Here is a 57,671-nt window from a genome sequence, read left to right on the forward strand (position 1 = left end):
GGCGTTTCCCCTCGCGGCGATCTGTTGGTGATGAAGACCAGTTCCGAGGTGATAGGGATCTACCCGGAAGGCAAGTGGCTCCGGGCATTCGATCCCGAGGAAGCGCGACAGACGTCCTGACCTAGGCAGCAGAAAGGCAGCGGAAGCCCCGGTACAGGCCGGAACAGGGCCGCACCGGAAGACACAGACAGCCAGCTCAACGGCACCGGATGAGACCGCCCAACACACCGGAGCAACGTTCGGGACGAAGAGGTCGCAGGTTCAAATCCTGTCACCCCGACGTGTTGGTTGAGACACAGAAGAGCCCCTGATCAGTTCACTGGTCAGGGGCTCTTCGCTTGTCTGTGGGGGTTTGCGGTCGAGGGGGTTCGGCCAGTAGATGGTGACGGCCGTGAGGGAGATCAGGCCGAGGATGAGGGCCAGGATGGTGGGGCTCATGGGATCGCCCTTCCGGGTGAGCGGAGCGGGAGCGCGGCGGTGGGCTCGGTGGTTCGAGTGTGGGCGGTGTGATGGCGGGTGGGGTTGCCTGTGTGTTCGGGGTTGGTTGAGAAGTTCTCCCTGCGCGAGGCTCGGTGTGGTGAGGGTGTCGGTGTGAGCAAGGGATAACGTGGCGCTTACTTTCTGTCACTTGATAGAAATTCGCGATCGATAGCGTATACATCCATGTCGACAAGGGTGGATGGCTCGGGGACCCCGTTGCGCGACGTCGTGTATTCGACGTTGCGAGGGGAGTTGATGAACGGCGACATCCGGTTCGGCGAGCGACTCACCGAGCCGAAACTGTCGACCAGGTTCGGCATCTCCCGCACGCCGGTTCGGGAGGCGCTCACGATGCTGTGCTCGGACGGGCTGCTGCAGCGCGAGGAGTTCGGATTCAGTCCGGTGCGGCCGAGTGTGGCGCGGATTCGCGACCTCTACGAGCTGCGGCTGACCCTGGAACTGGGCGGGATGACGCGGGTTCGGGCTGATCCGAGCATTACCCACGACGCGGCGCTGCTGCGCGCCGAGCAGCAGAAGTGGTCGACCCTGCAGGCCGACCCACCCGCCCAGGAACCGGGCTTTGTCGTCGTCGACGAGGAATTCCACGTCGCGCTGCTGACCGCGGCGGGTAACGCCGAGATGGTGCGCGCGCTGGTCGCGGTGAACTCCCGGATCCGGCATGTGCGCATGTACGACTTCATGATCAACAACCGCATCGAGACCACGATCAGCGAGCACCTCGGCATTCTCGAGGCCGTTCTCGCGGGTGAGATCCCGCTGGCTCAGCAGCTCTTGCACACCCACATCGGCGACTCGTTGGATGTGGTGCTCGAGCGCATCTCGCGTGCCGTCGCCGCGATGTCGTCAAGCGAATAGAGGAGCGTCAATGTCTGTCACCCCGACCGCGCGGGTCGCCGCCGCCTACGCACGGATCGCCGAGGCGGACCGGCCCGAGGTGTGGATCACGCTGCGCCCGCAGGAGGATCTGGCGGGCGAAGCCGGTGAGCTCGAACGTCGCGTCATCGCGGGCGAGGAACTCCCCTTGGCGGGATTGCTGCTCGCCGTGAAGGACAACGTCGACGTCGCCGGGTTGCCCACCACGGCCGCCTGTCCCGAATTCGCCTATACGGCAACCGAAACCGCCGCCGCCGTGCAGCGACTGGTCAGCGCGGGTGCGCTGGTCCTCGGCAAGACCAACCTCGACCAGTTCGCGACCGGACTCGTCGGCACCCGCAGCCCGTACGGTGCCGTCCGCAACGCACTGCACCCCGAATTGATCTCGGGCGGTTCGAGTTCCGGCTCTGCTGCCGCTGTCGCCCTCGGTATCGCCGACCTCGCCATCGGCACCGATACGGCGGGCTCGGGTCGCGTGCCCGCCGCATTGCACGGCATCGTCGGCATCAAGGCCACGCTCGGCGTGATCCCCGCCCACGGGGTCGTCCCGGCCTGCGCCGACTATGACGCGGTCACCATTTTCGCCGCCGAGCTGGACCTCGCGGTTGCCGCGGCAAAGCTGATGGCAGGCAAGGACACTCGTGATCCGCGAAGCCGCGAGTGGCCCGCGGACGTCCGTCTCGCCGCCTCCACACAGCCCCGGATCGCCATCCCTCGGCCCGAAGACCTCGAGCCGCTGAGCCCCGCCTATCGTGCGGCTTTCACTGAAACCGTTGCCGCACTGGGTCTTCCCGTCACAGAAGTGGACATCTCCCCGCTGCTCGACGCGGCCCGGCTGCTCTACGACGGCGCAGTCGTTGCCGAGCGATACGCGGCCGTCGGCGAATTCGTCGACAAGGGCGCACCCGGCCTCGACCCAACGGTGTCCGCAATCATCAGCGCGGCAAAAGAACTCGACGCACACGCCTTCGCGCAAGACCTGGATACCCTCGCCAAAGCCCGCACCATCGCGAAGGAACTACTCGCCGACTACGACGGGCTTCTGCTGCCCACCACCACCGACCACCCCTCGATCGCCGAGGTCGAAGCCGACCCGCTGGCCATCAATCGCCGCCTCGGCACCTACACGAACTTCTGCAACCTGCTCGACCTCGCCGCCGTCGCCGTGCCAGGAAAACCCACCACCGACGGCCTCCCCTTCGGCGTGACAGTCGTAGTCCCCGCCTTCGCCGACCAACTCGCCGTCGACCTCGCCGCCCGCATCACCGGCACCGAGCCACCGCTGTTCGTGGAAACCGGTGTGCCCCTTGCGGTTTTCGGCGCCCACCTGCGCGGACAACCCCTGCACTGGCAGCTCGAAGGTGCCCGCTTCGCAGGCGAGATCACCACCACCGACGCCTACCGCCTCACCGCCCTCGACACCACCCCGCCCAAGCCCGGCCTCGTCCGCCACGGCGACGGCCACGGCGCGCCGATCCACGGCGAACTGTTCCTCGTCTCCCCCGCCGCCCTCGGCCGCTTCCTCGCCGAACTACCCCCACCCATGGCCCTGACCAGCATCGATCTGTCCGACGGACGCGCAGTGGTCGGCTTCGCCTGCAGCTACGACGCAGCCGTCGCCGCCACCGACATCACGCGGTACGGGGGCTGGGTGGCGTACCTACAGGATCGGTGACGTCGATCCCGAGTTCGGCGAGCAGGCCCGTCACGCGGCGACCGATGTCGTCGCGGATGGGCCGCACGGCTTCGACTTCCAGGCCAGCCGGGTCCTCGATGATCCACTCCTCGTAGCGCACCCCCGGCACCAGCGGGCAAGTGTCGCCGCACCCCATCGTGACGATCACATCCGCGGCACGGATGATCTCATCGGTCCACGGCTTCGGGTACTCGCGCGAAATATCAACGCCCACTTCGCTCATCACCGCCACCGCCGACGGATTGAGCTGCCCGCTCGGCACCGACCCACCCGACCAGGCCACCGCCCGCCCCAACGCCAACTCCTCGAAGAAGCCGAGCGCCATCTGTGAGCGACCCGCGTTGTGGGTACACAGGAACAGCACCGTCGGGCGCGGCTTGGCCACCTTGCCCTCGATCTTGGCCAGCGCCTGCAACCGCTGCCGCCCGAAACGCTCGGCGAGCAGCGGTAAGTACAGGGTCACCGACGCCCTGGCGGCGAAATCTTCGTAGGAGGAATGCAGGAAACGATGGATCGTCTCCAACTCGAACATTGTCGCGAATTCTTCGCGCAGCCGTACCTCAGCACGGTCGAGCGCGTCGGAGTGCTCCGCAATATCGACCACCCCTCAACCCTTACCCGAATTCGAGCCATACGCAAACGCCCGGGCCGATCAACCCCTCGAACCGACCGGCCCGGCGCACCCAACCGACACAACGTGGAACATCTTCGGCCCAGTCCGTCGGCGTGGTTACCGTCGGCAGTGCGTCTTCAGCGTCTGGAAGAGCCACCTTCTGGTCTGCACCGCCGGGCCCGACCGATCACCCCTCGAGACCGATCGGACCCGGTTGTTCCGGTGTCTGAAGCAACAATGCGGTGTCGGTCTCTAGAGCTTCTTAAGAACAACTTGTCGGCGCAGGCGGGTCTTCGGCGATGATGTAAGTACCGACACAAGGAGAGCGACGATGGAAACCGCGATCGTCTGGTTGCTGGCCAGCATTCTGTACTGGTTCAGCAACTTCTGACCCGAGACCAGGGCCGGAACCCGCGTCGTGCCGGCCCGTCACCCAGCTACGACACGAGGTAGGTGCGCGCGTCGCGTACCTACCTCGTGTCGTTGTCCGGATCACATCGAGCGGTCGGAATAGTTCGCCGGTGCACTCGGTTGAACACACTGTCGACGTCCGAACAGCCCCGGGCCTCACCCCTTTAGTCGCTACGAGCGACCACCCGCCGAGAGGCGCTTGTGGGGCGTCGGCCCACAGCGAACGCCGCCAGGTCACCCTCATCGACCTGGCGGCGTTTTCTATGCTCCGTGCAGCGCACAGTCGTCCAAGCTTTTGACGATGCCGATCATCTCGCGGTATTTGTTCGCCGCGGGCGAGCCCGGGTAGCGGACGTTGTGTCGGTGGTAACGGTGGTAGGCGATGATCAGCGCCGACAACTCGACCATCTTGCGCAGGACGCCGGTGCGCTCATCCTGAGTAATCGGGAGGACGGATGAATAACCGTCGATGATCGCCTCGGCGCGATCGCGCACCAGCCTGCCGTCGACCACGCCGAGTCCGATGATCGCCATGCCGAGGTCGAGCAGCGGGTCCTCGATACACGCCGTTTCCCAATCGATGATGTGCAGCGTGCCCTGCTCGCCCACGATGATGTTGTCCGAATACAAGTCGCCGTGGATCAGGGTGTTCGAGCGTCCGCTGTGAACGTTGTCGAGCGCGGCGAGGTGTTCTGTCAACCACTGAACGAACTCACGATCGGTGAACTTGTCTATGCGCGAACGGTGCTCGGCCGTCAACCGTCGGCCCTGGGCCGGCAACGGTTCGTCGCCGATGACATCGGCGAGTGGGAGGGCGTGCAGACCTGCGAGCGCTGCGCCTGCGTCACCGAGAAGATCGTCCGGGAGGACCGGGTACACGTTTCCTTCGATCCATCGCTTCAGGATCATGACCCGGTCGTCGATCTCGACTGTCAGACCGCTGTCGCTGGGGTGAATCAACTCGGTTGTTTCGAAGTGTCGGTTCGCCAGCTTTTCCATCAGCGACGCCAGGCGAGGCGCACTCGCCGGGTCATTGTCCAGGACCGTCAGCGCGTAGTCAGCTTCGACCTTGCCCCTCACCTCGTGCACGCGAAAGCTCGAATTGGCCGCCCCGCCGGGCACCGGCACGATCATCACTTCGCCTAGGTCATACCGGGCACAGATCTCGTCCTGGTCCAGATCTTCCAATCTCGTGTATTCAGCCATGCCCGATTCGTCAGATCCTCCCAGTAGCGGCGAGCTCAGCCCGCCGATCCGTGACCAGCCCACTCCACCGTTGCTTCGCCGTCACCGCCCCTTCGATCCAGTCCGAGCGCAGGGTCGACGGCGAATCCTGGTTGGTGAGCATATAGGCGATCTCGATCAGGTACGCGAACTCAGCCCCTTTGACGCTGTCCCGCAGGAGCATTCGCGCATGGTCGGTCAGTTGCGGCGAATCGACAACAGCGGCGTGAAAGCAGCCTGCAAGTCGGGCATACCCGGCCAGCGACGTCAGCCCGGCCGCTGCGGCCGCGGCGGCGGCTTCCTCGACCCGTTGCGGGAGTTCGGGGTCGTACCCGGCCTCTACTACCAGCTCGGCGACCATCAACAGCACTTCCGCCCAGCCGACCCTGACCTTCTGGACCAGGTCGCGGGCGCGATCGACCTGGACGCGAGCTCTCGCTCGGTCTTGGAAAGCCGCGGCGAACGCGAGATAGGACTGACACAGCGCGGCCTCGCCCGACAGCCCGGCCGACGACGACTGGTCCCGCGCCACCGCGAGCGAGGTACAAGCCAGCGCGATATTTCCCTGCGACCACCAGAGCTCGCCGAGCGCACGCTGTTGTCTGCCGGTCACTCCGAGCTGTTCGGCGATCTCGAGCGCGTTGCGGAATCTACCCAGCCTGCGCAGCAAATGGTGCAGACCACGGCGGGCATCGGGTGCCAACTGTCCGCCGCCGTCGGCGACAGCACGCATGCCCTGCATGGATGCGTCGAAATTGCCCAGATCGCGCTCACACATCGCGATGTAGTAAGTCGGGATCTCCCGTAATTGTGCTGGGAGGTCACCTGTTTCGAGGATCGCGCGTAGCTCGTCGGCGATCCGCTGCCGGTGGGCGCTGTTGCGGCTCGCGACCACCGACAACGTCGCGGCCAGCGCGGTGGCCGCGGGATCGATGGGCAGCGGTGTGCCGTCGACGGAGCGCGGTGGGTCGCCGATGTCGATCACCTCGACCGCCGAGTCCCGCGCGAAATCGACGGCGGCGTCTTCGAGCCATCCGAGACGCAACGAAAAGTCGCGGGCCAGCCGCAGACCCGCACACAGACAGGCCACGAGCACCCGGCGGTCGTCGGCCGCATCGCGCCACTGCGCGCCGATCGCATCGAATGCTCGCTGAGCGGCGCGGCGCCAGTCGGCGTCGCTCCACGGTTCGCGCGAATTCCGGTTGAAGTCAGCCGTGCGAATCGCCGAACGCACCAGCTTGTGCACCCGGTACGGCCACAGCTCTGAGTCGTCGTTTTCCACGAACGGACGCTCGACCACGCACATCGCTGCGCTGTCATGCGCAAGTCCCGCCGCAGCCGTCGCCAGCTCGATCGAGAAGGACTCGAGCAGACTGACCGCGCGGACAACCAACTTTTCGTCCGAGGTGAGATCACGAAAAGTCTTGGTGACCAGTGCTTCGAAGTCGCGGTCGAATGCCTCGACCGGCGGGACGCTGCCCTCGCTCTGCAGAAGCTCGACGAACAGCGAAGCGGCCATATCCAGGTAGAGCGGCAGGCCTTCGGATCTCTCCGCGATCAACCGACGGTGCTCACTCGGAATCATCGGCAGACCATCGCTGATCAACCGCTGCGCGAGAAACGTCTCGCGGTCGTGCGGCGAGAGATAACCGACCAGATGCTGCCGTGGCTCTCCGGACTCCGCTCGCAGCAACGGCCACCGGACCGCCCCTGTGTGCCACAGCGTTTCGCGTAGGCGGGCGTCATCCCACTCCAGCCGATTGCGCCCGGTAACCACGAACAACACGTTCGGCATCAACCAGACCAGGCGGTTGATCAGGCGTTCGTTCTCCCTGTTGCCGCGCTCGGCGACGTCTTCGAACGTATCGAGCAGAACGACCGGCAACAGCGCCTGCTTCGGCGGCAGCTGGGCAATGTCCCAGGCCAGCAGGTGCGGGTAGTAGCTGAGCGCGTTGAGGTCGGGCTCCGCTTCGAGAATGGCGGGCAGCCGCCTGCATCGGAACGCGAGCGCGTGGTCGCGTCGCTCGCGTAGCCCTTTGACCAGCGCACTGACACTCTGACTCACCAAGCCGCCGACCATGCCCGGCAGCTCGAAGTTGTCCGCGACTTCGCCGAGGAGCTCATTGACCTGTTCGGGCAGACTCGACGAGATCCGGCTCAGTCTTCCTCGTGCGCGCAGATAGTCGTCGAGCGACTCACCTGCGCGGTTGGCCTCCCAGTATCGGCTGAGCGCGAGGTCGAACGCCGGTGCTCGATGCCCATGAGATGCCAGCGCCAGCCGGATCGCCAGAATCACTTCGGTCAAGTCGAAGGTTGTGCTCCTCGCGAGATCCAGAAACACTGGAACTGTCCGAGGTAGCGGCGGATCCGGCACTTCCCAGTGCGACATCGCCACGTCGTCGCCGCCGAAGCGCCGCCGCAGCTGCTCCGACAGCGTGGACTTACCGATCCCGCCGACGCCGTAGAAGACGAGCACATTGCGCCGCGGGCTTTCGATGTCTTCCACGTCGAATGTCGGGGCCGACACGGCTTCCCAGACGTTGCGGACGCTCTCGACCGCCGCCGCCCACTCGGTGTCCCGATCTGAGAACACCTCGTTCGCCTTGAAATCTGCCGCGTTTCCCCGAAAAGCGTCGTCGAGATTCGACGGTGACATGCTGATCCCCCTGACCAGATGGTCGACATGAAATGCCTTCTGCCAGTGTTTCATCCCGCCGTAACTCGCGCAGGCGTGTTCACAATCCCGGCCGATCAGATGTCCGGGAGACGGCCACGCTATACGGGTTACGGTGCATGGCGGGGTCTACCCTCGCCCGCATGCGGCCCATCACAGGTGTTTTCGCCGGAACGATCGCGGCGGTGCTGGCTTCGGCGAGTTTGTTCGCTGTTCCGGTCCATGCCGCGCCGAGTGTGAGCTGTGAGGTGACGTCGGGGCGGGAGTTGGAGCGGGCTGAGCCTGAGCAGGTGGGGCTGGATTCGGTGAAGCTCGAGTCGGCGTTGCAGTTCGCTGCTACGCGGAATCGGCTCAATGTGCAGATTTTTCGGCACAACTGTCTTGTCGGAGAGGGGTTGCGGAACGCCGAGACCGGGAATACGCCGTGGAATATCTGGAGTGTCACCAAGTCGGTGGTGTCGATGTTGGCCGGAATCGCTTCCGATCAGGGGAGACTCGATGTCGCCGCGCCGATCGATCGGTATCTGCCGCCTGGTCTCGGGGATGCGGTGCATCGGTCGATCACCGTGGAGAATCTGCTGACGGAGACTTCGGGGATGAAGGTGGGGGTGCTGTCGGAGGGGGTCACTGCGGTGATTCCGATCGACCCACATTCGGCCGTGCAGGCGTTGTCGGTGGAGTTGAGCAATCCGCCCGGAACCACGTTCAGCTACAGCCAGCGCAATGTGGATCTGCTGTCGTATGTGATCGAGCTGGCCGTGGGGGAACCGCTGCAGCAGTTCGCGCAGCGGGAACTGTTCGATCCGCTCGGCATTCCGCGCAGCGACTACTACTGGGCGAGTGACCGATCCGGCCACACCTACGGTTACGCCCATCTCATGTTGCCGCCCAACGACCTCGCCAAGATCGGGCTGCTGGTCGCGAACGACGGTCGCTGGGGTGCCGACCGGGTGGTTTCCGCGGATTACCTGCGCAAGGCCCGCACACCGTCGAAGGCGAACCACTGCTACGGGTACCTGTTCTGGCTGGGCGCGGACTGCGGCGAGGCTCCCGAATTCTTGCCCGACGACACGTTTTTCATGTCCGGCCTTGGCCTGCAGAACGTATTCTTCCTCCCGAGTCTCGACATGACGGTGATGTGGACCGGCCCCTTCGGCAACCAAACCGCCTACGGCCCCAGCGGCATCCTCGCCCACGCCGAAGAACTCCCCCACGAATTCTTCCGCCGCCTGTTCGCCGCCATCACCGACACCAAGGTCCCAACCGCCGAACCCTACGTAGAACCCCCACTAGAATTCGACGCAGGCAAACTCATCGACGCCAACATCCTCCTGGCCGTCTTCGGCATCGGCCCCGGCGCCTACCCCGGCTGCACAGTCTTCGACTGCCTCAACCAACCCCTCGCAGCCCCCTTCGCCAGCATCCCACCCGGCTGCGCCATCCTGGCCTGCGTAGGAAACGACCCCCGAACCCCCGGAATCCGCCCAATCCGCTGAGAAAGGCCGAGCCATCAGTAACGATGACCCGGCCTCTACCTCGAGATTCAGCCGTTTTCGAGCAGAACTTCCGCGATCTGAATCGTGTTGAGCGCGGCACCCTTTCGCAGGTTGTCACCCGAGATGAACAGCGCAAGACCGCGACCACTCGGCACACCCGGATCCTGACGGATACGCCCGACCAACGAATCGTCCTGACCCGCAGCAGCCAACGGCGTCGGCACATCGACCAACCGCACCCCCGGCGCCTTGGCCAGCAGTTCCTGCGCCTGCAGCACCGAAATAGGCTCCGCGAATTCAGCATTGATCGACAGCGAGTGCCCGGTGAACACCGGAACCCGCACACAGGTACCGCTCACCAGCAGATCGGGCAGCCCGAGAATCTTGCGACTCTCGTTGCGCAGCTTCTGATCCTCATCGGTCTCGAACGAACCGTCGTCGACCAGCGCACCCGCCAGCGGGATCACGTTGAAACCGATCGGCGCGACATACTTGTTCGGCGCGGGGTACGCCACGGCCGAACCGTCGTGCACCAGCTTCTCCGCATCGTCGGCCACCGCGCGAATCTGCGAGGCCAGCTCCTCGACACCGGCCAGCCCGGAACCCGAAACAGCCTGGTACGACGACACGATCAGGCGCTGCAGCCCGGCCACGTCGTGGAGCGGCTTGAGCACCGGCATCGCGGCCATCGTGGTGCAGTTCGGATTAGCGATGATGCCCTTGGGCAGGTTGCGGGTGGCCTCGGGGTTGACCTCCGAGACGACCAGCGGCACATCGGGATCCTTGCGCCAGGCAGAGGAGTTGTCGATCACGGTCACACCGGCCGCGGCGAAACGCGGGGCCTGCACGCGCGACATGGTGGCACCGGCCGAGAACAGCGCGATGTCCAGACCCGTGGGGTCGGCGGTTTCGGTGTCCTCGACGACGATCTCGCCGCCGCGCCAGGGCAGTGTCTTGCCCGCCGAACGCGAAGACGCGAAGAACCGCACCTCGTCGGCCGGGAAGTTGCGCTCTTCGAGCAGCTTGCGCATGACGGTGCCGACCTGACCGGTCGCACCGACAACACCTACACGTACACCCATTGCTTAACGCCCCGTTCCGCCGTGAACGACAGCAGCCTCGTCGCCGCCGAGATCGAATGCCTTGTGCAACACCTGCACGGCCTCATCCAGTTCCGTGTCACGAACCAGCACCGAGATCCGGATCTCCGAAGTCGAGATCAGGTCGATGTTGACGCCCGCGTTGGCGAGTGCCTCACAGAAGGTGGCGGTGACGCCCGGGTGCGACTTCATGCCCGCACCGACCAGGGAGACCTTGCCGATGTGGTCGTCGGACAGGATCTCGGCGAAGCCGATCTCTTCCTGGCGCTCGGTGAGCTTCTGCACCGCGCGGACCAGGTCGGTCTTGGGGCAGGTGAAGGTGATGTCGGTCTTGCCCGTGTCGACCTTGGAGATGTTCTGCAGCACCATGTCGATGTTGATCTCGGCGTCGGCGACCGCGCGGAACACCTTGGCCGCGTAGCCCGGCTCGTCGGGCAGCGCCACGACGGTCACCTTGGCTTCGCTGCGGTCGTGTGCGACGCCGGTCAGGATTGCCTGCTCCACGGGAATGTCCTCCATCGATCCGAAAACAGTGGTGCCGATCTTGTCGGTGTAGGACGACCGAACATGAACGGGAACGTTGTAGCGGCGCGCGTATTCCACGCAGCGCAGCATGAGCACCTTCGACCCGCACGCGGCCATCTCGAGCATTTCCTCGTAGGAGATGTTGTCGAGTTTCTGGGCGTCGGGGACGATGCGCGGGTCGGCGGAGAAGATGCCGTCGACGTCGGTGTAGATCTCGCAGACGTCGGCTTTCAGCGCCGCGGCCAGTGCGACGGCGGTGGTGTCGGAGCCGCCGCGGCCCAGCGTGGTGACGTCCTTGCTGTCCTGGCTCACGCCCTGGAAGCCGGCGACCAGCACGATCTGACCTTCGGCCAGGGCCTCTTGGAGACGACCCGGAGTCACGTCGATGATCTTGGCATTGCCGTGCGCGCCGGTGGTGATCACGCCTGCCTGCGAACCGGTGAACGAGCGAGCCTCGGCGCCGAGGGTGTGAATGGCCATGGCCACCAAGGCATTCGAGATGCGCTCGCCCGAGGTGAGCAGCATGTCCATCTCGCGAGCGGGCGGCGCGGGGGCCACCTGCTCGGCGAGATCGAGCAACTCGTCGGTCGTGTCACCCATGGCCGAGCACACGACTACTACGTCGTGCCCCTGCTTCTTCGTCTCCACGATCCGTTCAGCGACGCGCCGGATCCGCTCGGCGGTAGCCACCGAGGATCCTCCGTACTTCTGAACTACGAGAGCCACAGCAGGTCCTTCACGATCGAGTGTCAGGTTGGTATCAGCGACCAAGAGTACCGGCCTCGGGCCACCGGTTTCGCTGCTACCTACCCTGCTCGCGGAAACGACACAGGCTTGTCACCTGTGGCTACCCTCCGGTTTCAGCTCCGATCGAACCAGGTGACCTGCGTGCCACTGGCCAATTCGTGGCGTCGGGTCGGGGTGAAAAGTGTCGGTTTGAAGACGCCGGTGAAGGCCGGGACCCCCGCACCCGCGATGACCGGGTAGCTCTTGACGACCAACTGGTCGATCTCGTCGATGAGCTGACCCGCGAGGTTTCCGCCACCGCACAGCCAGATGTCGAGGCCGTCTTGCCGCTTGAGTTCGCGGACCAGTCCCACCGGGTCGTCGACGACCTCGACGGCGGGGTGATCGCTCGCCGCGAGCGAGCCGGACACGACGTACTGGCGCAGGTGCTGGAACGGGTTCGCCACGTGCTCGCCAGGGAGGATGTAGGTGCCGCGGCCCATCAGCACGGTGTCGAAGCGCTGGGCGGGGAGCTCGGGGTCGAGGCCGAGGTGCGGGCGGATGTGCGTGGGGATGGTGTCGGGGAATTCCGTCCCCAACCACGCCACATAGTCCGGCGGGATCGGATAGAAGTCGACCTCGCCGTCGGGACCTGCGATGTAGCCGTCGAGGGAGACGCCGATGTAGTAGACAAGCTTTCGCATGGGTACCGCCTCAGTTGTTGTACTCTGATTGAAGTGGTCTCAACGTAGTACTACGGATGGAGTGGTGTCAAGTGCGAACTAATCCCGAACGACGACAAGCCCTGCTCGACGCGGCCATCGAGGTCCTCGCCGACGAAGGTGCCCGCGGCCTCACCTTCCGCGCGGTGGACAAACAGGCGGGCGTCCCCGCGGGCACGGCATCGAACTACTTCGCCAACCGCGACGAACTGCTCACCCAGGCCGGCGTCCGCTTCTACGAGGTGGTCCAGCCGAGCGAGGAGACGATGGCCCTGGTCAGCGATGGCCCGAAGAACGTCGAGAACATCACCGCGCTGATGAAGGAAGTGGTCGGCCGCCTCGAATCCCACCGCAAGGCCTACCTCGCGCTGCTCGAACTCCGACTGGAGGCAACACGTCGTCCGGAACTGCGACAGGTGCTCACCGAACGCGTGCGTGCCGACATCGATTTCAACGTGCGCAACCATCTGGCATCCGGCCTACCCGGCGACGCGGAGTCGGTACTACTGCTCTACCTGGCGCTCAACTGGCTCATCGTCGAACACCTCACACTGCCCGGGATCTTCACCGAGCAACAGAGCATGGCACTGATCGAAACCGCCGTCGAGCGTGTGATACGCAGCTGACATGGACGTTCGACCAGACCATAGACGTGTTGACGATCACTAGTACGACTGTGCACAATCGGGCGCGAAAGCTGCGGGGGTTCGGAGGATAGACACAGATGCGCTCGAAGATCGACATCCGATTCACCGTTGACGCCGAGATCGACCAAGTGATGGACGCACTACTGGCCGTTGACCTGATGTCGGAGTGGTCGACCTCGCTCAGTGATGTCCGGGTCGGCCCACGCGATGCCGACGGCAGGCCTCGCCGGGTGTTCGCCACCGCCCACTTCATGGGCAATTCCGACGCCCAGGTGCTCGAATACTCCTGGGAGCAGTACCGCTCGCAGTGGCGGGTCGTCGACAGCAGTCGCGGGTCGAAGGGCGGGGGCTGGATCGAGCTGCTCGATACCGGCGCGGGCACCGAGGTCGAGTACCACGTGGAGTTGTCCCTGCCACTGCCCATCCCGGGCATCCTGTTCAATCGCTCGCTGCGCAAACTGCACGACGAGACGGTCGCGAACTTCATCGACTTCGCCGAGCGATTCCCCGAGATCGGGGGCTACGCGGTCGGCTAGTTGCGCCGACCGCGAAACCGTCGTCGCCTCGCGCGAAATGCAGCCGGGAGTGCGACGATTGACTTCATGATCGGAAATCGACGGCTCCGGTTCCGGCCGGTCAGCGACGGCGACACGGTGACCCAGCTCGAACTGTTCTTCGACCTGGTGATCGTTTTCGCGTTCACCATGGTGACCGCGCTGGCCGCCGACGAGACGACCGCGGTGAACATGGTGCGCGCGGGCCTGGTCCTGGCGCTGATGTGGTGGCTGTGGATCGCCTATTCGTGGCTGGGCAATGTGGTGCGCGCCGACGAGGGCATCACGCGGGTCGCGATGTTCGTCGCGATGGGCGGGGCCTTCCTGGCCGCGCTCACCATTCCCGAGGCGTTCATCGATCTGCCCGGCGGCTGGTTCGGGCCGCTGGTCTTCGCCATCGCCTATCTGATCGTGCGATTGGTGCACGTCACGGTGTTCTGGACGATCAGCGCAGGCGACGCCCAGCTGCGCAGGCAACTACTGCGCTGGGCGCTGGGTTCGATCACCGTCGGCACGACGCTGCTGGTCGTAGCCGCCATGACGACCGGGCTCACCCAGATGCTGCTGTGGCTCGCCGCGATCGTCGGGGACATGGTGTGGACCTGGGCGGCGGGCACCGACTGGCGGCTCAACTCGGCCAAGCACTACGCCGAACGCTACGGGCTCATCGTCATCGTGGCGCTGGGCGAATCCATCGTCTCGATCGGCATCGGCGTGGCCGGGCTGCCGATCTCGTGGCCGATCGCGCTCGGCTCGATGCTGGGGCTGGCCGTGTCGGGTCTGCTGTGGTGGCTGTACTTCGACGTCGCCGCGATCGCGATCGAGCACGCCTTCGCCCACGCCAAGGACGCGCGGCAGATCAAGATCGCCCAGAACACCTATATGTACGGGCATTTCCCGATGATCGTCGGCATCATCGGGCTCTCGCTCGGTTTGAAGAAGGTGCTGTACTACGTCGGCGATTCCTCGCATCACACGCTCACCGATCCGCTCTACGGCATCCCGCTCGGCGCGCTCTACGGCGGCCCCGCGCTGTTCCTGTTCGGGATCGTGTTCGCGAAATACTATGCGACCGCGTCGCTTTCGATCGAACGCTTGGTGGTGGGCGTGCTGCTGTTCGCGCTGATCCCGGTCGCCGCGCATCTGCCCGCGCTGGCCTCGCTCACGGTGTTGTGCGCGCTACTGGCCGCGCTGGCGGTCTTCGAGACCGTGCGATTCGCCCAACCGCGTGACGCGATCAGGCACGCTTGACCTGCGAGAGATGATGCCGCACACCGTGTTCGGACGGGGTCGCGCCGCGGTGTGACGGCGGCACCTTCACGCCCTTGCGCACGGCCTCGTTGATCTGGTCGAGGTTCTCACGCAGCATGTCGGCGACGAGTTCGTCGGTGCGCGGGTCGTCGAGCAGCTGACGCAGCATGCGGTAGACCGTGTCGGCGACGAGCCGCATGATGTCGTCGTGGAACGGGACGTAGCGCAGCTTGCCGGTCTGCGGGTCGTTCTTGATCAGGTCGACGATCAGCTGGTCGATCTCGGCATGGTTCTCCTCCAGCGCGGCGGCGATGTTCTGGGTGTAGTGGCCCGCGCGCAGGACGTTGGAGACCTCGTCGAGGATCGCGACCGTCATCGGGCGCTTGATGATGTCGACGATGGTGCCGACGAACCGGTTGACGATTGTCGCGGTGACCCGCTCCCCCAGCGCCCGATCGGCGACCCGGCCCAGCCGGATCAGGATCACCACGATCCGCAGCAGCCGGAACCCCCGGAACAGCGGGCTGGTCACCGGGATCATGCCGAGAATTTCGTACCAGTAGATGAACGGGAACGACCACGGCCAGCCCGCCCGCCGCCAGCGCCACAGGAATTCGACGGCGAAGATCGCGCAGATCGAGGTGTCGACGATGACGATCGCGTGATAGATCGGCCCGCTGACGTGGAAGAACGTGATCCACACGACCAACACCACCGAGATGATCGCCAGGACCAGCATGAAGATATCGATGCGCAACGAAGGTGTTTTAGAGCGCACGTCCGGCAGGGCCTCGACCCGTTCGATCCCCGGTGAAACCAACTGGTCGCTCCTGTAATCCTGGCGGCTGGCGCCGCGTGTTCGGCTTACTGCGCCCCACGCTAATTGCTCGACCGGCGCAGTGAGGGAGTTACCGATGCCGGTCGGTGGCGTGTTCAGCCTCGCAGGATGGCTTCGATATTGCGTTCAGCCAGTGCGGTGATGGTCAGCGACGGGTTCACGGTGGCGGTGCTGCCGGGGATCGCGGCACCGTCCATCACGTAGAGGCCGGGGTGTCCGTGGACGCGGCCGAAGGCGTCGGTGGCCTTGCCCAGGACCGCGCCGCCGAGCGGGTGCGCGGTGAACTGGGCGTTGGCGTCGTAGCCGAGCGCGCCGTATTCGGCGACCGCGCCCGCGCGTTCGGCGATCCGGTGGTCGACCGCGCGGGCCGCACCGGCGACCGCGTTCTGTACGCCCGTCGACCAGTTCAGGCCGACGCCGCCCGTCGCCGCGTGGTAGCCGAAGCGACCGCGGGTGGGGTCGAGGACCATGCCGAGCGAAGCGAGCGCGCCGGTCTCGAACGGGATGCCGGGGATGTACCAGTTCTCGAGCGTGAGCGGGACGTTGGTTTCGTCGTAGATGCGGCTGGCACTGGGCACACCTTGGCCGTGCCCCGCGATGTTGCTCGCGCCGCGGGCGAGCACCACGTCACCGTTGGTGCCGAAGCCGTCGCCGATGTGCTCGTTGAGGTTGGGCAGGGTGCCGGTGGCCTGCGCGCGGACCAGCAGCTCCGAGGTGCCGACGGAACCGGCGCCGAGGAACAGCTTGTCGCAGGTCAGGTTGCGGGTGCTCAGCACCTGGCCGGTCGGGGCCAGCTTCGACACGGCGACGACGAACTTGCCGCTCGCGTCCTGGGCGATGGCGTCGACTCGGTGGCCGGGGAAGACCTGGGACTTGCCGGTTTCGCGGGCGTAGCGCAGGTAGTTCTGGTTCAGGTCGAACTTGGCGCCGTTGGAGTTGCCGAGGGTCGAGCGGGCGGCGGTGGCCGAGGCGCGTGAGGTTCCGGCGAGCTCGCTGCGCAGTACGTCCCAGGTGAAGATCGAATCGTTGGGCACGGGCTGGAAGCCGGCCGCGCGCACCTGGTTGTCCCAGGCGCGTGAGTGCGCGAACGGCGAGGAGTTGTAGATATCGGCGGGCATCGTGTCCAGGCGCAGCATCTGGCGCACCCGCGGGTAGTAGACGCGTTCCAGCTCGCCGTAGTCGACGACACCGCCGAAGACCTGGTCGAACAGCCTGCGTTCCGGCGCCACCATCGCCCCGGTGAAGATCACCGAGCCGCCACCGACCGCGGCGGCCCGCCACACATCCAGCCCGGAATACTCGGTCACATCCAGCACCCCGCCGAACGCGCTGAAACTCATCGGCACCTTGGTGACGCCGGTGAAGCTGGTGCGATGCCAGAAGCCGCGACCGTCGGGCAGGTCGTCGCCGGTGAAGATCTCGCGCCACGGGTCGTTGGGCCAGTGCGAACCGCGCTCCAGCACGGTGTTGGCGATCCCGGCCTCGGCCAGGCGCAGCGCGGTCACGGCCGCGCCGAAGCCCGATCCGATGACGATGGCCTGCGTATGCGCGGGTGCGTCCGGGATCGGCGCGAAGATCTCCGGCACCCAGGACTGGAACATCGTCTCGCGCGGATCCGCCGAAGCGGGCGCGTGCGTTGTTCCCACGGCACCGGCAACAGCCGCAAATCCCGCCGCCTTGAAGAAGGCACGTCTGTGCACCAGGCCACCTCCCTCATCACGCATGGCCGACGCGAAGAATACCCCGCAACTACCGGATATCGCCCGGTAGTACCGACATTTGTCGCAAGTCACGACCAGCGGGAGAACTCAGGTGGTGAGCAGGCGGATCACCGCGATCGTGCCGACCACCACGATCACCCCTCTGAGCACATTCGGCGACAGCTTGCGACCGACCTTCGCGCCCAGCTGACCACCGATGATCGAGCCGACCGCGATCAACGCCACCGCCTGCCAATCCACCTCGGCGATCACGATGAAGATCACTGCCGACACCGCGTTCACGATCAGGGCGAGGACGTTCTTCACGCCGTTGAGGCGCTGGATGTCCTCGTGCACGAACACCCCGAGCAACCCGAGCAGCAGCACTCCCTGCGCCGCCCCGAAGTACCCGCCGTAGATGCCGGTGGCGAACACCGCGATCAACAGAATCGGGCCACCGTGTTCCGGTGCCGACGATTCGCCGCCGTCTCGGCGCTTCTTCACCCATGCGGCCAGCCGTGGCTGCACCACCACCAGCACGAGCGCGGCGATGATGAGCACCGGGACGATCGCCTTGAACGCCGCCGCGGGCATCGTCAACAGCAGGATCGCGCCCGTGATGCCGCCCAGCAGCGAAGCGGTGCCCAACTGCAGCAGTCGCGACCGCTGCCCCTGCAGTTCGCGCCGATACCCGACCACCCCGCTCACCGAGCCGGGGACAAGTCCGATCGTGTTCGACACATTCGCCGTCACCGGCGGCAACCCGAACGCGAGCAGCGCGGGAAAGGTGATCAGCGTGCCCGATCCGACGATCGTATTGATGCCACCCGCCGCGATACCCGCGGCGAAGATGGCCACCTGTTGCAACCAAGTCATATCGAATTCCTTTGGTACGTCTCGTCGGACGCGCAGGTCCGTACAAGCGTGCGTTATGGGGGAAACCGTACTGGTCAACCGGTGAGCAAATTCGGCGAGGTTGATTCTCCAGGCCGCTGACAAGCAGGGGTCGGCACACGGTAAGCTCGAAGGATCATGCTGCAGCGGGCTCTTCTTCTCGGCCGCCGCGACGGGTCCTGATACGGACCGGCTCCCGTCGCGGGGTTCCAACGCGCCGGTCGACCCGCTCCCATTCAGGGAATCCATCACACCCACGGAGAAACTTGCATGTCCTCGGCTGACGCATTCGTATCCGCATCGCGCACCATTTCGGCCCCCGGCAAACCCGCACCGGCCGACCAGCCCGCCTGGAACACCCAGAAGAACTCCTCGATGCCGTCGTTCCGGTATCGCCCCTTCGCCGAAGAGGTCGAGCCCATCACGGTGCCCGACCGCACCTGGCCGGACAAGATCATCGATCGCGCCCCCGCGTGGTGTGCCGTCGACCTGCGCGACGGCAACCAGGCCCTCATCGACCCGATGAGCCCGGCCCGTAAGCGCCGCATGTTCGACCTGCTGGTGCGGATGGGCTACAAGGAGATCGAGGTCGGGTTCCCGGCCGCGAGCCAGACCGACTTCGATTTCGTCCGCGAGATCATCGAAGACGGCGCCGTGCCCGCCGATGTCACCATCCAGGTGCTCACCCAGTGCCGCCCCGAGCTGATCGAGCGCACCTTCGAAGCCTGCGCCGGCGCACCGAACGTGATCGTGCACTTCTACAACTCCACCTCGATCCTGCAGCGCCGCGTGGTCTTCCGCGCCGAGCGCGACGCGGTGAAGAAGATCGCCACCGACGCCGCGAAACTGTGCCTGGAGATCGAGAAGCGCTACCCCGACACCGAGTGGCGCTACGAGTACAGCCCCGAGTCCTACACCGGCACCGAGCTGGATTACGCCCGTGAGGTGTGCGACGCGGTCTCCGAGATCATCGCGCCCACGCCCGCGAAGCCGCTGATCATCAACCTGCCCGCGACCGTCGAGATGGCCACGCCGAACGTGTACGCCGACTCGATCGAGTGGATGCACCGCAACCTGGCCCGTCGAGACTCGATTGTGCTGTCGCTGCACCCGCACAACGACCGTGGCACCGCCGTCGCGGCCGCCGAGCTGGGCTACCAGGCCGGCGCCGACCGCATCGAGGGCTGCCTGTTCGGCAACGGCGAGCGCACCGGCAACGTCTGCCTGGTCACCCTGGGCATGAACATGTTCTCGCGCGGCATCGACCCGCAGATCAACTTCTCCGACATCGACGAGGTCCGTCGCACGGTCGAGTACTGCAACCAGCTGGCCGTCGCGGAACGTCACCCCTACGGCGGCGATCTGGTCTACACCGCGTTCTCCGGCAGCCACCAGGACGCCATCAACAAGGGTCTGGACGCGATGAAGGCCGCCGCCGACGCGCAGGGCGCCGATGTGGCCGACATCGTCTGGGAGGTCCCGTACCTGCCGATCGACCCGAAGGACGTCGGCCGCACGTACGAGGCCGTGATCCGGGTGAACTCGCAGTCCGGCAAGGGCGGCGTCGCCTACATCATGAAGACCGATCACGGCCTGGTGCTCCCGCGCCGCCTGCAGATCGAGTTCTCGCAGGCCATCCAGGCGATCACCGACGGTGAGGGCGGCGAGGTGACGCCCAAGGAGATGTGGGATGTCTTCGCCACCGAGTACCTGAACCCGATCCTGCCGCTCGAGCGGATCAAGCAGAAGGTCACCGCCGCCGAAACCGACGGCGGCGTCGACTCGATCGTCGCGACCGTCAAGGTCGAAGGCGTCGAACAGGAGATCAGCGGCTCCGGCAACGGCCCCCTCGCCGCCTTCGTAGACGCCATCGCCACCGTCGGCTTCGACGTACGAGTACTCGACTACAGCGAGCACGCCATGTCCGCAGGCGACGACGCCCAGGCAGCCGCCTACGTCGAGGTAGCCATCGGCGACAAGGTCGTCTGGGGCGTCGGCATCGCCACCTCGATCACCACCGCCTCCCTGCGCGCAGTCGTCTCAGCCGTGAACCGCGCGGCACAGTAGGTCGCTCTATGGCGGCCGGGACCTGTGGTCCCGGCCGCTTTCGCACCTGTGGATAGATTCTCGAGCCTGTGGATAACTTCGGTTCGTCTGGTCGGTCGCCTACCGGATATACCGGTTGAGCTGGGCGCATTCGGATTCGCTCCGGTGCACGGGAGCGACTGCCCCCGACGCGCGAAAATTGCCTCCGTGTTAGCGTTTTAGGGCATATTCAGCGCCGAGCTTTCCTGCTCGTTCAGCGAGCAAGTGGGGGAACTGTGACCAACAACGACCATAATCCGACCTCGCCGCCGTGGCTGCAGAGTCCGTCGGCTGACGCGTCCGAAGCTGCGTCCGGTCCCTCCGGTGTGCAGACCGCGACCGAAGACGACATCGAGCCCGCCGCCACCGCCGCCGAGCCGACCGGGGAAGCCGTCAATCCGTCGACCGGTGAGCAGCCGATCGCCGAGCCCGGTCCTGCCGACCAGACCGTGTACCAGCCCGCCGGTTTCGCGCCGCCGGGGCAGTTCGCGCAGGGGGCTCCCTACTCGGTGCCCGATCCGTATCAGAGCAACGGTGGGCAGCCGATGGTGAACGGCCCCGAGCAGCAGCCCTGGCCGGGTCAGCCGGGCGAGCAGCCGTGGTTGCCGGGTCAGCCGGGCGGCGAGCAGCCGTATCCCGGTCCGCACGCGACCGGTGAGCAGCCGCAACCGGGCATGCCGCCGCAGTACCCCGGCGCCGAGGGGCAGCCGCAGTACCCGGGTGCAGAGGGGCAGCCCTACCCCGGTCCCGAACAGCAGCAGCAGCAGCAGCAGTTCCCCGCGCAGGAGCAGGGCCCGCAGTCCGAGCCCATCTACAGCTGGGCGCCGCCGCCTCCGCCGATGTACCAGCAGCCGATGCAGGGCGGGATGCCGCCCGGTCAGCAGCCCGACCCGCAGGGCCAGTTCCCCGGCCAGCAGCCCGACCAGGGCCAGTTCCCCGGCCAGCAGCCTGAACAAGGACAGTTCCCCGGCCAGCCGGGGCAGTTCCCCGGTCAGCTCGGTCAGCCGGGTCCGGCGGGTCCGCCGCCCGGTCAGCAGTGGGGCGGCGGTCCGGCCCCACAGCAACAGCAGCCGTTCCAGCCGCAGCACATGCAGCAGCTCGGCCAGCCCGGCCACTCGGTCAACGACCTGAACCTGCTCAAGCGCGCACGCAAGTCGCCGCGCAGCGGGTGGCGCAAGGCCATTCACAAGGTGTCCGGCGGTGCGATCAACCCCGGTGAGTCGGCGGCCGATGTCGTCTACCGCGATCTCGGCGAGCGGGTCAACCAGCCCGTGCGCGGCGATTACCGGATCGCGATCCTCTCGCTCAAGGGCGGCGTCGGCAAGACCACCACCACGGTCGGCCTCGGCTCCACCTTCGCCTCCCAGCGTGGTGACCGCGTCATCGCCATCGACGCCAACCCCGACCTGGGCACCCTGGCCCACCGGGTGCCGCGCCAGACCCGTTCGACGGTGCGCAACCTGCTCGAAGACCAGCAGATCACCCGCTACTCGGACGTGCGCGCACACACCTCGCAGGCCCCGAGCCGACTGGAAGTGCTTGCCTCCGAACAGGATCCGGCCGTGTCGGAGGCCTTCAGCGAGGCCGACTACCGCAAGGCCATCGGCATCCTGCAGTCGTTCTACAACATCATCCTCACCGACTGCGGCACCGGTCTGATGCACTCGGCGATGTCGGGCGTGCTGGACATGGCGAGCTCGCTGGTACTGGTCACCTCCCCCGCGATCGACGGTGCGCGCAGCGCCTCGGCGACGCTGGACTGGCTCGACCACCACGGCTACAGCAAGCTGGTCGAACGCACGGTCGTGGTCGTGAACGCTTCGCGCCGTGGCGCTTCCACGGTCGACTTGGACCAGCTGCGCAAGCTGTTCCTCGACCGCACCCGCGCCGTGCAGATCGTCCCGTTCGACGATCATCTGGCCGAAGGCGCCGAGATCGACCTCGAGCTGGTCAGCAAGCCGACCCGGCGGGCCCTGCTCGAACTGGCCGCGATGGTCGCCGACGACTTCAGCTACCACGGCCAGCAGCAGCAACTCCAGCAGCCGTACCAGCCGGGCCAGCCCCACCCCGGCCAGCCCTACCCCGGCCAGCAGTACCCGGGTCAGTTCTGAATTAGTCAGCGACCGTCAACGGGCCGGGGGCCATCGCACCCCGGCCCGTTGGCCGTCCTCCGCGCAGTCGCGCCGCAACATCGACGGCCGAGGTGTCCGCACGCACTGATCGAGCAGCCACTCGCGATTTGCGCCTGCGCCTCGGTGGTGCGGGTCTGTGCTTGGGTCGCCGGTCATTGCTTCCTGCGTACGGCACCCGGTCGACCCCGTTGCGCGAGGGTCGATAAGCCCGGCCGAGGTGCCCACCGGTCGAGCAGACGCGTGATTCGCATCGGTCAACGCATCCCCGCACCGATAGGTCGATGATCGCCTCACTCAGCGATGACAGCGCTCGCCGTCGCCTCGAAGGCATCGAGCACCGTGGCGATGGCCGGGCGGTGGTGTGCCTGGGGGCGGGTGACGATCTCGTAGACCCGCGCGGCGCGAACCCCGTCCAGCCGCAGGACCGACAGGTCGGGGTGCGCGACGGCGTAGCGGGGCATCAGCGCGACACCGTAGCCGGAGACCACCAGCGTCTCGATTACCCGGAACTCGTTGAGCCGCTGTGTGATTCGCGGACGAACCCCGGTAATCCTGGCAATGGATTCGAGCACGTCATCGACTGGGAACCCACCACGCACGCTCACCCAACTCTCCTCGGCGAGTTCCTCCGGACGCACCGAAGCCCGCCCGGCCAACGGATGATCCGGTGCGACAACAACATCGATCGGCTCCCGCATCAGCACCCGCGCCGACAGCCGAGGCCCGGACAGCGACGGCGCGCGTTCGTCGCGATGGGTGAGCACGATGTCGTAGTCGGCCAACAGTTTCGACACCTCACTCGGCGGCAGATCCTCGTCACCCGCGACCAATTCCACCCCGCTCCCCGCCAACGCGGCCAACACGGGCGGCAGCAGCAGCGCGGCCCCGGACGGGAACGACGCCACCCGTACCTGTCCGCGCGGCGAGCTTCGATAGTTGGCCATCTCGGCCGTGGCTCGTTCCATCGCGGCGAGCACGTCGTCGGCCCGCAACACCAGCGCCTGCCCGGCGTCGGTGAGCCGCACCCGCCGCCCGTCGGGTTCGAGCAGCGCGACCCCGGCCTCCCTGGCCAGCACCTTCAACTGCTGCGACACCGCCGACGGCGTCATCGACAGCACCTCGGCGACGGCGGCGACCGTGCCACGGTCGGCCAGCTCGCGCAGAATCCGCAGGCGTTCGATCGAGAACATGAAGTAAAACTACGTTATCCATCCAAATATATTCGATTGTGCTGATCTTTAGCGGCCCGCACGATTAGGGCGTGACCTCCCGTGACCGCCTACTCGGACTGACCGTCGTTGTGCTCTGGGGCCTGAACTTCCTGGCCATCCGCATCGGTCTCGACCACTTCCCGCCCTTCTTCTTCGTCGCCCTCCGCTTCGCCGTCATCGCGATCCCCGTGCTGCTCTTCATCCCGCGTCCCGCCGTCAAAACCCGGTGGCTGCTGCTCTACGGCACCGGTTTCGGCATCCTGCAGTTCGCGTTCTTGTTCACCGCGATGCGCACCGGCATGCCGACCGGCCTCGCCTCACTGGTGCTGCAGTCCTCGGCCCCGTTCACCGTGGTGCTCGGCGCGGTGCTGCTGCGCGAGCGGTTGCGGCCGGTGCAGATCGCCGGACTCGCGGTCGCCGTGCTCGGCATGACCATCATCGGCGCCGACCGGCTGGCGCACGCCACCCTGCTCCCGGTCCTGCTGACCCTCGCAGGCGGCCTCGGCTGGGCATTCGGCAATATCGGCGCGCGCCAAGCCGGCACCGACTCCCCGGGCTACAACCCGATGCACCTGACCCTGTGGATGTCGGTGGTTCCCGTCCTGCCGATGCTGGCGCTGTCGATGGCTGCCGAGGGGCCTGGAACAGGTTTCCGGGCGATCGGCACCGCGTTCTCCGCCGACGGCCTGCCCGCGCTGGCCGCGCTCGCCTACATCGCCATCCTCGCGACGGTCTGCGGATCCGGCTTGTGGACCTATCTGATGAGCCGCTATCCCGCGGGCACGGTCGCGCCGTTGTCGCTGCTCGTGCCGGTGGTCGGTATCGCCGCGGCGTGGGCGGTTCTCGACGAGGAGCCGTCGGTGGCCGCGCTGATCGGCGGGGCGATCGTGATCGCGGGCGCCTTCGCGGCGACGACAGCCCGCGGCATCAAGACCATGCCCGCGCCCACCCCCACACCCGAATTGGCCCGAGCCTGAGTGGGAATTCGGCCCATGATCGTCGAAGCTGTGGCTAGCATGTGGACCGGTCGCCCGATGCGTTTCCGCGCGACCGGTCGGTTTCGAGCTCGCGAACGACCCGCAGGTCGATATAGCCGGGTCTTCGCCGCGCTCTAGAGTGGTAGCAAATTCCAGGCAATACTCGAGCAAGGCAGCTGAACAGCGTATGGCGGAACAGCGGTTGCCCGTTTCGCGAAGGACCCTTCTTCGCGGCACGGTCGCGGCGGGGGTGTTATCGGCGGGGGCCGTAGCGGGAGCGCCGAGTTTCGCCGCGCCACCCGGTCGCCGGGTCGCCGTACTCGGCGGTGGTGTCGCCGGACTCACCGCCGCGCACGAATTGGCCGAGCGCGGTTTCGAGGTCACCGTGTACGAAGCGCGGGCGCTCGGCGGCAAGGCGCGCAGCGTCGGCGTGCCGGGCACCGGTCGCGGCGGCAGGCCCGATCTGCCCGGTGAGCACGGGTTTCGCTTCTTTCCCGGCTTCTATCAGAACCTGCCCGACACCATGCGCCGAATTCCGTTCGCCGGCAATGCGGATGGTGTGTGGAACAACCTCCTCGCGGTGCCGGAGGCCAGATTCTCCCGGCGCGACGGCGACGACATCCTGCTGGCACTGCCCGACGGCATCACCGCCGCGCAGGCCACCCCGGACTCCATCCGGGAAACCCTCGCCGCCACCATCACCACGACAGCCAAGATGTCGCCCGCGGAGGGCGCGTTCTTCGCGAACCGGCTGATGGTGTTCAACACCAGCTGCGATGCCCGCCGTTTCGGTCAGTGGGAGCACACCTCCTGGCACGATTTCGTGCGCGGTCACGAACGTTCACACGAATTCCGCGCGATCGTGTCCAGGTCGCTGACCTCGATCATGGTCGCCGCCAAGGAGGACCTGGCCAGCACCCGCACCATCGGCAGCATGGGCGAACAGTTCCTCGGCAACCCGCTCGGCCTCGGCAACGACGGCGGCCTCGACCGCGTGCTCAACAACACAACCAACACCGCCTGGATCGACCCGTGGGTCCAGCACCTGCGTGGCCTGGGCGTTCGCTTCGAACTCGGTGCCAGGGTGAGCGAACTCGAGGTGCGTGACCGCCGCATCCGGGCCGCGCGGATCACCGATGCCACCGGCGCACGCACCGTCGACGCCGACTATTTCGTCGTCGCGCTGCCGGTGGAACAGGCAAGAAAACTGTGGTCGTCGCAGGTGCTCGCCGTGGCACCGGAACTGGCCGCCACGGAACGCCTGTTCGTCGATTGGATGAACGGTATACAGATCTATTTCCGTGTGCCACTTCATATTTCGCGCGGGCACACGGCTTATGTCGATTCGCCGTGGTCACTCACCTCGATCAGCCAGAATCAATTGTGGACCAATAAACTGCCGTCTTTCGGCGACGGTTCGGTGGCCGATTGCCTCTCGGTCGACATCTCCGACTGGCATACGCCCGGCATCCTCTACGGCAAACCCGCCACCGCGTGCACCCACGAGGAAATCTTCCGCGAAGTCTGGGCGCAATTGAGCGCCCATCTCAACGATCGCGAACAACTGCTCCGCCCCGCCGACGTGCATTCCTGGTTCCTCGATCCGGGAATCACCTGGCAGGGCAGCGAAAACGCGAATGCCGACCCCTTGCTCATCAATACCGCGGGCTCGTGGGATGCCAGGCCGGAGCCGCACGGTTCGATCGAAAACCTGTTCCTCGCCGGTGATTACGTGCGCACCGATGTCGACCTGGCGACGATGGAGGGCGCCAACGAGTCGGCCCGCGCCGCGGTGAACGCCCTGCTCGACGTGGCGGGCTCGTCGGCGCCGCGCTGCCGTGGTTTCCGCCTGCGCCGCACCCCCGAACTCGAGCCGCTGCGCATCCTCGACGCCGACCGCTACGCCAAGGGTCTGCCCAACCTTTTCGACGACCCGACCTGAACCGCGACTACTGAACCGCACGTCAGAGGCGTCCCGCCTGCGTGCGCAACGCCTCCCGCACGCGGCGCGTAACACGACGTAATACCGCGTAACTACACTCGCGGCGTGGCAGACATCTCGGTGCGTGGGCGCTTGGCCCTGCGAGCAGCGGCGGCAGCGTCGTGGGCTTCGCAGAAGGCGGGTCGCGGCAAGGGTTCGATGATCGGCGGCCTGATCGCGTTGAAGATCGATCCGTCGATCATGACGCAGCTCGGACGCGGTCGGCGAACAGTGCTGATCACCGGCACCAACGGCAAATCGACCACCACCAGGATGACGACCGCCGCGCTGGGCACACTCGGCGAGGTCGCCACCCAGGCCGACGGCGCCAATATGGACGCGGGCATCGTGGCCGCGCTCAGCCTGCACCCGGGTGTGGCGCTGGCCGCGATCGAGGTCGACGAGCTGCACCTGCCGCACGTGAGCGACGCGCTCGACCCGGCCGCCGTGGTCCTGCTCAATCTCAGCCGCGACCAGCTCGACCGGGTCGGCGAGATCAACATGATCGAACGCAAGCTGCGCGCCGGGCTGCTGCGTCATCCCGACACCATCGTGATCGCCAACTGTGACGATGTGCTGGTGGCCTCCATCGCCTACGACCACCCGAACGTGGTGTGGGTGTCGGCGGGCAGCGGCTGGGCCGTCGACGCGACGAGTTGCCCGCGCAGTGGTGAACCGATCGTCTGGGAGGGCGAGAACTGGCGCTCGACCGGCGCCGATTTCCATCGCCCGCAACCTGTTTGGTGGCTCGAGGGTGAAGACCTGTGCGGCCCTGACGGTTTCCGTGTCGCGCTGCATCTGGCCCTGCCCGGTCGCGCGAATCGCGGCAATGCGGCTCAGGCTGTGGCCGCGGCGGTCGCGATGGGCGCCGAGCCTGCGAAGGCGACCGATGCCACCGGCACCGTGCGCGAGATCGCGGGCCGCTACCGCACCGTCACCGTCGGCGACCACGATGCCCGGCTGCTGCTGGCCAAGAACCCCGCCGGCTGGCAGGAGGCGCTGTCGATGATCGAGCCGTCCTCGGCCGGTCTGGTGATCGCGGTGAACGGTCAGGTGCCCGACGGCGAGGATCTGTCCTGGCTGTGGGACGTGCGGTTCGAGCACTTCGAAGGCGTGCAGGTGGTCGCCTCGGGCGAGCGCGCCACCGACCTCGCCGTGCGCCTCACCTACGCGGGCGTCGAACACACTTTGATCCCGGATCCGGTGCGCGCCATCGCATCCTGTCCCGCCGGGCACGTCGAGGTGCTGGCCAACTACACCGCGTTCCGCGATCTCAACCGTGACCTGGAGGCCCGCAAATGAGCGAGTCAACCATTCGTATCGGCCTCGTCCTGCCCGACGTGATGGGCACCTACGGCGACGGCGGCAACGCCCTCGTCCTGCGCCAACGCCTGCGCATGCGCGGCTACGACGCCGAGATCATCGACATCACCCTCGCCGATCCCGTCCCTGATTCGTTCGACATCTACACCCTCGGTGGCGCCGAGGACTCCGCTCAGCGCCTGGCCACCCGCCACCTCCAGAAGTACCCGGGCCTCCAGCAGGCCGCCGCCAAAGGCGCACCGGTGCTTGCCATCTGCGCCGCCATCCAGGTGCTCGGCAACTGGTACGAAACGTCGGCAGGCGAAAAAGTCGACGGCGTAAGCCTTTTCGACGTCACCACCTCACCCCAGAAGATTCGCGCAATCGGCGAAGTGACCACCACGCCCTTGGTCCCAGGCCTCAAAGCCCCCCTCACCGGTTTCGAAAACCACCGCGGTGGAACAACTCTCGGCCCCGACGCGACTCCGCTCGCCCGTGTCACCCGCGGTGTCGGCAACGGCGTAGGCGACGGCACCGAAGGCGTAGTCCAAGGCTCGGTCTTCGGCACCTACCTCCACGGCCCCGCCCTGGCCCGCAACCCTGAACTGGCCGACCTCCTCATCGCCAAGGCCCTCGGCATCCCCGCCACCGACCTCGCCCCCCTCGACCTCCCCGAGGTCGAACGCCTCCGCAAGGAACGCCTGCGCGCCTGAGTCGACAGGCGCTTACTCGGCGGTGGCCCCGGCGCGGGCCTGGTTGCGGGTGAGGAGCCAGCCGACGAGGGCGGCGAGGGGAAACATCAGGATGCCGTAGACGGCGGCGGGGATGGCCATTTCGGTGCTGTCGAGGACGCTGATCGCGATGGTGATGGCGATGGTGCTGTTGTGGATGCCGACCTCGAAGGAGCAGGCGATGGCCTGGCGGTCGGCGACGCCGAGTAGGCGCGGCAGGTAGTAGCCTGCCGTCAGGCTGATCAGGCAGAACACGACGGTGATGGCGCCGACGTCAGCGAGGGAGCCGGTCAGGGTGTCGTGCTCGGCGGCGATGGTGCCGAGGATCACCAGCAGCAGGGTGATCGCGGAGCCGATGCGCACCGGCTTGTCCATCCGGTCCGCGAATTCCGCCGACCAGCGGCGAACCAGCATGCCGAGCCCAACCGGGACGAGCACGATGGCGAACACCTGGATCACCTTGCCGAGCTGCAGACCGACCGAAGCTTCCTCACCCGCGGGCTCGAAGTAGCCGATGGCGAAGTTGGTCACCAGCGGCACGGTGACGACCGCGATGATCGAATTGACCGCGGTCAGCGACACGTTCAGCGCCACGTCACCACGGAACAGGTGACTGAACAGGTTTGCGGTGGTTCCGCCGGGCGAGGCGGCGAGCAGCATCATGCCGACCGCGAGAATCGGCGACAGATCGAACAGCAACACCAACCCGAACGCCACCACGGGTAGCACCAGCAACTGGCAGACCAGTGCGATAGCGACGATGCGCGGGGTCTTCGCAATGCGGGCGAAGTCGGCGCCGGTGAGCGAGAGCCCGAGGCCGAACATGATCACCACCAGCGCCAGTGGCAGACCGACAGATACCAATGGAGAGTTCATAGCCACACACTTCTCATCGAGCACTGAGGAGCCGAGGTCTCGGCCCATTGAGACGCGCGGGTCTCAATAAAGCAGAATAGCTAGATGTGACGTTCGTCGCAGCGAAATCGGCAAAGCATTACGGCACCGACGCGGCGGCCTCCGGAGCGGCGGCGTGGCTGCCGGTGCACAGCTCGTGGACGAAGCGCATCTTCTCCAGCACCCGCTCGGGCAGCACGAAGGGATACAGGTCGTCGCGACCCATCGAGCGGTTGACCATGTTCAGCGACCAGGTCAGCGGCAACCAGAGCTCGATGATCTTGTCGAAGCCTGCGCGGCCGATCTGCGGGCGGTCGAGCGTCGCACCGGCCGGGGCGAGGCCGAAGGCTGCGGCGGTGTCGAGGGTGTCGCGGATGTGCAGGTAGTGGGCGAAGGTCTCGGCCCAGTCCTCGGCGGCGTGCATGGTCGCGTAGGAGGAGACGTAGTCGCGTTTCCAGCCGCTGGGCGCGCCCTCGGAGTAGTGGCGGTCCAGGGCCGCCTGGTAGTCGGCGAACGGATCACCGAACAGCTCGCGAAAGCGTTCCAGCGCAGCGTCATCGGCGACCAGCACCGAGAAGTAGTAGTGGCCGGTCTCGTGCCGGAAGTGGCCGAGCAGGGTGCGGTAGGGCTCGGCCATCTCGATGCGCAACTGCTCGCGGTGCGGGTCGTCGGCCTCGGCCAGGTCCAGGGTCACCACGCCGTTGACATGGCCGGTGAGCACGCCCTTGTCCCGGCTCGACAGCAGGTCGAAGGCCAGACCGCGCTCGGGGTCCTCGTCGCGACCCACGATCGGCAGACCGAGCTCGACCAGTTCGAAGATCAACCGGCGCTTGGCTTTCTCGGCATCAGCGAAGGCGGCGAGCCCGGCAGTGTCGGTATCGTTGGGCCTGGTCCGCGTGAGTCGGCACGACAGGCACAGCGCCGGTCCGTCGGCGTCACCGTCGACGAGCCAGTTGCATTGCGCCACATGCAGGTTGTCGCACAGCCGGAAGCGATCACTGTCGACCACACCCGCCACATGATCGATCGCCTCGTCGCTCGGCGGATCACCGATCACCACCAGCGCACGCTCGCCCACACTGAAACCCAGTGCGCTGCGGCAGGACAGACAAACAGAATTCTCGAAAGCCAACTGCTGACCGCAATTCGGGCAAACGAAGTCACGCACGGACTACACCTCCACCGGGGCTACATCGACCGACACCTTGATTGTGGACTGTTTCGCGTCGGTGTAGATGATGCCACGCAGCGGCGGCACGTCCTGGTAATCGCGACCCCAGGCCACCGTCACGTAGCGCTCGTCGGCGAACTGGTCGTTGGTGGGGTCGAAGGCGATCCAGCGGCCGGTGCGATCGGTCTCGTCGGTGCCGGGCAGCCACACCGCCGCCCAGGCGTGGGTGGCGTCGACGCCGACCATACGTTCCTTGCCAGGGGGCGGGTCGGTGGCGAGGTAGCCGGAGACGTAGCGGGCGGCCATCCCCTGCGAGCGCAGGCAGGCCGCGCCGATCCGGGCGAAATCCTGGCAGACACCTTCACGGGCGGCGAAAACGTCGGCCACGCTGGTGCTCACCGTGGTGGAGCCCGAGCGGTACTGGAAGTCGTTGTGGATACGGGTGTTCAGCTCGGTGACGGCTTCGAGCAGTGGCCTGTTCGGTGGGAAACTCTCTGCGGCATAGGCGATCACGTCGGGGGTGATCTCGGGCGGGAGCAGGTCGAGGGTGAACTCGACGGCGAGTGGGCCGGTGGCGACGGTGGGCCGTGCCGCCTCCCACGGCATGTCGGCACCGGGCACGGTGTCCGGGTGTTCGCCGTCGACATCGATCAGGGATTCGCCGGTGACCTCGAGGTTGCGGTGCTCGGAGGTCACATGGAAGTAAGTCGTGGTGTTGCCGTAGACATCGGTGCCCACCGAGCGGTCCGAGGGCACGGGGTCGATGTAGATCTCGTGCTCGAGCAGGCGCTGACCCGGGTATTCGCGCGGGGTGAGGTACGCGCGACCATAGGAGCTGGTCACGTCATCGGAGTAGCTGTAGGTGGTGCGGTGCACCACCATGTATCGCCGGGTCATCCGACTGGCCTTGTGTTGCCACCGATGCGGCGTACTGCCACATATCGCGCGCTCATCCGACCATCCTCGTGTTACCCCACAGCGGCTGAATACCCAGCGGGACAGCGAGTTTGGTTGTCTCGAACGATTCGGACAGCTTGCGCAGCCGCAAGTGCACCCCTTCCAGCAGTTCCACCAGCTCGGTCCGCACACCGTCGTCGTCGGTGTTCTCCAGGTCGGCCGGGTCGACGCGGCGCAGCATGCGCTGGGCGTCGGCGAGCAGCCGTTGGGAACGCGAGGCGCCGGAACCGCCCGGCAGCGCCTGGAAGTCGGCCTCGAGCCGGTCGAGCTGGTAGATCAGCGAACGCGGATTGCCAGGGTCGAACAGCAGCAGACCGGCCAGCGCGGCAACCCGCGCCGAACCACGGTGGCGGCGACGGTAACTCACCGCCGACTCGGTCGCGGAAAGCACGGCTTCCGCGACCACACTCTGCACCTCCGCCGAGCTCTTGCGCCCCAGCGCGGCATTGATCAGCGACGTCACGGCGAGCCCTCGCTCGATCCGTTTGCCGATATCCATCACGTACCAGCCGGTGTCGCGCACCAGCGACTCCGCGCCGATCCCCGACAGCGCCAGCAATCCCGACAGCGTCTGCGAATGCACCGCCGACAGTGCCGTCTCCTGTTCGCTACTGGCACTGCGGAATTCGGCCAATGCGCGATCGACTGCACCGATGATCATCCAGGTGTCACCGGAGAGCTGATCACGCACCGCCCGCGCGGCGGACCCGTAATGATCCACCGCGTACGACAGCGACCCCGGCAGCTCGCGATTGCCGGTCAACGAGGCCAGGTACTGGAAGCCCTCCGCCGACGCACCCGCCACCGCGCGCCGGGCGGCTACACCGTCCCGACCGCTGGAATCCATTGCACGATGGGTGAATTGACCCTGCGCCTGCCGAGACCGCGCGAGGACCGGCTCCGCTTCCGGCTCTGGTATCGGCTCCGCTCCCCGCTCGGGTGTCACACCGGTGGTGCGCAGCGCCCGAGCCAGCGCACTGGTCCCGGCCCGCTCCCACGGCGCCTCCGCCTCGTCGTCGGCGGTGTCGCGATCCTCCGCCTGATCCTGCCCCGCCGACTGACCTTGCCCTGCTGTCTGGCTCTGTGACACCGACTGGCCCTGTCCTGCCGACTGGCTCTGCGAGACCGACTGGCCTTGTCCTGCCGACTGCCCCTGCGACGCCGACTGCCCCTGTCCTGCCGTCTGGCTCTGCGTCATCGACTGCGTCGCCGCTGGATCAGCCAGAGAGTCCTGGCCCGCTGCGCTCGTTGTTACTTCGTCCGTCGACGATGCATCCTCGAATTCCGCATCACGGGCAGTCGATTCGGCATCGATCGACGAATCGTGTTGCTCAGCAGCAGGATTCGACTGTCCCGCGGCGGACTCATCGTCGGATCGTACGGCCACCAACTGACCGATTCCGTTGGGCAGCACCGACGGTGGCGCGATCGTGCCCGTGGTGATCGACAGCGCCCGCATGAGGATCGGCAAAGCTTCCGCGCCGTCGAGCCAAGGGCGGTAGCGGAAGTCCTGGTAGACGTCGTGAGTGGCGGCGAGCAGACGCACCACCGACTCGGCCCGTTCGCTGTAGCGTCCCATCCAGAACAGGTCGTTGAGCACACGCGGTGAACTGATCGCCTCGACGACCGGCACCGCCCTGCGCAACCGTTCCTCCGGCGGCGCTTCGGCACTCACGGCAGGCACGGTGGCCGGGGCCGCGCGGACCCACACGTCCTTGGCGGCCACCTTGATCACGCTGCGGGTCGGTTCGAGCCGCATGCGCTGCTGACCGAGCCCGCCCGACATCGCCGTGTAGCTACCCCTTCTGGCCAGCGAGAACAGCCGCATGCCCACCGGGGCGGGTGCCAATCCGGCCGGGCCGTCGACCGCGGGCGCGACCGAGAACTCGGCCGGTTCCTGACCGACCCACTTCCAGCGTTCGGTTTCGATCCGGGCGGCGAGGTCGGTGCGTTCGGCGGCCGACAGGCTCGGTCCGAAGATCGTCGAGCCGTCGACGGCGGAGCGGATCACCAGGTCACCGACGTGCGAGACCAGGTGCGAGCGCTCGGTGGCGTCGCCGCCCCAGTAGGTGGGGGTGGCGTCGAGCAGCAGGTCTTCGCCCAGGACCGAGCGGGCGATGCGTGGCAGGAACTGGCTCAGCGCCGGCGATTCCAGCAGCCCGCTGCCGAGGGTGTTCACCACCGTCACGGCCCCGCGCCGCAGCACCTCGACCAGTCCGACCACACCGAGTCGCGAATCGGGTCGCAGGTCCAGCGGGTCGGAGAATTCGGCGTCGACGCGCCGCAGCACCACATCGACGCGTTCCAAGCTGCCGAGCGAGCGCATCCACAGCGCCCCGTCGCGTACCACCAGATCGGAACTCTCGACCAGTGGAAAGCCCAGCATCTGCGCGAGATATGCCTGGTCGAAGGCGGTTTCGGAATGCGAGCCTGGGCTGAGCACGACGACGACCGGCTCCTCCCCGTCGGCCAGCTCCGGTGCCGCTTCCTCGAGCATCAACCGCATGGCCCGCGCGAACGGGCTGAGTGGGCGCGGCCCGGCGTGCTCGAAAGCTTCGGGGATGGCCTCGGCCACCACGCGACGGTCGGCCAGCGCGTACCCGGCGCCCGAGGGTGCCTGCGCCCAGTCGGCCAGCACCCGGAAGTGCCCGTCGCTCCACCTGCTGATGTCGCAGGCGTGCAGGAACAGCTGGTGGGTGCCGGGGATGGTGATGCCGTGCGCGGCCCGCACGTACCCGGTGTTGCCGAATACCACCTCCGGTGGCAGCAGACCCGAGTTCAGCAGCCTGCGTGGGCCGTACACATCGGTGAGCACCTCGTCGAGCACGAGCGAGCGCTGAACCAGGCCGGTTTCGAGGCGGGTCCAGTCCTCGGCGGAGACGAGCAGCGGAATCGGGTCGAGGCGCCACGGCTGCGGGATCGCGGTGTCGGTATCGCCGCCGAGACCGACCTCGGTGTAGGTGACACCGTCGTCTTCGATCTGTCTGCGCACCCGGTGATCGATCCGATCGATCCCGCCGATCCCCTGGTCGATGAAGTCGGCCGACAGCTCCGACCACATCGACCGCACCCGCCCACGCCCGTCGACGAGTTCGTCGTAGTACCCCGTGGTGGGCCGACCGCACTCGTCGAACCGCGCGCCCGCCTTGCTGTCAGCTCGATACCGCGCGAACTGCTCGGCAACCTGGGCACGCACACCCGTCCCCTGCCGATCCCCATCCCGCTGCGCTTCATCGCGCTGAGCCACCGAGCCTCCTGTATTGATTGGCGGCTGGCGCCGCGGGGTTTTGCGGCCCCTTGTGTCCCGATTCTTCCCTCCTCCGGTCAGTCGCTGCGCTCCCTCCCTCCGTCACTGCAGAATCGGGACGGCCGCAAAACCCAAAACCACCGACATCCATCGACTTGTCGACCGGATCGGTCTACATGCGGTGCGCCGAATCCTGCCTACCGGCCCCACACTGTTCGCGCGCGGCGTAGGTCCAGGATGCCTGGTGCGCCGACATCGGTCGACTGTGCCGCGATCTTCGCACGGAGTTCGGCGGGATCGGTCGGGTTCACCGTATGTCCGGCGGCCTCGAAACGGCGGTTGCGGCGGGACTGGGCGGCGACGGCGTTGACCGGGGCGTCGTCGTAGGCGCGGCCGCCGGGGTGCACGACGTGGTAGGTGCAGCCGCCCCGGGAGATGCCGGTCGCGACGTCTACCAGGTCGAACACCAGGGGTGCGTCGACGGTGATCGAGGGATGCAGGGAGTTCGGGGGCTGCCAGGCGCGGTAGCGCACGCCTGCCACCTGGACATCGGATTTGTCGGTGGCCAGCAATGGGACGGGCATGCCGTTGCAGGTCAGGACGTAGCGGCCACGGTCGGCGCCGACCAGGCGCACCTGGAGGCGTTCCACCGAGGAGTCGACGTAGCGAGCGGTGCCCTGGCCGGTGGTTTGTTCGCCGAGGGTGAGCCACGGTTCGATCGCGCCGCGCAGTTCCAGCTCCGCCTCACCGATCATGGCGGTGCCGATGCGGGGGAAGCGGAATTCGGTGAAGGGGTCGAGCCAGGCGGTGTCGAAGTCGACGCCCGCCGCGCGCAGGTCGGCGGCCACTTCGGCGATGTCGTTCATCAGGAAGTGCGGGAGCAGGTAGCGGCCGTGCAGGTTCGCGCCGTGGCGGATCAGCGGCGCCCGCAACGGCTTGTCCCAGAACATCGCGACCAGGCCGCGCACCAGCAGCGACTGCACCATCGCCATCTGGAAATGTGGCGGCATCTCGAAACCACGCAGCTCCAGCAGTCCGAGTCGGCCACGCGCGGAATCGGGGCTGTACAGCTTGTCGATGCAGAACTCGGCTCGGTGGGTGTTGCCGGTGAGATCGGTGAGCAGGTGCCGCAGTGCACGGTCGATATGCCAAGGGGCCGACTGGATTTCGTACGGGGTCGGTCCCGCGGTTTGCGCGGACAGCCTGGCAACCTCGGCGAAGGCGATCTCCAGTTCGTAGAGCGCGCCTTCGCGGCCTTCGTCGGCGCGGGGCGCCTGGGAGGTAGGGCCGACGAAACGACCCGCGAACAGGTACGACAGCGCGGGGTGACGCTGCCAGTAGGTGAGCATGGAGACCAGCAGGTCGGGGCGGCGCAGCATCGGCGAACGTGCTGGCGTCACCCCGCCGAGGGTGATGTGGTTGCCGCCGCCGGTGCCGCCGTGGGTGCCGTCCACGTCGAAGGATTCGGTGCTCAGCCGGGCGAGCCTGGCCTGTTCGTAGAGGGTGTTCAGCACTTCGGCCTGCTCGGCGAACGAGCTGGTCGGCATGATGTTCACCTCGATCACGCCCGGGTCGGGTGTCACCGAAAAGGTGTGCAGCCGTGCGTCACTCGGCGGGGCGTAGCCCTCGAGCACCACCGGCTGTCCGATCGCCACCGCCGCGGCCTCGACCTTGGCGATCAGATCGAGGAAGTCGTCGAGCTCGGTCACCGGCGGCAGGAACACGTGCAGTCGCCCCTGCCTGACCTCGGCGACCAGCGCGGTCGTCGGCGTGAAGTCAGCGGACTCCACTGCGGCGGGCGGCTCGACCCGCTCGGCCCGCAACGGTTGCTGGTACAGAGGATCGCTGTCGGGCAGGATCGGCGGCGCGTGCCAGGACACCGACCCGATCGGAAGGCGAAGTCCCGCAGGCGAATCACCGTCGGCCAATACGATCCGGCCGCGACTGTCCTCCGCGCGTCCACGCCGCATCTGCCAGTCGGCGCTGGCCCAGCCCGCACCGTCGGCCCGCCGGTGGATCGGCAACACATACGCCGACGGCTGATCGACCGACTCCTCCAGACTCTCGAGCAGCACCCGCCGTACCTCGGGCGAGTCCTCGGTCGGGTCGATATCGGCCGGCGGCGGATCGCCGTACGGCGCGCTCACCGTCGCCGCCAACCGCGCCAGCGGATCCTCGAACGCGGGCCGCACCTGCTCGTCCGGCAGGCCCAGGGTGCCCGCGATCTCCGCGATCAATGCCTTGGCCGCACCGATATCGGCGGCGGGAGCGCGATCGGGGATCAACCCCGCGGCCGTGTTGATCGGCTGCGAACGAGTCAACTGGATGGGCGGGAAGACCGACTGCGGCGCGCTCCCGGCCCCCTTGTCCTTCCGGCCCTTCTTCTTCCCCGATGACTTTCGCTGCTCGGCCTTCGCCTTCTCGGCCGCCTTGGCTGCCTTCTTCGCGTCCTTCTTCGACACCTCGGCCTGCTCAGCCGGACCGGCGTTGCCACCGGGGTCGGCGCCGGCCTGCTGGCTCTCCGCGGCGCGGCGATGTTCGGCGGGGACCAGTTCGACGGGCTCGTCGATCAGCGCCGGTCCGTCGTCGAACTCCACCACGTCCAGGTCCGCCACGGGATCATCGTCGACTCTGTCGAGAAGGTCGACGTTGCCGCGCGCATCGTCATCCTCGGCCAGCCCCAACGCGATGACGGCGGCGGCGACATCGTCCCCACCGATCCGGCGACGCGCGTCGAAGACCGCGACCATGTCGACCGGAGCGACCGAGACCGGGGCAACCGCGTCGGTCGGCAGGTGCGCATCGAGAACCGAAACCGCGTCGACCGGCCCGCTCACCTCGTCGACCGCGTCCGGGCCGGGCTCCTCGGCCAGCCCCAGCGCGACCACCGCGGTCGCGACTTCCGCACCGGCCGGTGCGTATCCGTTCGCGTGATCAGCGACAACCGGTCTCACCGGTAGATGCTGCGAAACCGGCGTCCACGGATCGGTGAGCAGGTCCTGCCGCTGCCAGATCGGCACCCCATCGGCCCGCCAGGCGATCGCGATCTCCCAGCGGGGCAACGGTTCTCCGGGATACCACTTGCCCTGGCGATATTGCACGATGCCGGTCGGCGCGTAGATCGAGCGCAGGCGATCGGCGAGGTCGACAGCACGTTCACGTTTGTGCGCGCCGTCGGCATCGGTGGTCCATTGGGCGCTGACCTGGTCGTCGATCGACACGAACGTCGGCTCGCCACCCATCGTTAGCCCGACATCGGCGGCCGCCATTCGCGCGTCGATCGCCGCACCGGAGGCGACGACGCGTTCCCACTGAGAATCGGTGTAAGGCAGCGTGACTCGCGGGTCCTCGTGAATGCGACGAACCACATTGCTGAAATCGAGGGTGGCTTCGGTGATTCCGGTCGCGCCGGTGATCGGAGCCGCGGCGCCCGGGTGCGGGGTGGCGGCGAGCGGAATATGGCCCTCACCTGCGAACAGCCCGGAGGTGGGATCCATCCCGACCCAGCCCGCACCGGGCAGATACACCTCGGTCCAGGCGTGCAGGTCGGTGAAGTCGGCGGTCGGGCCCGACGGACCGTCCAGCGACGGCACGTCGGAGGTGAGCTGGACCAGGTAGCCGGAGACGAAACGCGCGGCCAGCCCCAGCTCGCGCAGCACACCGACCAGCAACCAGGCCGAATCGCGGCACGACCCGAGCGCGGTGCGCAAGGTGTGATCGGGCGTCTGCACGCCCGCCTCCATGCGCACGGTGTAATCGACCGAATTGCGCAGCGCGTAGTTGAGTTCGACGAGATAGTCGATGACTCTGGTCCGGCTCTTCGGCCGGTGCGCCTGCGCCCAGTTCCGTAGCAACTCACCAGGACCGCTCCCCGACCCGTCCTCGTCGACGCGCCGCAGATAGGGCGAGAGGTCCTCGGCGAGCGCGGACTCGTACTCGAACGGGAAGAACTCGGCGTAGTCCTCGATGAAGAAGTCGAACGGGTTGACCACCTCAAGGTCGGCGATCAACCCCACGGTGATCGACAACTCCTTCGTCGGGTTCGGAAACACCAGGCGCGCAACGAAGTTGCCGAACGCGTCCTGCTGCCAGTTGACGAAGTGCTCGGCCGGCGACACCTCCAGCGAATACGCCTCGATGGGCGTGCGCGAATGCGGCGCGGGACGCAACCGCACCTCGTGCGGATGCACCTCGACGAGTCGGTCGAAGGAGTATGCGGTGCGGTGCTCGAGCGACACCTTGATGCCCATTCACCAAGTTGACCACAGACCACCGACACCGCGCGGGGCGAAGAAACCGGAGTTTCCCGTTTCGAAACACCGCGGTATCGACATCCTCTCCGGCCTAAAGGCCCGAGATTCCTACCAGCGCCCTACGACGCTCTCGGCGGGTTCCTGTTTCAACGCCAGCCGCTCGATCGAAACCGAGACTCACACCAGCTCCGCAGGCGTTTAGCCTCTCGGCCTGCCCGGCCGCGAGGATGTTGATCGCCGCGTTGCGATCACGGTCATGTACAGCACCGCACCCGCACGTCCATTCCCGGACATGCAATGACTTCTTCTGCCCGACCGCCCCACACTCGCAGCACATGCGGGTCGAGGGAAACCAGCGATCTACCTTGCCGAAGGTTCGCCCGTACCGGGCCGCTTTCTCTTCCAGCATGCGCGTGAACATGCCCCACCCGGCATCGTGCACCGACTTCGCCAACTTGGTCCGGGCCAAACCTTTCACGCACAGGTCCTCGACATACACCGTTTGGTTGTCACGGATGATCATCGTGGACTGCTTGTGCAGCCAATCACGGCGTGCGTCACCAACTTTCGCGTGAGCCCTCGCGACCCGCAGCCGTGCCTTCGCCCGGTTCGCCGAACCCTTGTCCTTGCGAGACAAAAATTTCTGCGCCTTACGAAGGGCGCGTTCGGCGTGCCGCAGAAACCGGGGCGAGGTGATCGTCTTACCGTTCGACAGGACCGCGAACGTCGTCAACCCGAGGTCGATACCGACCTCGGAGTCGACCGGCGGCAACGGCTGTGGGTTCACCTCGACCACGAACGACGCGAAATACCGACCCGCCGCGTCCTTGATGACCGTCACCGAAGACGGATCCGATGGCAGGTCCCGTGACCAACGCACCGCCACATCACCGACCTTCGGCAACCGCAACTTCGCACCCGATGTCACAACGAACCGGGCGTTACGGGTGAACCTGATCGACTGCCGATTGTCCTTACGAGACCGAAACCTCGGCGGCCCCAGCTTGCCGCCCTGCCGCTTCCCGGTCACCGAGGCGAAGAAGTTGCGGTAACCGGTGTTCAGATCGGCCAGTGCCTGCTGCAACACCACCGACGACACCTGCGCCAACCAGGCACGTTCGGGGGTCTTCTTCGCCTGCGTCAACCGCTTCGACAGTTCACCATCCGACAAGTGCGAGCCACCAGTCCGGTACGCGTGCATCCGTGCGGCAAGAGCGTCGTTGTACACGACCCGCGCGCACCCGAATGCCCGCGCCAATGCCGCCTGCTGCCCCGGCGTGGGGTTGAGGCGGTAACGGTACCGGAGCTGCACCCACACAGCCTAGCATTGGGTTATGGCAGAATATGGTGATATTCGGACTGGTAGACACTGTGTTTTCGTTCTTCATGCTCACTTGGTTTTTGTCACCAAGTATCGGCATCGGGTGTTTACCGCTGGCCACCTCGGGCGGATGGAGGAGATCATGCGGGCGGTGTGCGGCAACTTCGAGTGCGAGCTGGTCGAGTTCAATGGCGAGAGCGATCATGTTCACCTGCTGGTGAACTTTCCGCCCAAAGTTGCCGTGTCGAAGCTGGTGAACTCCCTCAAGGGGGTGTCGTCGCGGCGGATGCGCCAAGAGTTCCCTGACTTGGTGCGCCACTATTGGCGTGGCCAGCGGCTCTGGTCGGGGTCGTATTTCGCGGGGTCGGTCGACGGGGCACCGATCAGTGTGTTGCGTGAGTACATCGAGCAGCAGGGCCGCCCTGTTTAAGGCACGCTCGGGCCTTGGCGGCCCTCCCACGTGTGGGCCCGAGGTCTCGGCCCGACGAAGGAGTGCCTGCGGTGCCAGCCGCTAAGCTGCCCCTATGAGCTACGACCACATTTTGCTGCCGTCCGGCGTCGCCAGCTCTGTCGACGAGATCGATGCCTACCTGGCCGCACAGGAAGGCGTCACCGAGTCGGAACCGATCGCCGAGATCGCCGCCGAGCTGAACGCGCGCAATGCCGAACTGCCGGTGGAGGACTCGTTCCTGAGCGTCGATTCCGTCGGCGGCCCCAGCGGCGACACGCTCTACATCCCCTCGCCGTACGACGCCATCGGGTTCGTGCGCAACCTGCTCTTCGACCTGGCCACCCCGCGCGGTTTCGCCGTCTACGATCCGCAGCTGACCTGGCTGATCGACCCGGCGGGCCACATCCCGATCAATGTCACGCACGGCGGGGCGGGCGAATTCCCGTATCTCACCGAGGAATTGGCGCACAAGTGGGTCGCCGGGCTCGCCGCCCCCAACCCGTACCTCATCGTCGAGCAGGGCGATCAGCGCTACATCCAGACCTACCGCGACCCGAGCGGCCCGTACACCCTCGAGTACCGCGACGGCGCGCCAGACCGGCATTTCGGCACGACCCTCGAAGACCCGGCGCAGGTCGCCGACATCATCTGGGACTGGGCCAACGGCAAGCCCGCCACGGGCGACGGCGTCATCTGGGCCCGCGTCGACCTCTGAACCGCGAACGCGGTCCGACCGGCGGCAACTTCAACGCTGCTGGTCGTCAGCCCTACCGCGCCCGCGTCAGGCCTACCGCGCCCGCGTGAGCCCTACAGCGCTCGTCTGCCCGACAGTGCCCGTCCGAGGGTCAGTTCGTCGGCGAATTCCAGGTCGCCACCCATCGGCAGCCCCGAAGCCAACCGCGTGACGGTGAGCCCGGGGAAATCGCGCAGCATCCGCACAAGATAGGTGGCCGTCGCCTCGCCCTCGGTATTCGGGTCGGTCGCGATGATCACCTCGCTCACATCGATGCCGTCCTCCTGATTACCGATGCGGGTGAGCAGCTCCCTGATCCGCAGCTGATCGGGCCCGACGCCACTGAGCGGATCGAGCGCACCACCGAGCACGTGGTAGCGACCACGGAACTCGCGGGTGCGCTCGATCGCCTGCACATCCTTGGGTTCCTCGACCACACAGATCATCGTGCGGTCGCGGCGCGGGTCGGCACAGATCCGGCACAGCTCACCATCGGCGACGGTGCCGCACGACACGCAGAACTGCACGCCGTCGCGCACCTTCTGCAGGGCGGCCTGCAGCCGGTCGATATCCGGCGGCTCCACCGCCAGCAGATGAAAAGCGATGCGCTGTGCGCTCTTCGGACCGACGCCGGGCAGTTTGCCCAGCTCGTCGATCAGATCCTGTACCGGCCCCTCATACATCAGAAGTCGGGCAGACCGGGCATCGAACCGCCACCGAGACCCTGCGACAGCGGGCCGAGGCGCTCGGCCGCGAGCTGCTGCGCATTGGCCATCGCGTCGTTGATCGCACCGATGACCAGGTCCTGCAGACCGTCGACATCGGTCGGATCGACCACCTTCGGGTCGATCGTCAGCGCGCTCACCTCACCGCTCACCTTGATCGTGGCCTGCACCAGACCGCCGCCGGCCTGACCGGTCACCTCGGTCTCGGCGAGCTCGGCCTGCGCCTGCATCACGGCCTGCTGCATCTGCTGAGCCTGGGCAAGCAAAGCCTGCATATCGAATTGACCATCACCGGGTTGCACAAACACTCCTGTGTTGATTGGCGGCCGGGGCCGCGAGGTTTCGGCCCTGGGGGTTGCCAGCTTAGTCGCGTAGATCGGTTGCTGAAGGGATGGCTCTGCTGCGCGTTCGGGCATACGATCGAGGCAGGTCGGGCAATGGTTCAGCAATCTCTAGGAGATCCGATGAATGCATCCCGTGGGCGGCTGACGTCGGCGTCAGCTCTGTGCGCCTGTGTCGCCAGCCTGCTTCTTCTCCCACCTGCCGCCGTATCGGCCGATTCCGGGGCCGGGATCGTCGACTACGGGAACGGCTGCGTGCTCGATCCCGGCAATCGGGCGGCGACCATCGATTCGTTGCGCTTCCGGTGCGATGTCACCCAGCAGGACCAGATCTACCGCGACTCGTCCGCGGGCGCTGTCGCGTCGGGCCTCACCAACGGCTGGGTGACCCGACCGCCGCAACTCGAGGCGGTCGCGCCTGCGCTGTGGATCGGCAAGGTGTTCCGCACCGGGCCCGATGGCGGCTCGTTGACCAACCGGGTCACCGGCGCCGGGATCGAGGCGTTCCCGGCCGACGTCTATCGCGCATCGTCGATCCTCGACGGCGGTCCGACCTGGGCGCTGAACTACGCGCCGTCGCCCACCCCGCAGGTCTACGACGAGATCCGCGAGGTGACCCCGGGCGTCTGGTTCGGCTATTCGTGGTGGCGCGAGGGCGCGTGGCCGCTGCTGGCCGCCTTCGTTTTGGCGCCCGCGTAACTATTTCTTGACCCTCCACTGGCTGGAAGGTGTTTTCTGGACCGCATGACAGCAACCGTGGCGATCGGCGAGTTCGCCCGCCTCACCCATCTGAGCGTCAAGACGCTGCGGTACTACCACGAGATCGAGCTACTCGAGCCTGCCACGGTGGACGCGAGCACCGGTTACCGCCGATATTCCACCGAGCAGGTGGAACGGGCGCATCTCATCCGTCGCCTGCGCGACCTGGAGATGCCGCTCCCCGAGATACGCACCGTGCTCGCGGCGGCCGATCCCGCCGAACGGGATACCGCGCTGCGGGCCCATCTGGTCAGGATGGAGGCGGCCCTGGATCGCACCCGCGAGGTGGTGGTCTCGCTGCGTGCCCTGCTCACGGCGCCGCCGCCGCCGATCGAGGTCGACTATCGGATCGAGCCGGCGTTCACGGCGCTCACATTTACCCACGAGGTCGAGCGCACGGACATCGCCGAATGGTGCGGCACCGCGTTCGAGGGGCTGTACACCACCCTGCTCGAGTCAGGTGTCAGCCCGGGAGGCGTTGCGGGCGCGATGTATTCGAACGAGTTCTTCACCGACGACAACGGCGTGGTCACCGCGTTCGTGCCATTGCCCGCCGGTGCGGAGCTCGTACCCACCGGCGCTTTCGCGGTCGTCGAATTCCCGGCCAGCCATTTCGCCGTGGCGGTACACGACGGCCCGTTCGAAGACTTCGACCGCACCTACGGCGCACTCGGCAGCTATGTCGCCGAGCACGGCGACACCCTGCCCGACCAACCGGTCCGCGAGCGCTACCTCGTGGGCCCGGACATCACCGACAACCCGGCCACCTACCGCACCGAAGTGTGCTGGCCGATCACCGAAGGAGAGATCTGATGACCATCGCCCTGGCAAATGTGACGATCGACTGCGACAACGCCGCAGGCCTGGCCGAGTTCTACGCCCAGCTGATGGACACGACCGTCGATCCGGGGGGAGCGGAGTTCTTCGCGACCGTCGGCAAGTCCGCGGGCGCCACCCCGCTGCTGATGTTCATCAAGGTCGGGGACAAGAACCCCGGCAAGAACGTCGTCCACCTGGATTTCGCGTCCGCGCAGTCACTGGACTACATCGAGCGCGCAATCAGCTTGGGTGCCAAGCACATCGCCGATTTCGACGAGTACGGCATGCAGTGGACAACCCTCGCCGACCCCGAAGGAAATCTCTTCGACATCGGCAAGGCCTGACCTGCGACCGGCTCAGGCCAGTTCGCGCGAGAGGTTGCCCAGCACCTCGGCCTGGATCTTCTTCAGGCCGAGCGGGGCGAAGATGCCCTCGAAGATGCCGCCGATGCCGCCCGCACCCTTCCAGCTGGTCTCGACGGTGACCTTCGAGCCGGTGCCGTCGGGGGTGACGGTGTAGGTGGTCACCATCGAGGAGTTGGCGTCGGTTTCGGTGAGGGTCGAACCCGACACCGTCACGGTCGCGCGCACGTTGCGTGAGCGCTTCTCGGTGGCCTGCAGCGTCCACTCCGCCACGGTGCCCGCACCCTGACCACCCTCGATGACCTTGTAGTCGCGGTAATGCGCGGAAAGAATGCGCGGCCGAATCGTCTCGTAGTCGCCGATCGCTGCGAGTGTGCGCTGCGGATCCGCGGCGACGACGATCGAACTGCTGGCGCTGACCTGTCCCACTGTTGACTCCTTGCTGGGGGGTGGCGATATATCTCGACCGGGTTACATCCTGCCTTGTCTCCGACCGGTTCTCCCGACCAGGTTGGGGCGGCGCGGGAACATGTGCGTGACATTTTGTCGCGGCGCGCAAGTATCCGGTGGCCCGGTGGACGGCGTCGTACTAGCGTCAAAGGGGTGGCAGTGAGTCTTTTGGGTAGGGCTGGTCACGAACCGGCCGCACGCGAGTCCGGATATGCCGCGCATCGAGCGGGCGTGGAGCGACTGCTGGAAAGCTATCGCGCCATCCCACCCGGTGCCGTCGTCCGGCTGGCGAAGAAGACATCGAACTTGTTCCGGGCCAGGGCGGCAACCACCGCGCCCGGCCTCGACGTGTCCGGCCTCGGGCAGGTGATCGCGGTGGATCCGCAGGCCCGCACGGCCGACGTGGCGGGCATGACCACCTACGAGGACCTGGTGGCGGCCACCCTCCCCTACGGTCTGGCGCCGCTGGTGGTTCCCCAGCTCAAGACCATCACGCTGGGCGGCGCAGTGACCGGTCTCGGCATCGAATCGACCTCGTTCCGCAACGGTCTCCCGCACGAATCCGTGCTGGAAATGGACATCTTGACCGGCTCCGGCGAGATCATCACCGCGACACCGGACGGCGAGCACGCCGACCTGTTCCACGGCTTCCCCAACTCCTACGGCACTCTCGGATACTCCGTGCGGCTGAAGATCGAGCTCGAGCCCGTGTTGCCGTTCGTGGAACTGCGCCATGTGCGCTTCCACGACCTGCGCGAACTGGAAGCCGAACTCGACCGCATCGTCGTCGAACGCCGTTACGACAGTGAAGATGTCGACTACATCGACGGTGTCGTGTTCAGCGCCGGCGAGAGCTACCTGACCCTGGGCCGCAAGACAGACGAACCGGGCCCGGTCAGCGACTACACCGGCATGGACATCTTCTACCGCTCCCTGCAGCACGCCGACGGGGTGAAACGCGACAGGCTGACCATCCACGATTACCTGTGGCGCTGGGACACCGACTGGTTCTGGTGCTCGCGCGCCTTCGGCGCTCAGAACCCGAAGATCCGTAAGCTCTGGCCGAAGTCGCACCGGCGCAGCAGTTTCTACTGGAAACTGGTCGCCCTCGATCGCAAGTACCACATCGATGACCGCAGGCAGGCCCGCAAGGGCAAACCCCCGCAGGAACGCGTCGTGCAGGACATCGAGGTGCCGGTGCAGCACACCGCCGACTTCGTCGAATGGTTCCTGCGGGAAATACCGATCGAGCCGATCTGGTTGTGCCCATTGCGCTTGCGTGCGACCGACGACGCGTCGACGGACGGTGCCCGTCCGTGGCCGCTGTATCCGCTCGAACCACAGCGCACCTACGTCAATGTCGGATTCTGGTCGGCGGTGCCGACCGAGCGAGGTCAACCGGAAGGGGCGGCCAACCGCGCGATCGAGAAGATCGTGTCCGCGTTCGACGGGCACAAATCGCTCTACTCGGACTCCTACTACGACGAGGCCGAGTTCGCCGAGCTCTACGGCGGCGACACCTATTCCGAACTGAAGACCCGTTACGACCCGGACCAACGACTGCTGAATCTGTATTCGAAGGCGGTGCAACGCAAGTGACGACATTCAAGGACCGATCCGAGGTATTGGCAGAGCTGGGCACCCGGCTCAATATCGCCGAGGTCGTCGAAAGCCTGGTAGACGGTGACATCCCCGTCCGCGTCACGGCCTACGACGGCAGCGCCACCGGCCCGGAGGGCGCGCCCTACACCCTCGACATCAAGACCCCGCGCGGCATCAACTACCTGGCAGGGGCCCCCGGCGACCTCGGGATGGCACGGGCCTACATCGCCGGCGACATGATCGCCGACGGCGTACACCCCGGTGACCCGTACGACATCTTGAAAGCCATGCAGGACATGAAGTTCCATCGTCCTTCGGCGCTGTCGCTGGTCACCATCGCCCGCTCGCTGGGCTGGGAGCGGCTCAAGCCGATCGCGCCCCCGCCGCAGGAGACGCTGCCGCGCTGGCGCCGGATCGCGCTGGAAGGCCTGCGCCACTCCAAGACTCGCGATGCCGAGGCGATCCACCACCACTACGACGTCTCCAACAAGTTCTACGAGTACGTCCTCGGCCCGTCGATGACCTACACCTGCGCGGTGTACGGCGACGAGGACTGGACCCTCGAGCAGGCGCAGGAGAACAAGTACCGCTTGATCTTCGACAAGCTGCGGCTGAAGGAAGGCGACCGCCTGCTCGACATCGGCTGCGGCTGGGGCGGCATGGTCCGCTACGCGGCACGACGTGGCGTGAAGGTGATCGGGGCGACGCTGTCGGCCGAGCAGGCCGCCTGGGCCCAGCAGAAGATCGCCGAGGAAGGTCTCGGTGAGTTCGCCGAGGTCAGGCACAGCGACTACCGAGACATCCCCGAGGGCGAATTCGACGCGGTCTCCTCGATCGGCCTCACCGAGCACATCGGCGTGCACAACTACCCGTTCTACTTCGGCTACATCAAGGACAAGCTGCGGGTGGGCGGCCTGTTCCTCAATCACTGCATCACCCGCCACGACAACACCCGCACCACCAAGGCGGGCGACTTCATCGACCGCTACGTCTTCCCCGACGGTGAGCTGATCGGCTCCGGGCGCATCATCTCCGATATCCAGAACGTGGGTCTCGAAGTGCTGCACGAGGAGAACCTGCGCGAGCACTACGCCCTCACGCTGCACGAATGGTGCAAGAACCTGGTCGCCAACTGGGACGAGGCGGTCGCCGAGGTCGGCGAGGGCACCGCGAAGGTGTGGGGCCTGTACATGGCGGGCTGCCGACTCGGCTTCCAGCGCAACGTGATCCAGCTGCACCACGTACTCGGCGTGAAACTGGACGAGAACGGCACCTGGGACGTCCCGCTACGCCCGTGGTGGACGCCGTAGTCTGTCCGCGGCGCCAGCCGCCAGAATTACTGCAGTAGTTCGTCTAGGAAGTGGCCAGGTAGGTCCTGCAGGATCGGGTGTTGTCGGCCGTCGTGAGATTGCGTGCGCAATACGTGCAGCAGGCCGACAACACCCGGCCCCGCGTCCAGCAGCGGTCTGGTCCAGCCCAGATCGGCGCAGGTGCGCAGGACCGGCAGCACCAGCCCGGTCGCTTCCCCGACCCACCCGGCCGACGCCAGGCACTCCGCGAGCAGCAGCGTCGAGTCCAATTCCGCACGGGGACGCGCTTGTTCGAGTGTGTTCGCGTAGATCACCCTGGCGTGGCGGGCGGCGCGATCGTCGGCGCGCAGCCGCTGTTCGGCCAGCAGGACCCGGATATCGGCGATCGCGCGCGCCTCGGCGATCAGCGCGGCGGCACCCTTCTTGCTGCGCGCCCCATTACCGGAGGCATCAGGGGTCAAATTGTCGGCGCCGGTGGGGAATCCGAGCCTGGACCGTTCGGCCCGCACATGAGCGTCCAGGCGCGCCAGCCCGTTCTCCGCGGCCACGCGCGCACCCTCGTCGAGGCGTGCCGAGGCCGTGTACTGGTCACCGAGCGCGGCCTTCACCCTTGCCCCGATCACGAAGGTCGCGATCAGGAAGTCGACGGGGCCGACCCTGGTCACCAGCTCGTGACTCTCGTCGAGTAACCGATCGGCCGTCGCCAGATCGCCACGGCGATAAGCCAATTCACCCAGCAGGGCCGCTGCGACACGGGCGGCGTCCGAGCGCGGGCCCGCCCTGGCGCGCGCCGTCGCGTAAGCCTGCTCGAAACAGGTGGTGGCGACGCCGATATCGAGCTGCTCGTAGGCGGCGTCACCCAGCGCGCAGAGACCGAACACCGGACCGAGCGGGTCCTTCGACTGCGCGTGATAACCGGCGGCCCAGTCCTGCAGCTCGGTCACCGCGTCGAAATCGAACTCGCACAGCCGAACGAACGACATCAGGTTGGCGGCGGTCGACACCGCCCAGGCAGGCAGATCGCCGGGCGCTTTCAGCACCGCGGTCAAACTGTCGGCCACCTCGGCGGTGTTGTCGTGGGCTACCCGGTCGGCAGCGTCCAAGACCGTTGCCACACAACGCTGTTCGGACACCTCCGGCTCGCCGGGCGCACTGCGGGCCAGCAGGTTCGAGAGCCTGCCGAGCGCGCTGCGGGCGGTTCCGGTCTGCTGCATGTTCATATTCGCCCTGGCCACCGCCATCAACAGCTTCGACCGTGATGTCACCTGCTGCACAGGCAGTTTCGAGACACTGCCGAGCAGCGTGGCGAGACGGGACCCGTCGATCAGATCCATGCCACCACTTTCGAGCAGGTCAGCGGCGAGTTTGAGATCGGTCGCTGCCACCGCGTGATCCACCGACTTGCGCAACAGTTGATGCTCGGCGTACCAGCGAGCAGCCTTGCGGTGCAGCGCTTTCGAACGGCCGGGATGCTCGCGTTCGAGCCGGGCACGCAGATGCTCGGCGAACAGCGGTTGCATCCGATACCACTCCGGATCGTGCTGGATCCGGTGCAGGAACAGCTCACGCTGCTCCGCCTTCTGCAGCAGCGCCGCACCATCGGTGACCTCGGCGAGCGCCCCCGCGAGGGACCCGTTCACCCGCTCGACCACCGAAATCGCCATCAGGAACTCCAGCTGTTCCGGCGCCAGCGCGTCCAGCACATTCTCGGCCAGGTACTCGCGCATCCCGTGCCCACCCTCGGCGAGCGAACTCAGCAACTGCGCCGGATCGGACTTCCCGCGCAGCGTCAGACTCACCAACTGGATCGCGGCGGGCCATCCATCGGTCGCGGTGTGGATCTGCTCGACCTGCTCGTCGGTGAGCGCGAAACCGTTGCGCTCCACCAGAATCTGCCGGGTCTCCGATTCGGTGAGCCGCAGCGCGGCGGCATCCAGCTCCACCAGTTCGTCGCGCACCCGCAACCTGCTGATCGGCAAACCGGATTGATCGCGACTGGTGATGACGAAACGCACGTGGTGGCAACCGTTGTCGAGCAGGGTCGCCATCGCACGCTGCACGCCGGGGTCGCGCACGCGGTGCCAGTCGTCCACCACGACCACCACCGGTTGCCCGCTGGCGTGGATCTCATCGATCAGGGTGGCGATCACGTAGGCGACGGCGTCGGCGGGACGCTCCTCCAGGACCTGCTCCAAGCCCGTGCCGACGTCGGGGCGCACCCGGCGGATGGCCTCGATCAGGTGGGCGAGGAACCAGATCTCGCTGTCGTCGTCCTGGTCGACGCCGAGCCAAGCCACCGGGATATCGCGGGTGGCCAGGTCCGCGCGCCACTGGGTGGCGACGGTGCTCTTGCCGAAACCGGCGGGCGCGTGGATCAGGGCGAGTCGGCGCTCGCCACCCTCGCGCAGCACGTCGAGCAGGCGCTGGCGGGGAAAGGGTTCCCGAGCGGGAGTCGGCGGGCGGAACTTGGTGGCCGCGGTCGGCGGCAGGGTGCCGGTGGTCGTATTCGGCATGGGCACCGAGGCGCCCGCGGGCTGCAGGGTCAGCGGCCAACTGCGGCGGCCGGTGACCGATTGCAGGACCTCCGGTGCGTCGTCGGTGGCCTCCTCGGCGTCGAGCAACGCCATTTCGTCGGGCATCTGGCCGTGGGCGCGTTGGACCTCGCGCAGGAGTTCGCCGAATTCGTAGGCGGTGGCGGGCCGGTCGGTCGGCTCGGGCGACATGGCCCGTTCGATCACCGCGGCGACGTCGCCGGGGATGTCCTGGGCGCGCAGGTCGGGGACGTGCTGGGTGGTGATGCGCAGGAACTGGGCGACCACCTTCTCGCCCGCGTGCCGTTCGAAGGCGGCATGGCCGGTGAGCAGGGCGAACAGGGTCGCGCCGAGTCCGTAAATATCAGACTGCACGGTCGGTTCGTTGCCCCTGAGCACCTCCGGCGCCGTGAACGCAGGCGACCCGGTGATCAGGCTGCTCGACGTCTGGAAACCGCCGGGGATGCGGGCGATGCCGAAGTCGGTGAGCTGTGGTTCGCCGTAGCCGCTGATCAACACGTTGGCCGGTTTCACGTCCCGGTGCAGGATCCCCGCCCGATGCGCCGACTCGATCGCCGCCGCCAGCTTCACCCCGGCGCGCAACGTATCCGACCAGGTCAGCGGGCCGCGATCGTGAATGAGGCGTTCGAGCGAGCCGCGCGAGCAGTACGGCATCACGATCAGCGGGAGTCCGGTCTCGGTCACGTCGACCTGCAGAATATCGACGATGTTCGGGTGCCCCGACAGCCTGCCCATCGCCTGTTCCTCGCGCAGGAACCGCTCCCGGCTCTCCACATCGATCTCCGACGACAGCACCTTCACCGCGACGACCCGATCCAGCGCCGGCTGTAAAGCCCGGTACACAACACCGAACCCGCCCCGGCCGATCTCCTTTGCGGCGGTGAGCCCCATCTCGTCCAACTCGGCGACCACGACCTCATCGGGCTCCCCCGGCGCCTTCGTCCGCTGCGTATTCAGCCCCACCGGCGCCGCCTCGGAGAGCCCGCGCTGCATACGCGTCGGTTCCGGATCCATGTGACCACCTCTCGAGAAATCGGCGTCACCGGCGTTTCGGTCGGTATGCGGAATCGACATCACCGCACATATCCAAGCTAGCGCGATCCGGCATCTATCGGGTGGAGATTCGACGCTGTGGCGGCAACGGTTGTCCGAACCGGAACTCAGCGCACCGCGAGCGCGATCACCTGGGTGCGCTGTTCGGCGGCGAAGTTGTTGTCCGCGACCAGCACCAATGTGCGTTCACCCGAGGGCAGGCGCGGGCCCCACGTCATCGCTTCGATATTGTCGACGGCCTCGATCCCGAGGTCCGCCAAGTCGGCGACCAGCCGTTTCGCGACCGGGCGAGCACCCGCGATCGGCGTGTCGAGCACATTGCTCGCGGCCGCGGTGTCGATCTCGAAGATCCGAACGCGGTTGCCGACGCCCTTGGCGAAAGCCCGTTCCACCACCAGGAATCGCGACGGATCGAGCGCGTCGTTGGCGAGGATCGCGGTGACGCCATTGCTCGACTGACCCGGTTCCGGGTACGACTCGGCGAACACCGGCTCCAGCGGATACGCGTACTGCGCCAGCACCGGTCCGAACCTGGCCTGCACGGTGATCCGCGTTGTCGCCCCCGCCGTCGTTGTCGCGCCTGGGCCGTCCTGGAGCAACGGCCCTTCCAGCGCGGTCACGAACAACGCGCCACCGGCCGCGAACGTCGCCCCTTCGAGGGCCTGATTCTGGCGTGGACCCGAATCAGGCTGCATCCGTTCGTTTTCCGGAATCGGCAGCTCAGCGACAAAGCCGCCGTCGGCCCGCGCGACGCGCACCGACGGATCCGCGAGCACGCCCCCGGCCCGTTCACCTTCCTGCGTCCAGAAGTAGTCGCCCGTCCACGGGTCCACCCGAATGTCTTCCGGATCCACCGACTTCGGCGGATACACGGTCCCGTCGGCACGTCGCAGCGGGGACGTGCCCGTGAAGCTCACTGGACCGATCCCTGTCTCCCCCACCGGAATCCGAGCCGTGTACGTCCGAGCAGGCCCCTTCTCCGATCGATCATCACTGATCAACACGTATTCCCCGCTATCGGCCAGGTAGTCGATCCCCGACAACCCGCCGACGACGGTCCCCTGAAAGTCCAGGTCGCGCGCGACAACCTGCTCCCCCAGCACCCGGACGCCGGGATCGGCCACCGCCCCTGGCGCGCTCACCCCGACCACCATCGCACCGAAAATCACCGCGGCTACCCGACGTCCCATGGGCCGCAACGCTATCCACCCGAGCACACCCCAGGGTTAACACCGTCCGAACTGTCGGTTCGTACACAAAGTAGGGTCGATGGCATGAACCGGGCGGGCTCGGGGCCGTCGGGGTGAAAAGGGGGGTTGGTCATGATGTATCCACACGGACAGCAGGATCCGGCGGCCTGGGGGCAGCCGCAGCAGCCTGCGGCATACGCGCAGGAGATCCCGCCGCTCGGGCCGCCGCCGAAGAAGTCGAATGCCGGGTGGATCGTCATCGTGCTGGTGCTGATCGCCGGGCTGATCGTCGGTGCCGGGCTGCTCGTATCCGCTGGTAAGGGCGTTGCGGGTTCGGCGGTGGCGGCGTCGGCGACGGGTAAGCCGTCGTCGACCACCACCGGAAAACCGACGACGACCACGTCGAAGCCCAAGGCCGGGGCGCAGTTGGGTTACGCGGACTACGAGGGGCCGTGGAACTTCAAGCTCGGCGACGTCCAGATGCATGCCGACTGGGTCGAGGGGCGCGATCACAAGAACTGCGCACCGGTCGAGAAGGGCGGCAAGCTCACCGGGTTCGGATGTCAGTACGCCAGCGAGATGCTGCTGACGGCCGAGAGCGGAGCCGTGAAGATCACCCAGTTCGTGCTCGGGATGAAGGACACGGCCGCAGCGGAGTCGTCGGCCGACAAGATCGAGGAAAAGGATCTGAACGTGCGCGCCGTCGGGATGATCGACGACTTCGAGACCGGCAAGTGGAAGGCGAGTTCGTCCAAGGAGTTCGTGGTGATCACCCTGGTGACCGCGACGTCCGCCGTCGACGCGGCCCTCGTCGAGAAGTACCTGCGCTACCGCCACGGCGACATCGTCGGTGCGATCGGCTTCCGCTAGCGGCCCTTGCGCGTCGTCCCCGATCGGCGAAGAATTGGTGCTTCGGTGGGCTCGGCTGTGGGCCGTGCTTGACTTCTCCGCGGTGGACCACGACGCGACTGCTCACCATCCGAGCAGAAGCGAGATGTCATGTCCGCGCTGGTACGCATGAGTTTCGACGCGCCCGAGGAAACCCGGCCGTTCGAGCAAGGTAAAGGTCGACTCGACCTGGTCAACGTCGAAAGCGGCCCGGTCGGGCGCGCCGTCTTCGAACCCGGTTGGCGATGGAGTGAGCACGTGAAGCCGATCGCGGGCACCGACAGCTGTCTAGCACCGCACATCGGCTACTGCCTGTCCGGGCACCTCGTGGTCCAGATGGACGACGGTGAGAAACAGGAATACGGCCCCGGCGACGTTATGATCGCCCCGCCCGGCCACGACGCCTGGGTCGTCGGCGACGAGCCGTGCGTAGTGCTCGACTGGCAGGGCTACGCCGACTACGCCAAGCCCCGATAACGGCGAACGCCCGCCACCTCGACGAGGTGACGGGCGCTGCCGAACTACAGACTTACTTGCGCAGCGAGGCCGGAACCTCGAAGCGCGAGCCGAACTTCGCGGCCAGCTCGTCGGCACGGGCCACGAAGGCCTCCTGGCCGCCGGGGTAGCCCACGATGAACTGGTGCGAGCCGCCCGACCAGGCCGGGAAGCCGATGCCGAAGATCGAGCCGATGTTCGCGTCGGCGGTGCTGGTGAGCACGCCTTCGTCGAAGCACTTCTGGGTCTCGATGGCCTCGGCGAACATCATCCGGTCCTTGAGGTCCTGGAAGGTGACACCCTCGGGGAGCTCACGGCTGGAGTTGAAGGTCTCGCGCAGACCTTCCCAGATGCCGGTGGCCTTGCCGTCTACGTAGTCGTAGAAACCGGCGCCGCCCGCCTTGCCCTTGCGGTCGAACTCGTCGACCATCTTGTTGATGACCTCCGACGACGCCTTGGCGGCAGCGTTGATCTGATCCTCCTGGCCCGCCTCGATCAGCGCGGCCTGAGTCTCCTTGGAGATCTTCTGCATGGTCGTGAAGTTGAGCTCGTCGCTCAGCTTCAGCGGCGCGGCCGGGTAACCGGCCTGCAGACCGGCCTGCTCGACGGTCGACGGGTCGACGCCTTCCTTCACCATCGAGATCGCCTCGTTGATGAAGGTGCCGATCACGCGCGAGGTGAAGAAGCCACGGCTGTCGTTGACCACGATCGGGGTCTTCTTGATCGCCAGGGTGTAGTCGTACACGCGGGCCAGCGCCTCGTCGGAGGTGTTGTCGCCCTTGATGATCTCGACCAGCGGCATCTTGTCCACGGGGGAGAAGAAGTGGATGCCGATGAAGTCCTCGGACCGCTTCACACCCTCCGACAGGAGGGTGATCGGCAGGGTCGAGGTGTTGGAGCCGAGCAGCGCGTCGGGCTCGACGATGTCCTCGATCTCCTGGAAGACCTTGTTCTTCAGGTCCGGGTTCTCGAACACGGCCTCGATCACGAAGTCGACGCCCTTGAAGTCGGCGGCGTCCGCGGTCGGGGTGATGCGAGCCAGCAGCTCAGCCGAGCGCTCCGGGGTGGTCTTGCCACGCGAAAGCGCCTTGGCCTCGATGGCTTCGGAGTACGCCTTGCCCTTTTCAGCGGCCTCGAGCTTGACGTCCTTGAGGACGACCTCGTAGCCGGCCTTCGCGGAGACGTAGGCGATGCCCGCGCCCATCATGCCCGCGCCGACGACGCCGATCTTCTTGATCTCACGCTTGGGCACATCCTCGAACGACGGACGCGAGCCGCCACCGTTGATGTGGTTGAGGTCGAAGAAGAACGCCTGGATCATGTTCTTCGCGACCGGCCCGGTGAGCAGGCTGATGAAGTAACGACCCTCGATGTCCAGCGCGTTGTCGATGTCGACCTGCGCGCCCTCGACCGCCGCGGCCATGATGGCGCGCGGGGCGGGCATGTTGGTGCCCTTGATCTGCTTGCGCAGGTTGGCCGGGAACGCGGGCAGGTTCGCCGCGAAGGCCGGGGTGGACGGGGTGCCGCCGGGGATCCGGTAGCCCTTCTTGTCCCACGGCTGCGCCGCTTCGGGGTTGGCCGCGATCCACGCCTTGGCGGCGGGCAGCAGCTCGTCGACCGAGGACACGACCTCGTCGATCAGGCCGATTTCCTTGGCCTTGGTCACGCGGTGACGCTGACCCTGCAGCAGCACCTGCATCAGCGCGTTCTGCAGACCGATCATGCGGGTCACACGGGTCACGCCGCCGCCACCGGGCAGCAGGCCCAGCGACACCTCGGGCAGGCCGATGGCCGAACCCTTGACGTCGGCCGCGATGCGGTGGTGGGTGGCCAGCGCGATCTCGAGGCCACCACCGAGGGCGGCACCGTTGATCGCGGCGACGACGGGCTTGCCGAGCTGCTCGAGGCGACGCAGCGGGCCCTTGACGCCGTTGAGCATCTCGGCGACCTCGGCCGCGTTGTCCGGGCCGACCTGCATCATGTTCTTCAGGTCGCCACCGGCGAAGAAGGTCTTCTTGCCGGAGGTGATGACGACACCGGTGATGTCGTCCTTCTCTGCTTCGAGGCGATCAACGGTGGCGGCCATCGAGGTGATGTACGCGTCGTTCATCGTGTTGGCGCCCTGGCTGGGGTCGTCGATGGTGAGGACGACCACGCCGTCGGCGTCCTTCTCCCAGCCGATGATGTTGTCAGTCATAAGTTTTCGTTCTCTCCTGTGAGAAGTGTTCGGCCGGGTATCAGACGCGCTCGATGATGGTGGCAACACCCATGCCGCCACCGATGCACAGCGTGATCAGGCCGTAGCGGCCGTTGCGACGCTCCAGCTCGTCGAGCACGGTGCCGGTGATCATCGCGCCGGTGGCACCCAGCGGGTGGCCCATCGCGATCGCGCCACCGTTGACGTTCAGCTTCTCGTCCGGGACGTTCAGGTCCTTCTGGAACTTCAGCACCACCGAGGCGAAGGCCTCGTTGATCTCGACGAGGTCCATGTCCTCGATCGTCAGACCGGCCAGGGCCAGCGCCTTCTTGGCGGCCGGGGTGGGGCCGGTCAGCATGATGGTCGAGTCGGCACCCGAGGTGGCGGTCGCGACGACGCGCGCACGCGGGGTCATGTTGGAAGCCTTACCGGCCTCCTCCGAACCGATCAGCAGCAGGGCGGCGCCGTCGACGATGCCCGAGCTGTTGCCACCGTGGTGGACGTGGTTGATCTTCTCGATGTAGGTGAACTTCTGCAGTGCGACCGCGTCGAAGCCACCCATCTCGCCGATGCCGGCGAAGGCCGGGTTCAGCTTGCCGAGGTCGGCGGCGGTGGTGCCGGGGCGCATGTGCTCGTCGTTGTCGAGCACGACCAGGCCGTTGATGTCCTTGACGGGCACGATCGACTTGGCGAAGTAGCCGCCGGTGGTCGCCGCGGCGGCCAGGTCCTGCGAACGCACGGCGTAGGCGTCGACGTCATCGCGGGTGAAGCCCTCGATGGTGGCGATCAGGTCGGCCGAGATGCCCTGGGGCACGAAGTAGCCGTCGTAGTTGGTGGCCGGGTCCAGCGCCCACGCACCGCCGTCGGAGCCCATCGGCACGCGCGACATCGACTCGACGCCACCGGCGATCACCAGATCGTCGAAGCCCGAGCGAACCTTCTGCGCAGCCAGGTTCACGGCCTCGAGGCCCGAGGCGCAGAAGCGGTTGAGCTGGAAGCCACCGACGGTGTCGGGAAGGCCGGCCGCAGTGACCGCG

The 57,671-nt window shown here is 66.7% G+C and carries 44 protein-coding genes (1 of these 44 running past the window's edge); 21 read left to right on the forward strand and 23 right to left on the reverse strand.

Annotated elements, in window-relative coordinates:
• Positions 1 to 663 precede the first annotated feature (663 nt).
• Together ACFW6D_RS26345 and atzF are read left to right on the forward strand one after the other, a co-directional pair.
• Positions 664 to 1,356, forward strand: coding sequence for a GntR family transcriptional regulator (locus tag ACFW6D_RS26345; RefSeq protein ID WP_379332393.1), 693 nt, complete (start codon positions 664 to 666; stop codon positions 1,354 to 1,356).
• A gap of 10 nt (positions 1,357 to 1,366) precedes the next feature.
• On the forward strand, positions 1,367 to 3,049 hold the full coding sequence (atzF, locus tag ACFW6D_RS26350) for an allophanate hydrolase (protein ID WP_379332395.1): 1,683 nt from the start codon (positions 1,367 to 1,369) through the stop codon (positions 3,047 to 3,049).
• On the opposite strand, the gene ACFW6D_RS26355 is transcribed toward atzF, so the two are convergent.
• The 3 genes from ACFW6D_RS26355 to ACFW6D_RS26365 all read right to left on the reverse strand — a co-directional run bounded on the left by ACFW6D_RS26355 (position 3,006) and on the right by ACFW6D_RS26365 (position 7,911).
• A complete protein-coding gene (locus ACFW6D_RS26355) occupies positions 3,006 to 3,674 on the reverse strand; it encodes an arsenate reductase ArsC (protein WP_379332396.1) in 669 nt (222 codons plus the stop codon). The genes atzF and ACFW6D_RS26355 overlap by 44 nt on opposite strands.
• Positions 3,675 to 4,355: 681 nt before the next feature.
• Positions 4,356 to 5,300: a phosphotransferase gene (locus ACFW6D_RS26360; RefSeq protein WP_379332398.1), complete on the reverse strand. Its 945-nt coding sequence runs from the start codon at positions 5,298 to 5,300 to the stop codon at positions 4,356 to 4,358.
• A gap of 10 nt (positions 5,301 to 5,310) precedes the next feature.
• Complete coding sequence (locus ACFW6D_RS26365; RefSeq protein WP_379332400.1) at positions 5,311 to 7,911, reverse strand: hypothetical protein; 2,601 nt, start codon at positions 7,909 to 7,911, stop codon at positions 5,311 to 5,313.
• A 224-nt stretch (positions 7,912 to 8,135) separates the two neighbouring features.
• On the opposite strand from ACFW6D_RS26365, the gene ACFW6D_RS26370 reads away from it, so the two are divergent.
• Positions 8,136 to 9,488: a serine hydrolase domain-containing protein gene (locus ACFW6D_RS26370; RefSeq protein WP_379332402.1), complete on the forward strand. Its 1,353-nt coding sequence runs from the start codon at positions 8,136 to 8,138 to the stop codon at positions 9,486 to 9,488.
• A 47-nt stretch (positions 9,489 to 9,535) separates the two neighbouring features.
• Here the strand turns inward: ACFW6D_RS26370 and ACFW6D_RS26375 are convergent, their stop codons facing one another.
• The 3 genes from ACFW6D_RS26375 to ACFW6D_RS26385 all read right to left on the reverse strand — a co-directional run bounded on the left by ACFW6D_RS26375 (position 9,536) and on the right by ACFW6D_RS26385 (position 12,543).
• Complete coding sequence (locus ACFW6D_RS26375; protein WP_379332404.1) at positions 9,536 to 10,570, reverse strand: aspartate-semialdehyde dehydrogenase; 1,035 nt, start codon at positions 10,568 to 10,570, stop codon at positions 9,536 to 9,538.
• Between the two features lie 3 nt (positions 10,571 to 10,573).
• Positions 10,574 to 11,839 carry an aspartate kinase gene (locus tag ACFW6D_RS26380; protein ID WP_266297670.1) on the reverse strand — a complete coding sequence of 422 codons (1,266 nt, stop codon included), beginning with the start codon at positions 11,837 to 11,839 and terminating at the stop codon, positions 10,574 to 10,576.
• Positions 11,840 to 11,973: 134 nt separating this feature from the next.
• The gene (locus ACFW6D_RS26385) at positions 11,974 to 12,543 is read right to left on the reverse strand and encodes a dihydrofolate reductase family protein (RefSeq protein ID WP_379332406.1); all 570 of its coding nucleotides are present in this window, start codon (positions 12,541 to 12,543) and stop codon (positions 11,974 to 11,976) included.
• 71 nt (positions 12,544 to 12,614) lie between these two features.
• Between ACFW6D_RS26385 and ACFW6D_RS26390 the strand changes: the two genes are divergently transcribed.
• The 3 genes from ACFW6D_RS26390 (at position 12,615) to ACFW6D_RS26400 (ending at position 15,013) form a co-directional block, all read left to right on the forward strand.
• Positions 12,615 to 13,187, forward strand: coding sequence for a TetR/AcrR family transcriptional regulator (locus ACFW6D_RS26390; protein WP_379332408.1), 573 nt, complete (start codon positions 12,615 to 12,617; stop codon positions 13,185 to 13,187).
• A gap of 98 nt (positions 13,188 to 13,285) precedes the next feature.
• Positions 13,286 to 13,744 (forward strand): SRPBCC family protein, encoded by a 459-nt coding sequence (locus ACFW6D_RS26395; RefSeq protein WP_379332410.1) that lies wholly within the window; start codon positions 13,286 to 13,288, stop codon positions 13,742 to 13,744.
• 66 nt (positions 13,745 to 13,810) lie between these two features.
• On the forward strand, positions 13,811 to 15,013 hold the full coding sequence (locus ACFW6D_RS26400) for a low temperature requirement protein A (RefSeq protein WP_379332412.1): 1,203 nt from the start codon (positions 13,811 to 13,813) through the stop codon (positions 15,011 to 15,013).
• Here ACFW6D_RS26400 and ACFW6D_RS26405 read toward each other — a convergent pair.
• The 3 genes from ACFW6D_RS26405 to ACFW6D_RS26415 form a co-directional block, all read right to left on the reverse strand.
• The gene (locus ACFW6D_RS26405) at positions 15,000 to 15,833 is read right to left on the reverse strand and encodes an ion transporter (protein ID WP_379332414.1); all 834 of its coding nucleotides are present in this window, start codon (positions 15,831 to 15,833) and stop codon (positions 15,000 to 15,002) included. The genes ACFW6D_RS26400 and ACFW6D_RS26405 overlap by 14 nt on opposite strands.
• A gap of 113 nt (positions 15,834 to 15,946) precedes the next feature.
• On the reverse strand, positions 15,947 to 17,551 hold the full coding sequence (locus ACFW6D_RS26410; protein ID WP_379332416.1) for a GMC oxidoreductase: 1,605 nt from the start codon (positions 17,549 to 17,551) through the stop codon (positions 15,947 to 15,949).
• Positions 17,552 to 17,659: 108 nt separating this feature from the next.
• Complete coding sequence (locus ACFW6D_RS26415) at positions 17,660 to 18,427, reverse strand: sulfite exporter TauE/SafE family protein (RefSeq protein WP_379332417.1); 768 nt, start codon at positions 18,425 to 18,427, stop codon at positions 17,660 to 17,662.
• Positions 18,428 to 18,715: 288 nt separating this feature from the next.
• On the opposite strand from ACFW6D_RS26415, the gene leuA reads away from it, so the two are divergent.
• Together leuA and ACFW6D_RS26425 are read left to right on the forward strand one after the other, a co-directional pair.
• Positions 18,716 to 20,512, forward strand: a complete 1,797-nt coding sequence (leuA, locus tag ACFW6D_RS26420; RefSeq protein WP_379332419.1) for a 2-isopropylmalate synthase — start codon at positions 18,716 to 18,718, stop codon at positions 20,510 to 20,512.
• A gap of 563 nt (positions 20,513 to 21,075) precedes the next feature.
• Complete coding sequence (locus tag ACFW6D_RS26425; RefSeq protein WP_379332520.1) at positions 21,076 to 22,641, forward strand: AAA family ATPase; 1,566 nt, start codon at positions 21,076 to 21,078, stop codon at positions 22,639 to 22,641.
• A gap of 311 nt (positions 22,642 to 22,952) precedes the next feature.
• Here ACFW6D_RS26425 and ACFW6D_RS26430 read toward each other — a convergent pair whose 3' ends face one another.
• Positions 22,953 to 23,852, reverse strand: a complete 900-nt coding sequence (locus tag ACFW6D_RS26430; RefSeq protein ID WP_379332421.1) for a LysR family transcriptional regulator — start codon at positions 23,850 to 23,852, stop codon at positions 22,953 to 22,955.
• A gap of 71 nt (positions 23,853 to 23,923) precedes the next feature.
• Between ACFW6D_RS26430 and ACFW6D_RS26435 the strand changes: the two genes are divergently transcribed.
• From ACFW6D_RS26435 to ACFW6D_RS26450, 4 genes are all read left to right on the forward strand, one after another.
• Positions 23,924 to 24,850, forward strand: a complete 927-nt coding sequence (locus ACFW6D_RS26435) for an EamA family transporter (RefSeq protein ID WP_379332423.1) — start codon at positions 23,924 to 23,926, stop codon at positions 24,848 to 24,850.
• 187 nt (positions 24,851 to 25,037) lie between these two features.
• A complete protein-coding gene (locus ACFW6D_RS26440; RefSeq protein WP_379332425.1) occupies positions 25,038 to 26,792 on the forward strand; it encodes an FAD-dependent oxidoreductase in 1,755 nt (584 codons plus the stop codon).
• A 105-nt stretch (positions 26,793 to 26,897) separates the two neighbouring features.
• Positions 26,898 to 28,133, forward strand: a complete 1,236-nt coding sequence (locus tag ACFW6D_RS26445) for a MurT ligase domain-containing protein (RefSeq protein ID WP_379332427.1) — start codon at positions 26,898 to 26,900, stop codon at positions 28,131 to 28,133.
• Positions 28,130 to 28,846 (forward strand): type 1 glutamine amidotransferase, encoded by a 717-nt coding sequence (locus ACFW6D_RS26450; RefSeq protein WP_379332429.1) that lies wholly within the window; start codon positions 28,130 to 28,132, stop codon positions 28,844 to 28,846. The genes ACFW6D_RS26445 and ACFW6D_RS26450 overlap by 4 nt, the downstream gene beginning before the upstream one ends.
• 12 nt (positions 28,847 to 28,858) lie before the next feature.
• Here the strand turns inward: ACFW6D_RS26450 and ACFW6D_RS26455 are convergent, their stop codons facing one another.
• From ACFW6D_RS26455 to ACFW6D_RS26480, 6 genes are all read right to left on the reverse strand, one after another.
• A complete protein-coding gene (locus ACFW6D_RS26455; protein WP_379332431.1) occupies positions 28,859 to 29,740 on the reverse strand; it encodes a bile acid:sodium symporter family protein in 882 nt (293 codons plus the stop codon).
• A 118-nt stretch (positions 29,741 to 29,858) separates the two neighbouring features.
• Positions 29,859 to 30,926 (reverse strand): putative zinc-binding metallopeptidase, encoded by a 1,068-nt coding sequence (locus ACFW6D_RS26460; protein ID WP_379332433.1) that lies wholly within the window; start codon positions 30,924 to 30,926, stop codon positions 29,859 to 29,861.
• A 3-nt stretch (positions 30,927 to 30,929) separates the two neighbouring features.
• Positions 30,930 to 31,826 (reverse strand): transglutaminase N-terminal domain-containing protein, encoded by an 897-nt coding sequence (locus ACFW6D_RS26465; RefSeq protein WP_379332435.1) that lies wholly within the window; start codon positions 31,824 to 31,826, stop codon positions 30,930 to 30,932.
• Between the two features lie 52 nt (positions 31,827 to 31,878).
• The gene (locus ACFW6D_RS26470; RefSeq protein ID WP_379332437.1) at positions 31,879 to 35,133 is read right to left on the reverse strand and encodes a circularly permuted type 2 ATP-grasp protein; all 3,255 of its coding nucleotides are present in this window, start codon (positions 35,131 to 35,133) and stop codon (positions 31,879 to 31,881) included.
• Between the two features lie 197 nt (positions 35,134 to 35,330).
• Entirely contained in the window at positions 35,331 to 39,383 is a 4,053-nt protein-coding gene (locus ACFW6D_RS26475; protein ID WP_379332439.1) for a transglutaminase family protein, read from the reverse strand.
• 94 nt (positions 39,384 to 39,477) lie between these two features.
• Positions 39,478 to 40,698 carry an RNA-guided endonuclease InsQ/TnpB family protein gene (locus ACFW6D_RS26480; RefSeq protein ID WP_379332441.1) on the reverse strand — a complete coding sequence of 407 codons (1,221 nt, stop codon included), beginning with the start codon at positions 40,696 to 40,698 and terminating at the stop codon, positions 39,478 to 39,480.
• 22 nt (positions 40,699 to 40,720) lie between these two features.
• On the opposite strand from ACFW6D_RS26480, the gene tnpA reads away from it, so the two are divergent.
• Both tnpA and ACFW6D_RS26490 read left to right on the forward strand, forming a co-directional pair.
• The gene (tnpA, locus tag ACFW6D_RS26485; protein WP_379332443.1) at positions 40,721 to 41,137 is read left to right on the forward strand and encodes an IS200/IS605 family transposase; all 417 of its coding nucleotides are present in this window, start codon (positions 40,721 to 40,723) and stop codon (positions 41,135 to 41,137) included.
• A gap of 94 nt (positions 41,138 to 41,231) precedes the next feature.
• On the forward strand, positions 41,232 to 41,873 hold the full coding sequence (locus ACFW6D_RS26490) for a hypothetical protein (RefSeq protein ID WP_379332445.1): 642 nt from the start codon (positions 41,232 to 41,234) through the stop codon (positions 41,871 to 41,873).
• Positions 41,874 to 41,965: 92 nt separating this feature from the next.
• Here the strand turns inward: ACFW6D_RS26490 and recR are convergent, their stop codons facing one another.
• The gene (gene recR, locus ACFW6D_RS26495; RefSeq protein WP_379332447.1) at positions 41,966 to 42,574 is read right to left on the reverse strand and encodes a recombination mediator RecR; all 609 of its coding nucleotides are present in this window, start codon (positions 42,572 to 42,574) and stop codon (positions 41,966 to 41,968) included.
• Positions 42,574 to 42,918 (reverse strand): YbaB/EbfC family nucleoid-associated protein, encoded by a 345-nt coding sequence (locus ACFW6D_RS26500; RefSeq protein WP_379332449.1) that lies wholly within the window; start codon positions 42,916 to 42,918, stop codon positions 42,574 to 42,576. The genes recR and ACFW6D_RS26500 overlap by 1 nt, the downstream gene beginning before the upstream one ends.
• Positions 42,919 to 43,080: 162 nt before the next feature.
• On the opposite strand from ACFW6D_RS26500, the gene ACFW6D_RS26505 reads away from it, so the two are divergent.
• From ACFW6D_RS26505 to ACFW6D_RS26515, 3 genes are read left to right on the forward strand one after another with little or no spacing between them, the layout of a single operon-like run.
• Positions 43,081 to 43,656 (forward strand): hypothetical protein, encoded by a 576-nt coding sequence (locus ACFW6D_RS26505; protein ID WP_379332451.1) that lies wholly within the window; start codon positions 43,081 to 43,083, stop codon positions 43,654 to 43,656.
• Between the two features lie 45 nt (positions 43,657 to 43,701).
• Positions 43,702 to 44,529, forward strand: a complete 828-nt coding sequence (locus ACFW6D_RS26510) for a MerR family transcriptional regulator (protein WP_379332453.1) — start codon at positions 43,702 to 43,704, stop codon at positions 44,527 to 44,529.
• Positions 44,529 to 44,879, forward strand: a complete 351-nt coding sequence (locus tag ACFW6D_RS26515) for a VOC family protein (protein ID WP_379332455.1) — start codon at positions 44,529 to 44,531, stop codon at positions 44,877 to 44,879. Before ACFW6D_RS26510 ends, ACFW6D_RS26515 begins: the two co-directional genes overlap by 1 nt.
• A 12-nt stretch (positions 44,880 to 44,891) precedes the next feature.
• Here ACFW6D_RS26515 and ACFW6D_RS26520 read toward each other — a convergent pair whose 3' ends face one another.
• Entirely contained in the window at positions 44,892 to 45,326 is a 435-nt protein-coding gene (locus ACFW6D_RS26520) for an SRPBCC family protein (protein ID WP_379332457.1), read from the reverse strand.
• Positions 45,327 to 45,506: 180 nt separating this feature from the next.
• On the opposite strand from ACFW6D_RS26520, the gene ACFW6D_RS26525 reads away from it, so the two are divergent.
• Together ACFW6D_RS26525 and ACFW6D_RS26530 are read left to right on the forward strand one after the other, a co-directional pair.
• Entirely contained in the window at positions 45,507 to 46,946 is a 1,440-nt protein-coding gene (locus ACFW6D_RS26525; RefSeq protein ID WP_379332459.1) for an FAD-binding oxidoreductase, read from the forward strand.
• The gene (locus ACFW6D_RS26530) at positions 46,943 to 48,259 is read left to right on the forward strand and encodes a class I SAM-dependent methyltransferase (RefSeq protein ID WP_379332461.1); all 1,317 of its coding nucleotides are present in this window, start codon (positions 46,943 to 46,945) and stop codon (positions 48,257 to 48,259) included. The genes ACFW6D_RS26525 and ACFW6D_RS26530 overlap by 4 nt, the downstream gene beginning before the upstream one ends.
• 26 nt (positions 48,260 to 48,285) lie before the next feature.
• Here ACFW6D_RS26530 and ACFW6D_RS26535 read toward each other — a convergent pair whose 3' ends face one another.
• Both ACFW6D_RS26535 and ACFW6D_RS26540 read right to left on the reverse strand, forming a co-directional pair.
• On the reverse strand, positions 48,286 to 51,825 hold the full coding sequence (locus tag ACFW6D_RS26535) for a protein kinase (protein WP_379332463.1): 3,540 nt from the start codon (positions 51,823 to 51,825) through the stop codon (positions 48,286 to 48,288).
• 146 nt (positions 51,826 to 51,971) lie between these two features.
• A complete protein-coding gene (locus tag ACFW6D_RS26540) occupies positions 51,972 to 53,054 on the reverse strand; it encodes an esterase-like activity of phytase family protein (protein ID WP_379332465.1) in 1,083 nt (360 codons plus the stop codon).
• A gap of 132 nt (positions 53,055 to 53,186) precedes the next feature.
• Here ACFW6D_RS26540 and ACFW6D_RS26545 point away from each other — a divergent pair, with 132 nt between their 5' ends.
• Positions 53,187 to 53,924, forward strand: a complete 738-nt coding sequence (locus ACFW6D_RS26545) for a hypothetical protein (protein ID WP_379332467.1) — start codon at positions 53,187 to 53,189, stop codon at positions 53,922 to 53,924.
• Positions 53,925 to 54,053: 129 nt separating this feature from the next.
• Complete coding sequence (locus ACFW6D_RS26550; protein ID WP_379238185.1) at positions 54,054 to 54,419, forward strand: cupin domain-containing protein; 366 nt, start codon at positions 54,054 to 54,056, stop codon at positions 54,417 to 54,419.
• A 52-nt stretch (positions 54,420 to 54,471) separates the two neighbouring features.
• Here the strand turns inward: ACFW6D_RS26550 and ACFW6D_RS26555 are convergent, their stop codons facing one another.
• Both ACFW6D_RS26555 and ACFW6D_RS26560 read right to left on the reverse strand, forming a co-directional pair.
• Positions 54,472 to 56,634, reverse strand: coding sequence for a 3-hydroxyacyl-CoA dehydrogenase NAD-binding domain-containing protein (locus tag ACFW6D_RS26555; RefSeq protein ID WP_379332469.1), 2,163 nt, complete (start codon positions 56,632 to 56,634; stop codon positions 54,472 to 54,474).
• A gap of 40 nt (positions 56,635 to 56,674) precedes the next feature.
• Positions 56,675 to 57,671, reverse strand: partial view of an acetyl-CoA C-acetyltransferase gene (locus ACFW6D_RS26560; protein WP_379332471.1) — the 3' portion only. The gene runs 218 nt beyond the window's last position; the window shows 997 of its 1,215 coding nt (coding positions 219-1,215); its start codon lies beyond the right edge, outside the window — the gene reads right to left on this strand; it ends in the stop codon at positions 56,675 to 56,677.

The sequence above is a fragment of the Nocardia sp. NPDC058705 genome, assembly GCF_042749305.1.
Taxonomy (GTDB): domain Bacteria; phylum Actinomycetota; class Actinomycetes; order Mycobacteriales; family Mycobacteriaceae; genus Nocardia.

Coding starts and splice junctions, on each gene's coding strand:
- ACFW6D_RS26450 (WP_379332429.1), top strand. CDS start 28,130: ATGAGCGAGTCAACCATTCGTATCGGCCTCGTCCTGCCCGACGTGATG.
- ACFW6D_RS26395 (WP_379332410.1), top strand. CDS start 13,286: ATGCGCTCGAAGATCGACATCCGATTCACCGTTGACGCCGAGATCGAC.
- ACFW6D_RS26400 (WP_379332412.1), top strand. CDS start 13,811: ATGATCGGAAATCGACGGCTCCGGTTCCGGCCGGTCAGCGACGGCGAC.
- ACFW6D_RS26375 (WP_379332404.1), bottom strand. CDS start 10,570: ATGGGTGTACGTGTAGGTGTTGTCGGTGCGACCGGTCAGGTCGGCACC.
- ACFW6D_RS26505 (WP_379332451.1), top strand. CDS start 43,081: ATGAATGCATCCCGTGGGCGGCTGACGTCGGCGTCAGCTCTGTGCGCC.
- ACFW6D_RS26535 (WP_379332463.1), bottom strand. CDS start 51,825: ATGGATCCGGAACCGACGCGTATGCAGCGCGGGCTCTCCGAGGCGGCG.
- ACFW6D_RS26465 (WP_379332435.1), bottom strand. CDS start 31,826: ATGACCCGGCGATACATGGTGGTGCACCGCACCACCTACAGCTACTCC.
- tnpA (WP_379332443.1), top strand. CDS start 40,721: ATGGCAGAATATGGTGATATTCGGACTGGTAGACACTGTGTTTTCGTT.
- ACFW6D_RS26475 (WP_379332439.1), bottom strand. CDS start 39,383: ATGGGCATCAAGGTGTCGCTCGAGCACCGCACCGCATACTCCTTCGAC.
- ACFW6D_RS26555 (WP_379332469.1), bottom strand. CDS start 56,634: ATGACTGACAACATCATCGGCTGGGAGAAGGACGCCGACGGCGTGGTC.
- ACFW6D_RS26490 (WP_379332445.1), top strand. CDS start 41,232: ATGAGCTACGACCACATTTTGCTGCCGTCCGGCGTCGCCAGCTCTGTC.
- ACFW6D_RS26440 (WP_379332425.1), top strand. CDS start 25,038: ATGGCGGAACAGCGGTTGCCCGTTTCGCGAAGGACCCTTCTTCGCGGC.
- ACFW6D_RS26425 (WP_379332520.1), top strand. CDS start 21,076: ATGGTGAACGGCCCCGAGCAGCAGCCCTGGCCGGGTCAGCCGGGCGAG.
- ACFW6D_RS26545 (WP_379332467.1), top strand. CDS start 53,187: ATGATGTATCCACACGGACAGCAGGATCCGGCGGCCTGGGGGCAGCCG.
- ACFW6D_RS26415 (WP_379332417.1), bottom strand. CDS start 18,427: ATGACTTGGTTGCAACAGGTGGCCATCTTCGCCGCGGGTATCGCGGCG.
- recR (WP_379332447.1), bottom strand. CDS start 42,574: ATGTATGAGGGGCCGGTACAGGATCTGATCGACGAGCTGGGCAAACTG.
- ACFW6D_RS26345 (WP_379332393.1), top strand. CDS start 664: ATGTCGACAAGGGTGGATGGCTCGGGGACCCCGTTGCGCGACGTCGTG.
- ACFW6D_RS26540 (WP_379332465.1), bottom strand. CDS start 53,054: ATGGGACGTCGGGTAGCCGCGGTGATTTTCGGTGCGATGGTGGTCGGG.
- leuA (WP_379332419.1), top strand. CDS start 18,716: ATGTCCTCGGCTGACGCATTCGTATCCGCATCGCGCACCATTTCGGCC.
- ACFW6D_RS26370 (WP_379332402.1), top strand. CDS start 8,136: ATGCGGCCCATCACAGGTGTTTTCGCCGGAACGATCGCGGCGGTGCTG.
- ACFW6D_RS26360 (WP_379332398.1), bottom strand. CDS start 5,300: ATGGCTGAATACACGAGATTGGAAGATCTGGACCAGGACGAGATCTGT.
- ACFW6D_RS26515 (WP_379332455.1), top strand. CDS start 44,529: ATGACCATCGCCCTGGCAAATGTGACGATCGACTGCGACAACGCCGCA.
- ACFW6D_RS26550 (WP_379238185.1), top strand. CDS start 54,054: ATGTCCGCGCTGGTACGCATGAGTTTCGACGCGCCCGAGGAAACCCGG.
- ACFW6D_RS26510 (WP_379332453.1), top strand. CDS start 43,702: ATGACAGCAACCGTGGCGATCGGCGAGTTCGCCCGCCTCACCCATCTG.
- ACFW6D_RS26385 (WP_379332406.1), bottom strand. CDS start 12,543: ATGCGAAAGCTTGTCTACTACATCGGCGTCTCCCTCGACGGCTACATC.
- ACFW6D_RS26455 (WP_379332431.1), bottom strand. CDS start 29,740: ATGAACTCTCCATTGGTATCTGTCGGTCTGCCACTGGCGCTGGTGGTG.
- ACFW6D_RS26430 (WP_379332421.1), bottom strand. CDS start 23,852: ATGTTCTCGATCGAACGCCTGCGGATTCTGCGCGAGCTGGCCGACCGT.
- atzF (WP_379332395.1), top strand. CDS start 1,367: ATGTCTGTCACCCCGACCGCGCGGGTCGCCGCCGCCTACGCACGGATC.